At 47.4% G+C, this 57671-nt stretch carries 57 protein-coding genes, 1 pseudogene and 3 riboswitches (2 of these 61 cut by a window edge); of the genes and pseudogenes, 4 read left to right on the forward strand and 54 right to left on the reverse strand.

All coding sequences use genetic code 11. From position 1 onward, the window contains the following. Both BHE18_RS17025 and BHE18_RS17030 read right to left on the reverse strand, forming a co-directional pair. A protein-coding gene (locus tag BHE18_RS17025) for a TrkH family potassium uptake protein (protein WP_071619718.1) crosses the window boundary here: on the reverse strand, positions 1–1244 show its 5' portion. 79 nt of this gene lie to the left of the window's left edge; 1244 of the gene's 1323 nt are visible here — the first part of the coding sequence; it begins with the start codon at positions 1242–1244; its stop codon lies off the left edge, out of view. Positions 1245–1247: 3 nt separating this feature from the next. After that, positions 1248–1904, reverse strand: a complete 657-nt coding sequence (locus BHE18_RS17030; RefSeq protein ID WP_071619719.1) for a potassium channel family protein — start codon at positions 1902–1904, stop codon at positions 1248–1250. A 582-nt stretch (positions 1905–2486) separates the two neighbouring features. After that, positions 2487–2687: riboswitch (cyclic di-AMP (ydaO/yuaA leader) on the reverse strand. Positions 2688–2863: 176 nt separating this feature from the next. Between BHE18_RS17030 and BHE18_RS17035 the strand changes: the two genes are divergently transcribed. Next, positions 2864–3712 carry a DUF1206 domain-containing protein gene (locus tag BHE18_RS17035; RefSeq protein ID WP_071619720.1) on the forward strand — a complete coding sequence of 283 codons (849 nt, stop codon included), beginning with the start codon at positions 2864–2866 and terminating at the stop codon, positions 3710–3712. A gap of 139 nt (positions 3713–3851) precedes the next feature. Next, positions 3852–4436: a TVP38/TMEM64 family protein gene (locus BHE18_RS17040; RefSeq protein WP_171910736.1), complete on the forward strand. Its 585-nt coding sequence runs from the start codon at positions 3852–3854 to the stop codon at positions 4434–4436. A 285-nt stretch (positions 4437–4721) separates the two neighbouring features. Here the strand turns inward: BHE18_RS17040 and BHE18_RS17045 are convergent, their stop codons facing one another. The 3 genes from BHE18_RS17045 to BHE18_RS17055 all read right to left on the reverse strand — a co-directional run bounded on the left by BHE18_RS17045 (position 4722) and on the right by BHE18_RS17055 (position 7862). Further along, positions 4722–5756, reverse strand: coding sequence for an ABC transporter permease (locus BHE18_RS17045; RefSeq protein ID WP_235860361.1), 1035 nt, complete (start codon positions 5754–5756; stop codon positions 4722–4724). After that, the gene (locus BHE18_RS17050; protein WP_071619721.1) at positions 5753–6625 is read right to left on the reverse strand and encodes an ABC transporter permease subunit; all 873 of its coding nucleotides are present in this window, start codon (positions 6623–6625) and stop codon (positions 5753–5755) included. Before BHE18_RS17050 ends, BHE18_RS17045 begins: the two co-directional genes overlap by 4 nt. Positions 6626–6737: 112 nt before the next feature. Continuing rightward, a complete protein-coding gene (locus BHE18_RS17055; protein WP_071619722.1) occupies positions 6738–7862 on the reverse strand; it encodes an MBL fold metallo-hydrolase in 1125 nt (374 codons plus the stop codon). Positions 7863–8132: 270 nt separating this feature from the next. Here BHE18_RS17055 and BHE18_RS17060 point away from each other — a divergent pair, with 270 nt between their 5' ends. Then, the gene (locus BHE18_RS17060; protein WP_071619723.1) at positions 8133–9359 is read left to right on the forward strand and encodes a dicarboxylate/amino acid:cation symporter; all 1227 of its coding nucleotides are present in this window, start codon (positions 8133–8135) and stop codon (positions 9357–9359) included. A gap of 44 nt (positions 9360–9403) precedes the next feature. Here BHE18_RS17060 and BHE18_RS17065 read toward each other — a convergent pair whose 3' ends face one another. From BHE18_RS17065 to BHE18_RS17205, 30 genes are all read right to left on the reverse strand, one after another. After that, positions 9404–10600 carry a PDZ domain-containing protein gene (locus BHE18_RS17065; RefSeq protein WP_071619724.1) on the reverse strand — a complete coding sequence of 399 codons (1197 nt, stop codon included), beginning with the start codon at positions 10598–10600 and terminating at the stop codon, positions 9404–9406. A 349-nt stretch (positions 10601–10949) separates the two neighbouring features. Further along, positions 10950–11978, reverse strand: a complete 1029-nt coding sequence (locus BHE18_RS17070) for an alpha/beta fold hydrolase (protein ID WP_071619725.1) — start codon at positions 11976–11978, stop codon at positions 10950–10952. A gap of 5 nt (positions 11979–11983) precedes the next feature. Further along, entirely contained in the window at positions 11984–12205 is a 222-nt protein-coding gene (locus tag BHE18_RS17075; RefSeq protein ID WP_071619726.1) for a hypothetical protein, read from the reverse strand. A 14-nt stretch (positions 12206–12219) separates the two neighbouring features. Then, positions 12220–12981 carry an SDR family oxidoreductase gene (locus tag BHE18_RS17080; protein ID WP_071619727.1) on the reverse strand — a complete coding sequence of 254 codons (762 nt, stop codon included), beginning with the start codon at positions 12979–12981 and terminating at the stop codon, positions 12220–12222. Between the two features lie 604 nt (positions 12982–13585). Next, positions 13586–15052 carry a S41 family peptidase gene (locus BHE18_RS17085; protein ID WP_440480399.1) on the reverse strand — a complete coding sequence of 489 codons (1467 nt, stop codon included), beginning with the start codon at positions 15050–15052 and terminating at the stop codon, positions 13586–13588. A gap of 250 nt (positions 15053–15302) precedes the next feature. Beyond that, on the reverse strand, positions 15303–16385 hold the full coding sequence (metX, locus tag BHE18_RS17090) for a homoserine O-acetyltransferase MetX (protein WP_071619729.1): 1083 nt from the start codon (positions 16383–16385) through the stop codon (positions 15303–15305). 73 nt (positions 16386–16458) lie between these two features. After that, on the reverse strand, positions 16459–17754 hold the full coding sequence (locus BHE18_RS17095) for an O-acetylhomoserine aminocarboxypropyltransferase/cysteine synthase family protein (protein ID WP_071619730.1): 1296 nt from the start codon (positions 17752–17754) through the stop codon (positions 16459–16461). A gap of 205 nt (positions 17755–17959) precedes the next feature. Beyond that, positions 17960–18082: riboswitch (SAM riboswitch) on the reverse strand. Positions 18083–18433: 351 nt separating this feature from the next. After that, on the reverse strand, positions 18434–19570 hold the full coding sequence (locus BHE18_RS17100) for a trans-sulfuration enzyme family protein (protein WP_071619731.1): 1137 nt from the start codon (positions 19568–19570) through the stop codon (positions 18434–18436). A 162-nt stretch (positions 19571–19732) separates the two neighbouring features. Continuing rightward, on the reverse strand, positions 19733–20113 hold the full coding sequence (locus tag BHE18_RS17105; RefSeq protein ID WP_071619732.1) for a DUF302 domain-containing protein: 381 nt from the start codon (positions 20111–20113) through the stop codon (positions 19733–19735). 123 nt (positions 20114–20236) lie between these two features. After that, entirely contained in the window at positions 20237–20818 is a 582-nt protein-coding gene (locus BHE18_RS17110) for a TlpA disulfide reductase family protein (RefSeq protein WP_071619733.1), read from the reverse strand. Continuing rightward, on the reverse strand, positions 20811–21425 hold the full coding sequence (locus BHE18_RS17115; RefSeq protein ID WP_071619734.1) for a hypothetical protein: 615 nt from the start codon (positions 21423–21425) through the stop codon (positions 20811–20813). Before BHE18_RS17115 ends, BHE18_RS17110 begins: the two co-directional genes overlap by 8 nt. Next, entirely contained in the window at positions 21406–22494 is a 1089-nt protein-coding gene (locus BHE18_RS17120) for a HAMP domain-containing sensor histidine kinase (RefSeq protein ID WP_071619735.1), read from the reverse strand. The genes BHE18_RS17115 and BHE18_RS17120 overlap by 20 nt, the downstream gene beginning before the upstream one ends. Then, a complete protein-coding gene (locus BHE18_RS17125) occupies positions 22487–23173 on the reverse strand; it encodes a response regulator transcription factor (protein ID WP_071619736.1) in 687 nt (228 codons plus the stop codon). Before BHE18_RS17125 ends, BHE18_RS17120 begins: the two co-directional genes overlap by 8 nt. A 12-nt stretch (positions 23174–23185) precedes the next feature. Continuing rightward, a complete protein-coding gene (locus BHE18_RS17130) occupies positions 23186–23899 on the reverse strand; it encodes a cytochrome c biogenesis CcdA family protein (protein WP_071619737.1) in 714 nt (237 codons plus the stop codon). Positions 23900–24235: 336 nt separating this feature from the next. Continuing rightward, positions 24236–24811, reverse strand: a complete 576-nt coding sequence (locus tag BHE18_RS17135) for a class I SAM-dependent methyltransferase (RefSeq protein ID WP_071619738.1) — start codon at positions 24809–24811, stop codon at positions 24236–24238. A 337-nt stretch (positions 24812–25148) separates the two neighbouring features. Continuing rightward, the gene (locus BHE18_RS22990) at positions 25149–25421 is read right to left on the reverse strand and encodes a hypothetical protein (protein ID WP_141771916.1); all 273 of its coding nucleotides are present in this window, start codon (positions 25419–25421) and stop codon (positions 25149–25151) included. 132 nt (positions 25422–25553) lie between these two features. Next, positions 25554–25641, reverse strand: a riboswitch (cyclic di-GMP riboswitch). A gap of 260 nt (positions 25642–25901) precedes the next feature. After that, positions 25902–27242: a murein hydrolase activator EnvC family protein gene (locus tag BHE18_RS17140; RefSeq protein ID WP_071619739.1), complete on the reverse strand. Its 1341-nt coding sequence runs from the start codon at positions 27240–27242 to the stop codon at positions 25902–25904. Positions 27243–27278: 36 nt separating this feature from the next. After that, positions 27279–28163: a permease-like cell division protein FtsX gene (ftsX, locus tag BHE18_RS17145; RefSeq protein WP_071619740.1), complete on the reverse strand. Its 885-nt coding sequence runs from the start codon at positions 28161–28163 to the stop codon at positions 27279–27281. Continuing rightward, positions 28153–28839: a cell division ATP-binding protein FtsE gene (gene ftsE / locus BHE18_RS17150; protein ID WP_071619741.1), complete on the reverse strand. Its 687-nt coding sequence runs from the start codon at positions 28837–28839 to the stop codon at positions 28153–28155. The genes ftsX and ftsE overlap by 11 nt, the downstream gene beginning before the upstream one ends. A gap of 479 nt (positions 28840–29318) precedes the next feature. Continuing rightward, a complete protein-coding gene (gene cccB / locus BHE18_RS17155; protein ID WP_071619742.1) occupies positions 29319–29636 on the reverse strand; it encodes a cytochrome c551 in 318 nt (105 codons plus the stop codon). Between the two features lie 80 nt (positions 29637–29716). After that, complete coding sequence (locus tag BHE18_RS17160) at positions 29717–30589, reverse strand: YitT family protein (protein ID WP_071619743.1); 873 nt, start codon at positions 30587–30589, stop codon at positions 29717–29719. Between the two features lie 529 nt (positions 30590–31118). After that, positions 31119–32220, reverse strand: a protein-coding gene (gene prfB / locus BHE18_RS17165; RefSeq protein WP_141771917.1) for a peptide chain release factor 2 whose coding sequence is annotated in 2 segments (ribosomal slippage) — positions 31119–32147 and positions 32149–32220 — 1101 coding nt in all. Because the reading frame shifts where the segments join, the coding sequence is not laid out codon by codon here. Positions 32221–32788: 568 nt separating this feature from the next. Continuing rightward, a complete protein-coding gene (gene secA / locus BHE18_RS17170) occupies positions 32789–35299 on the reverse strand; it encodes a preprotein translocase subunit SecA (protein ID WP_071619745.1) in 2511 nt (836 codons plus the stop codon). 148 nt (positions 35300–35447) lie between these two features. Beyond that, positions 35448–35669, reverse strand: coding sequence for a hypothetical protein (locus BHE18_RS23660; RefSeq protein ID WP_071619945.1), 222 nt, complete (start codon positions 35667–35669; stop codon positions 35448–35450). Between the two features lie 121 nt (positions 35670–35790). Next, positions 35791–36900, reverse strand: coding sequence for a YecA family protein (locus BHE18_RS17180; protein ID WP_071619746.1), 1110 nt, complete (start codon positions 36898–36900; stop codon positions 35791–35793). Positions 36901–37390: 490 nt separating this feature from the next. Then, entirely contained in the window at positions 37391–37759 is a 369-nt protein-coding gene (locus tag BHE18_RS17185; protein ID WP_071619747.1) for a hypothetical protein, read from the reverse strand. Between the two features lie 120 nt (positions 37760–37879). Beyond that, the gene (locus BHE18_RS17190) at positions 37880–38725 is read right to left on the reverse strand and encodes a DUF1028 domain-containing protein (RefSeq protein ID WP_071619748.1); all 846 of its coding nucleotides are present in this window, start codon (positions 38723–38725) and stop codon (positions 37880–37882) included. Between the two features lie 29 nt (positions 38726–38754). Further along, on the reverse strand, positions 38755–39885 hold the full coding sequence (locus BHE18_RS17195) for an aminopeptidase (RefSeq protein WP_071619749.1): 1131 nt from the start codon (positions 39883–39885) through the stop codon (positions 38755–38757). A 119-nt stretch (positions 39886–40004) separates the two neighbouring features. Then, entirely contained in the window at positions 40005–40583 is a 579-nt protein-coding gene (gene hpf, locus BHE18_RS17200; protein WP_071619750.1) for a ribosome hibernation-promoting factor, HPF/YfiA family, read from the reverse strand. 484 nt (positions 40584–41067) lie between these two features. Further along, on the reverse strand, positions 41068–41796 hold the full coding sequence (locus BHE18_RS17205; RefSeq protein ID WP_083573853.1) for a transposase: 729 nt from the start codon (positions 41794–41796) through the stop codon (positions 41068–41070). Between the two features lie 134 nt (positions 41797–41930). On the opposite strand from BHE18_RS17205, the gene BHE18_RS17210 reads away from it, so the two are divergent. After that, positions 41931–42200, forward strand: coding sequence for a DUF3949 domain-containing protein (locus tag BHE18_RS17210; protein ID WP_071619751.1), 270 nt, complete (start codon positions 41931–41933; stop codon positions 42198–42200). A gap of 50 nt (positions 42201–42250) precedes the next feature. Here BHE18_RS17210 and BHE18_RS17215 read toward each other — a convergent pair whose 3' ends face one another. The 19 genes and pseudogenes from BHE18_RS17215 to BHE18_RS17310 all read right to left on the reverse strand — a co-directional run. After that, on the reverse strand, positions 42251–42646 hold the full coding sequence (locus BHE18_RS17215) for a hypothetical protein (RefSeq protein WP_083573854.1): 396 nt from the start codon (positions 42644–42646) through the stop codon (positions 42251–42253). A gap of 10 nt (positions 42647–42656) precedes the next feature. After that, positions 42657–43004 carry a hypothetical protein gene (locus BHE18_RS17220; RefSeq protein ID WP_071619752.1) on the reverse strand — a complete coding sequence of 116 codons (348 nt, stop codon included), beginning with the start codon at positions 43002–43004 and terminating at the stop codon, positions 42657–42659. After that, positions 43004–43408 carry a flagellar export chaperone FliS gene (gene fliS, locus BHE18_RS17225; RefSeq protein ID WP_071619753.1) on the reverse strand — a complete coding sequence of 135 codons (405 nt, stop codon included), beginning with the start codon at positions 43406–43408 and terminating at the stop codon, positions 43004–43006. Before fliS ends, BHE18_RS17220 begins: the two co-directional genes overlap by 1 nt. A gap of 33 nt (positions 43409–43441) precedes the next feature. Continuing rightward, positions 43442–44965: a flagellar hook-associated protein 2 gene (locus BHE18_RS17230; protein ID WP_440480400.1), complete on the reverse strand. Its 1524-nt coding sequence runs from the start codon at positions 44963–44965 to the stop codon at positions 43442–43444. Between the two features lie 24 nt (positions 44966–44989). Further along, the gene (flaG, locus tag BHE18_RS17235; RefSeq protein WP_071619755.1) at positions 44990–45346 is read right to left on the reverse strand and encodes a flagellar protein FlaG; all 357 of its coding nucleotides are present in this window, start codon (positions 45344–45346) and stop codon (positions 44990–44992) included. Between the two features lie 507 nt (positions 45347–45853). Continuing rightward, positions 45854–45970, reverse strand: a pseudogene (locus BHE18_RS17240) (flagellin); the annotation flags it as partial. Between the two features lie 339 nt (positions 45971–46309). Next, positions 46310–47098, reverse strand: a complete 789-nt coding sequence (locus BHE18_RS17245; protein WP_083573855.1) for a flagellin N-terminal helical domain-containing protein — start codon at positions 47096–47098, stop codon at positions 46310–46312. A gap of 154 nt (positions 47099–47252) precedes the next feature. Then, positions 47253–47474 carry a carbon storage regulator CsrA gene (gene csrA / locus BHE18_RS17250; RefSeq protein ID WP_071619756.1) on the reverse strand — a complete coding sequence of 74 codons (222 nt, stop codon included), beginning with the start codon at positions 47472–47474 and terminating at the stop codon, positions 47253–47255. A gap of 4 nt (positions 47475–47478) precedes the next feature. After that, complete coding sequence (gene fliW, locus BHE18_RS17255; RefSeq protein WP_071619757.1) at positions 47479–47925, reverse strand: flagellar assembly protein FliW; 447 nt, start codon at positions 47923–47925, stop codon at positions 47479–47481. Between the two features lie 17 nt (positions 47926–47942). Next, positions 47943–48533 (reverse strand): DUF6470 family protein, encoded by a 591-nt coding sequence (locus BHE18_RS17260; RefSeq protein WP_071619758.1) that lies wholly within the window; start codon positions 48531–48533, stop codon positions 47943–47945. A gap of 75 nt (positions 48534–48608) precedes the next feature. Then, positions 48609–49514: a flagellar hook-associated protein FlgL gene (gene flgL / locus BHE18_RS17265; RefSeq protein ID WP_071619759.1), complete on the reverse strand. Its 906-nt coding sequence runs from the start codon at positions 49512–49514 to the stop codon at positions 48609–48611. 15 nt (positions 49515–49529) lie between these two features. After that, the gene (flgK, locus tag BHE18_RS17270) at positions 49530–51086 is read right to left on the reverse strand and encodes a flagellar hook-associated protein FlgK (protein ID WP_071619760.1); all 1557 of its coding nucleotides are present in this window, start codon (positions 51084–51086) and stop codon (positions 49530–49532) included. Between the two features lie 23 nt (positions 51087–51109). Beyond that, positions 51110–51604, reverse strand: coding sequence for a flagellar protein FlgN (locus tag BHE18_RS17275; protein ID WP_071619761.1), 495 nt, complete (start codon positions 51602–51604; stop codon positions 51110–51112). Between the two features lie 12 nt (positions 51605–51616). After that, complete coding sequence (gene flgM / locus BHE18_RS17280; protein ID WP_071619762.1) at positions 51617–51880, reverse strand: flagellar biosynthesis anti-sigma factor FlgM; 264 nt, start codon at positions 51878–51880, stop codon at positions 51617–51619. Between the two features lie 114 nt (positions 51881–51994). Further along, positions 51995–52402 carry a TIGR03826 family flagellar region protein gene (locus BHE18_RS17285; protein WP_071619763.1) on the reverse strand — a complete coding sequence of 136 codons (408 nt, stop codon included), beginning with the start codon at positions 52400–52402 and terminating at the stop codon, positions 51995–51997. A 57-nt stretch (positions 52403–52459) separates the two neighbouring features. Next, positions 52460–53161, reverse strand: coding sequence for a ComF family protein (locus BHE18_RS17290; protein WP_071619764.1), 702 nt, complete (start codon positions 53159–53161; stop codon positions 52460–52462). Next, a complete protein-coding gene (locus BHE18_RS17295) occupies positions 53154–54638 on the reverse strand; it encodes a DEAD/DEAH box helicase (protein WP_071619765.1) in 1485 nt (494 codons plus the stop codon). Before BHE18_RS17295 ends, BHE18_RS17290 begins: the two co-directional genes overlap by 8 nt. Positions 54639–55716: 1078 nt before the next feature. Next, the gene (locus tag BHE18_RS17305) at positions 55717–56568 is read right to left on the reverse strand and encodes a DegV family protein (RefSeq protein WP_071619766.1); all 852 of its coding nucleotides are present in this window, start codon (positions 56566–56568) and stop codon (positions 55717–55719) included. Positions 56569–56810: 242 nt separating this feature from the next. After that, positions 56811–57671, reverse strand: partial view of a DMT family transporter gene (locus BHE18_RS17310; RefSeq protein ID WP_071619767.1) — the 3' portion only. It continues 42 nt past the right edge of the window; the window shows 861 of its 903 coding nt (coding positions 43–903); its start codon lies beyond the right edge, outside the window; the stop codon is at positions 56811–56813.

Below are 57671 nucleotides of genomic sequence, written 5' to 3' on the forward strand. Positions count from 1 at the left end.
GGACCGAGTTTTCCGATGAACATGACGATGATGATGACGCTCTTCCCGATATCGGTCAGTGATCCTGTGATTCCCATCGACAGACCGACGGTACCGAAAGCAGAGACGATTTCAAAGAGGATCTCCAGGAACCCGGCACTTTTTTCACTCATGTTCATAATGAACAGCGCGGTGAAAACGAGGAATACACTCATTATCGATACGGCCAGAGCTTTGAAGATATGGAACTCACTGATCGTGCGGCGGAACAGGCGGATTTCACGTTTTTCTTTCAAAAACGCAAAGACACTGAGTGAAATGACGACGAAGGTTGTAAGCTTGATGCCCCCTCCTGTGGACGCGCTGCCCGCTCCTATGAACATAAGGAGGACCGTCAGGAGAATCGAATCCCGCTCCATGACTCCATAGTCAAGCGTATTGAATCCGGCGGTCCGCGGTGTCACGGCTGAAAAATAAGCCGCCTGCAATTTATCGAACAGAGACAGATCAGCGAGCGTGTGGGGATTGTTGTACTCAAGGATGAACAGGATGATCATCGCTGCCGTATTGATGATCAGTGTTCCCCACAGCATGATTTTTGTATGAAGGGACAACTTTTTCAGCGTCCTCTTTTTGTAAAGATCGACCAGAACCGTAAACCCTATCCCGCCGATGATGAATAACAGCGAAATCACAAGATTCACAACCGGGTTCCCTGCGTAACCCATCAGACTGTCCTCCCAGATGGAGAATCCTGCGTTGTTGAAGGCAGAGATGCTATGGAACAAACTGACGTACAAGCCCCTGCCCCATCCATACTCCGGCACCCATTGAGTAGCCAGCAGGACGACGGCGGCCGCCTCCACCGTAAAAGAAAAGTAAAATAAATATTTTACGAGTTTTATGACGCCGCCGACCGAAGTCTGATTCAACGCCTGCTGAATCAGCAGCCTCTCCTTGAACCCGATTTTCTTGCCGATCATCATAAAGATCAGGACGGCAAAGGACATGATCCCGAGACCGCCTATCTGGATCAGGCACATGATGATCACTTCACCGAACGTGGTGAACACAGTGCCCGTATCAACCACGATCAGCCCGGTGACGGTCATTGCTGAAACCGAGGTGAACAACGCGTCTAGCATCGAAATGCCCTCTTCCGTCGCAAACGGCAGCTTCAACAGGAACATCCCGAGGATACTGAAAAAAATGAACGTTATCACCAGCAGCTGCGGCGGGGTCCAGGGAGCGATTTTTCCCTTCATCTTTTATACACCTTCTTTTTCAAAGCGATTGATATCGCGGTTATGGCCGATCACGATCAGGAGGTCCTCCTTTTGGATGACTTCATCCGCAGACGGCGAGACGATGACCTCGTCACCGCGGTGTATGGCGATGATATTGCAGCCGTACTTCGCGCGTACATCCAGCTCGATCAGATTCTTCCCTGCGACCTTCCTGGTTGCAAGCACCTCCACGATACTATGTTCTTTCGATACTTCGATATAATCGATGATCTTTTCAGACGTGATGTGATGGGCGATCCTTCTCGCCATATCGCGTTCGGGATGAATGACCTTATCTGCGCCGATCCGGTCGAGAACCTTCTGATGGTAGGCATTCGATGCCTTGACCCACACTTCTTTGACGCCAATTTCCTTCAGCTGCAGCGTCGTCAGGATACTCGCCTCGATATTCTCGCCGAAGGAAACGATGACATGGTCAAAATTCCGCAGTCCGAGCGACTTCAGCACCGATTCATCCATCGCATTCGCCTGCACTGCATGAGTCGCGATGTCCTGGAACTTCTGGACGACTTCGTGATGGATATCGATCGCCAGCACCTCCACATTGAGCGATGCCAGCTCCTGGACAAGATTTCCCCCGAACCGGCCCAAGCCGATGACTGCAAATTGTTTCTTCATGTTGAACACCCTCCAAAACCTTTTTATTAGCTTAACCAATTGATATTATTCAACTCCGCTGCCGTGGAATGTCTGGCACAAGCAGGAGATGAGACTTGCCGTATTATCCTTCATTTTCGTAACGACTAACTGTTTATTTGCTGAGTCAAGCTGTTGATTGTAGTGCAGGACGCAGACTCCTATACGAAAAGCGGAAGGGCTTTGATCAGAGGCGTGTGGCATAAGACGAATCGTCCACGAAGGCGTTCTTTGCCTTCTTGGACGGTTTGGCTTATGACATGTGCCTCTAAGCCCTGCAGCTAGACAGATTGAAATGCGGAAGTGGGCGTTTTGCTCCCTTTGAAAAATGTTCTTCTGCTTTAGAGGCGTTTTTTGCCTCAAAAGCAGAAGGTTAATTTTCAAACGGGAGCAGACCACTGGAGCTGGACAGGGCCACCAAATCAATAGGAGGCTCACGGGTCACCCGCGGAAAGCGAAGTTCTGCACGGAAATCAACAGCGGTGTATAAAGTTCATACAAAAAAACAGCACAAAAAGACCACAAGGAATACACCCTGTGGTCATCATTTTTTGATCACAAGTATCATCCTCTCCCATTACGCTTACGAGGTTAGCTGACGGATTCGGGCGATGGAAGTAGCCCTACCTTATCCGCACACAAGGGTCCACCCTTAAGCTTAGGCGCCCAGGCCTATGCCTTTTAGATCAAGAACCTTGCAGCGATGAGGATTCACCCCGGTGACTCGGGTCCCCCGCTTCATATTGAATTAAGCGATAAAGAATATTTGTTTGATGATAGATATCATACTCCCCGCACCGTGAGTTGTAAATATGTTTTTTGTAAAAATTTCTGCCTTTCAATTGGAATATTTTTTATACGCCGTGAGGTTTCCAATCCCTTTTTACGGGGAAAAACCTACATAAGTAATACTAGATAAGTACCAGAAGGGAAGTAGGAAAATGGCTGATCTTTCAACGACCATTTCTAAAGATACAAGGAAAAGCAATCAGGGATCATCTGACATCAAACCATGGATCCGGGGATTCGCAAGAGTTGGATTTATCTCAAGGGGGAGCGTTTATCTCTTGATCGGTGCGCTCGCACTGATGGCAGCGTTCGGTGCAGGAGGAAGCATGTCCGATACCAGCGGGGCGTTCAGTGCGGTTGCACAGGCTCCGTTCGGTGAGGTCCTCCTGTGGATCGTCGGATTCGGGATCATCGGCATCGTCATATGGAGCTTCATCGAAGCAGTCAAAGACCCCGGACATTCTGACAGCTTGATGAAATCTGCATTCAGAAGGCTCACTCATGTCATCAGCGGAATCATCTACGGCGCACTTTCATACAATGCATTCATGATCGCCATGCATGCCAAGAGCGGGTCGGGTTCCGAACAATCCACCTCGGCGAAGCTCTTATCACAGCCGTTTGGTCAGTGGATCATCGGCATCGTCGGTGCCATCATCATCGGATTCGCCCTTCATGAAATGTACATTGCCGTAACTGGAAAATTCACAAAGGATTTCAAGCGTCATGAAATGTCCGAGAAGGAATGGGAAGCAGGCAGGAAAGCCGGAAGAATGGGGATATTTTCGCGCGGCTTCGTCTTCTTATTTGTCGGTTATTTCTTCACCCAGACGGCCATCACCGCAGACCCCGACAAAACGAAAGGACTCGACGGCGCCCTATTGGAGATCGCCCAACAGCCTTACGGTCAGTGGATCCTGGCCATTGTGGCGGCCGGATTGTTCCTTTACGGGGTATATCAGATTTTGAAGGGGAAGAACACGCATTTGAGTATGTATTGATAAGATTGATTTTTTTCGCAGAACAGAGCCTGGGGCATCCGGGCTCTGTTTCTTTTTGGTCAAAATCATGTACAATGTGAAAGGGTGAAAGTAACTAACACTTACCGGATTAAAAGACCATGATGAAGGACTGAGGCATTTGGACTGGCTGGCATTGACGATAAACGAAATCATTGAGGATCATCTCAGCGGCAGTGCTGTCCTGATCGCTTTTTTCAGCGTAGGGGTGAACATCGTGATCAGTGTCGCAGGCTTCCTTCCAAGTTTTTTCATTACGGCATTAAATATTTCATATTTCGGCCTTGAAACAGGGATTTTCCTCTCCATCATCGGTGAATCACTTGGTGCCGTCGTGAGTTTTGTGCTTTATAGGAAAGGGATATCCCTAGCAAAACCCGATAAAGTATTGGAAAACCGCTATTTTTTAAAATTAAAGCAGGCAGAAGGAAAGGAATGGATTTTCCTCCTCTTTGTCTTTCGGATCTTCCCATTTGTCCCTTCAGGGGTGGTGACGGTCGCCGCTGCATTCAGCAGTATCTCGGCTGGCGCCTTCACCGTGGTGAGCACCGCAGGAAAAATACCGGCACTCCTGCTTGAAGCGCTGATCGTTGTAAATGTGATCGAATCTTCAAGGGGAACGTGGATCATGCTGAGTGCGGCAGCATTGCTGGGGCTCGGTTATGCAGCTGTCCGGTATTGGCGGTTGAGGGGAAGACAGGGGTAATCGGCCGGCCCGCCTGGGGTTTGGCCGATTTTTTTTGCTTTGGAGTGTACCTGGTACAGGGCGGCTGTTTTGTACCAGGTACACGGGGGCTTGATTGTACCTGGTACAAAGGAGTGGAATTGTACCAGGTACAAAATGGAACTGATGTACCAGGTACATCCCGGACCCGATGTACCTGGTACACGAAGGGGACCGGTCCTGTGCCTGGTACAAAACGGGTGATTTGTGCCAGGCACCCAATCATTGAATGGTGCCCGGCAAGCGAACGAAACACATACCCTCTTTTCACCCTCCCATCGTTTCCCCCTCGGATCGCACTCTCTCAAAATCAGCCGTTTTCAACTCGTTCTTTTTCTCCACACCCTCCCCATTGTATTTCTCCCTGAACTTTTTATAAAAATAGGAGTGGCCCGATGTTGCGCGCACGTATCCCTCAATCATCAGGGCGACGGCGAACATGGCGCTCGCAAAGAAGAGGATCGGGGTGAGCGGTACCCACGGCGCCCCCTGCAGGTAGCGGAACGAGTCACCGATCAGCCCGGACCATTCATTGGTGCTGGACTGTGGTGGATCCGGGACGAAGGAATAATCGACGTCCGTTCCCCCGACAAATAGTTTCAGGAGCCCTAGGTGTATGAAAATGACCAGCGTCTGCATGATCTGCTGACCGAAAAGGACGACCAGCTTGTCTTTCAATGACGGGAGGATATGTCTGAAGATGATCCTGAATTTACTTGCCCCCAGCACTTTTGCGCTGAGGATGAATTCTTCCTTGTATACCATCGATACTTCATTTCCGAGCATTGACGAAAGGATCGGTACAATGAGAAGAGTCAGGATCAGGATTTCAATGATGAACCGTTCCGTCATCGTGGTGGTGAACCCATTGAACGGCTCCCATAAAACCGGGTGCAGCAGAAAATAAGCGATGATGGACAACGGGATATAGTGAAACGAATCGATCGTTCCGTTGATCGATTTTTTGAACCTTTGCAGGTAGGTGCCGAGCACAAGCGCAATCGGCAGGGAAACGGCGACTCTCAGGAAGGCGATGATGAAGGAAAGGATCAGCGTGTATTTCGCGCCGATGAGAATCTTCCCTAACATATCCAGGCCAAGCGGATCGGTGCCGAACGGATAATTCCATTTTGGCGAGATCGGCGCCGACTCCACCGGGAATCCATTTTCAGAAATAAAATAAAGCCGCCTTACCTCATCATCCCAGAGGATGGTATAGAGAAAGCTCGCCAGGATCAACAGAAACAGATACAAAAAGCCGCTGAGGAACATCGGATTCTTCCATACACTTCGTTTCATCATAATTCCTCCCCCCTGTTTGCCTTACGGGACAGCACGAACTCCCCGATGTTGTAAAAAAGGAAAAGAGGGATGAAAATGCTGAATAAAGCGAGTGTGAATAGTGTCGGCTGCAGCGTCGACATAAGGAAACGGGTGATGCCCGGTATATTGAACAGCAGCTCGACGACGAATAAGTTCGACAGCATGAACCAGACCGTTTTCTTTGACTGAAAGAAGACGGAGATGACGGCATTCCTAAGGATATGTACAATCAAGATAAAAAATTTCCCCAACCCGATTGATTTGGCAAGCTGCACGTAATCCTTCTTCTCTTCCTTCTCGAACGTCATGATCGTCAAACGGTACAGCTGGATGGACGGCAGGATGGTAAGCACCAGGATCGGGAGCAGATATATCTTCTCCTCATAAGTGGCAGCAATCCCTGCGACGACCTGTCCGGATTGTTTATAGTAAGCAAGAATGGCAAGCTGCAGAAGAAGGATGATGAGAAGATCGGGCAGTGACTCCAGAAGATAGAAACCGAATTTGATGGACTGCCTGATTTTTTCCGAGAACATCATGGTGAGGATCGTGAGGATGACGGCCAAGAGCATGGCCAGAAAGAAGGACGAAAACAAGACGGTCAGTGAATACTGGATCGGCTCCCACAGAAACGGGAACAAATCGCGCTCTTTCTGCCCGCCGATCACTTTATACGTAAGCTCGGATGGGTGGATGATTGCAGACAGAATCTCTTGGATTGTCGTCCAGTAGGCATTCCAGTGCACCTCTTTAGCTGCAAGTCCGGAAATGAGCACCGGCAGGCCGCCCATCAAGATGATACCGGCTGCAGATAAAATAAAATTTTTAATGATATGTAGCAGTTTCATTGCAAGCCTCCCTATTAACTCTATCATTAGTAAAATTATACCAAAAGATAGAGTGGTTGGAAGGGAAAATAAAGAGGGCAGGCGCCTGATGAGGCTGCCTGCCCTCTTTAGTTTACACTGAACAGTTGTTGGGACCTGTCTCCATACTCTGCTTTTCATCAGGATCGGGGTGGGATATCCCCATATTCGTCTTCCGGATTTCTTCATGGCTGTTCGGCTGCTCTGGAAGATTATCCGTGACCATGTGCCGGAATTTCCCTGCATCATCCACGTTCAGTTTCTTGTTTTTTTCATAGAGAGAGTTCAATTTATCCGACACACTCCCGTCCTCATTCAGCTCGCTCATTTGACCGAAGTGGGACGGAAGCACTGTAAGGTCGCCCGCCAGATTCTTATAGCGGTCATAAAGGGTTTCCCTCAGGTCTTCCACCCAGTCTTCCGCCTTTCCGGCAAGGTCCGGGCGGCCGATCGACTCGACGAACAGGATATCGCCGGTGAGCAGGAATTCATCGTTCACGATGAGGCTCGTACTGCCGATTGTGTGGCCGGGTGAATAGAATGGCTTGACCGGCACGGCTCCGACTTTGATTTCGCTGCCGTCCTTCAGCGGAGTATACTCGAATTCCACACCTTCATCATCATTTTCGGGAAAGTAGTAATCTGCACCGCACTGACCGGCGACTTCACGCCCTCCCGAGATGTGGTCGGCATGCAGATGCGTATCGATGACTGCTTTGATTTTCAGACCCTGTTCCTCAACGAAGTCTGTGTAAAAATGAGTCATACGGTTGGGATCGACGATGGCCGCTTCCCCGTCGGATTCGATGATATAAGATAAGCAGCCCTTCCCGAGACGGACAAATTGATAGAGCGCCCCGCCTTCCCCGGGAAGCTTGCTGATCTTGACCGGTTCGAGATGCCCGCTCCAGCCGTTCATCCCATCGACCACATGGGTGATTTCAGAGACGCCTGCTTCTTTCAGGACCTCCACTCCATCCTGCGATGAAATCCCCTTCCCACAAACGACATAAATCGGTCCTTCATCCGGAAGTTTCTCCTTCGCTTTTCCGGGTTCCTGCTTGATCTCCTTCAAAGGGATATTTATGGTGGTGACAGACTTCCCTTCAATCTTCCAGCTTTCATAATCGTCTTCCCCGCGGACGTCCAGGATAAAGACTTCTTCATTTTTCATGATTTTTTTGACCAGATCTTTTACTTCAAGTGGTTGAAGTGACATGGTTTAAATCTCCTCCCAATGTTATGTTCATATATCCCTTATACCCTGTTCCGTATTTACAAAACGTAAGATTGGAATGGAGAACCGATTTATTCTTTTGACAGACAAGAAAGTGTGTTGTATCGTAATTTAATCCCGACTATTACAATGTGTTTTTGTTTTAATATAGAATTGTTGCGGCCGGTTTTTTTTATGGAATGTGCGGAATGCTCTAAATAGAAGATTCCAATGGAATCCAATGGGGAAACTATTAATTAAAGGAGGAATTTTATGAAAGCGATATGGAAGGGATACCTCGAAACGTCCCTTATTCTAAAAATCACCGTGGCTCTCGTGCTCGGTGTGACCGCCGGGCTCATTTTCGGCAAAGATGCGTCCGTCCTCACACCGCTTGGCGACGTCCTGCTCAAGCTCCTTAAGTTCGTCATCCTGCCGCTGATCCTGTTTACGCTGATTGTCGGTGTCAACCAGACAAACGTAAGCAGTCTCGGCCGCATGGGTGGAAAAATGTTCTTATACTATGTTCTTACTTCTGCTCTGGCCATCATCGTGGGCATTGCCGTCGCCAGCCTGTTCAACCCGGGGACCGGAATGACGCTCGACACGGACGAATCGTTCGAAGTACCTGAAAATCCGGGAATCGTGAGTGTATTATTGAATATCATCCCGGAAAACATCGTGACTGCATTTTCGGAGTTTAACCTTCTCGGGATCATCTTCACCGCCCTCACCTTTGGGATTGCGATCTCGTGGCTGCGATCGAGTGAACAGTTTCATGAAATGGGTGAACATGTGTACAAGCTGGCGCAAGGATTGAATGAAGCGGTGCTTGTGATCATGAAAGCCGTTCTGCAATACGTGCCTATCGGGATTTTTGCCATCATGGCAAACACGGTCGGAAATCAGGGATTGGATACACTCGTATCGCTGGGCAATATGGTGCTCGTCCTTTACGCGGCGATTGCCGTACAAATCGGGCTCTATATCCTGTTCATGATCTTCTTCAAGATCAGTCCGGGGAGATTTTTCAAACAGGCACGCACGCCTATGATCACGGCATTTGTCACGCAAAGCAGCTCAGGGACGCTTCCGCTGACGCTGGATGCTGCGAAAAATCTTGGATTGTCAAAAAGCCTGTACGGCTTCAGCCTTCCGCTCGGGGCGACGATCAATATGGACGGGGCAGCGATACGCATAGCGGTCTCAGCCGTTTTCGCGGCGAATGTGATCGGTGAACCGCTGACGCTGACCGAGATGCTTGTCGTCGTGCTGATCGGGACACTCGCATCAATCGGGACTGCCGGTGTTCCTGGTGCCGGGATCGTCATGATCGCCACCGTCTTTGCACAGCTCGGTCTGCCGATGGAAACCGTGGCACTGTTGACGGCCATCGACGCACTTGTCGGCATGGGGGCAACGGCCCTGAATGTGACCGGGGACCTTGTCGGGACCGCGATCATTGATAAAACGGAGAAGGATGAAGCCCGGTCCGTTTAAGAGTATGTAAAAAAGCTTGCAGAAATTGATTCTGCAAGCTTTTTTCATGAGACCTGATGGCGTTCCCAGCCTGAATCCTGATCGGCGAACAGGATTCCGAGTTCGTGGTGATCCCCTTCGTACAGTGCACCCTGTTCAAACCGGTTTTCCCCGTTAGTGCCGAGGACCTCGAGTTTGCAGTAGGCACCGTTTTTCTGAAGGGCTTCATAGAATCCCCTTTCAGTATTCACGTCTGTTCCGTTCACTTTTAAAATGATTTCCCCGATACTGAGTGACAGTTTTTCGGCCGGTGTCCCTGGAAGGATTCCCAGGATCATGACGCCTTTCGACTGTCTTTTGTAATAATAAAGCTTGGAATCTTCCGCCGATCGGTGGCGATATATGAGCCAGGCGCGGCCCAGGATCGCAATCACTCCTGCAGCGACTGAAAACATCGGTGCCCAGAAGCCCGTGACGGCAAGTGTCAGGATGAAGGCTCCGAGCCAGAATATATGAGAGCCCATTTGCTTGATGGCGACTTCAGGCAGCGTGCTTTTCACAAGCTGCTGAAAACCGAGCAGGAACGGGACGCAAAGCAGCGAATAACTCTCTGTATCGAGTGTGAACACCGGCCACCAGTCGAATGGCAGTGTCAGATTGCCTGTCGGGAGCAGCACGAACATCGGCACCAGCCAAAGCTTTTTGCTTTTGTGGACCCCGACTTTCAATCCCCTCTCACTTTTGATCAGGCGCGGGGAAGTATGTTTCCATCCGTTCAGTTTGATGAGGATCCCTTCAATGAGGGTGAGAACCCCCGCAAGGACCATGACCGAACTGAGCAGCCCGAGATTCAAATCTTCCAAATACGTATGTACATAAGGTATTTCCAAGTCAAAATAATGAACCGTCACGAGAAGGAAATAAGAAAATCCGGTGGTGATCGCTGCAGACACAAGATGAAAATTCCTTGTGAGTGCAAAGAACACACTCAAAGCACCGATGAGCGTCAGGGCAAACACCGGAATGACCAGTCCCGCCCCTATGGTGACCAATGAAAATAGCAGCCCGACCGCGATGCCATATGATAAAAGGACGCGCAGATCATGATATCCATCCAGGAGACGCGTGTTAAAATCCTTTCGTTCCCTTTTCACACGAAAATAACCTGTCATAATTGCGAGCAGCACCGATAGAAATAATACCGGGTGCAGAATGAATTTCCCCAAAGCCTTTAAGACGTCCAGTAACCAAACCTCGACCAATGAAACGTCACCCCCTCTTTTAAACTGTTATCTATTATTTTATCAAAATCCCCCTCTAAAACCTATTGCAATTTTTTTCTGATTCTATTACATTCGGAAATCCAAGCGGGGAATTTCCCGGATATATACAGACTTCCGGGTATTTCGACAGCATATCCGATATTTTCCCGGGAAATGATGTCGGAATATCATCCCTATGTAAAAAATCAGCCGGAAAGAGGTATCTCCCCCGGCTTATCCTTTACTGGATATACTGTATCCAAAATTGCTTAAACACGACAAACGCAAACCCCAAATAACCGAATGGGAAATCGTCCTCAATTTCTTCGTAATACATGGCTTCCCTCCTTTACGCGCGTTCCCCAAGCCATTCTTTCAAAGGTTGGGAAACGCTGTTTTTTATCAAGCTTGCATGCCCGCCTTCCACCAGTTCCAGATGCTTGTCACGGCTGGAAACCAGATCCATCAGCGGGGAAGAAATACCTGCAGGGACCATCTGATCGTACCGGGATGAAATCATATACACATTCGAAGTGATATTCTTCAGATCGACCGTTTTCCCGCCGAGACCGAAGCCGCCGGTCAAAAGGGAATTCCGTTTCACAAAAAATTCGATCATATCCAGGGCAAAAGATCCTGTCATCGGGATATGGTCGTTGGTCCACTGGTTGAAACGATACCAATAGTAGGCATGCCCCGGATCATAGGATTTCGCCAACAGGGAGAGATAGGGTGAAAAATAGACCGGGGAAGTCAAGAGGCGCATACCCGCTTTCATCACGTAAGCCGGTATCGTCCCGCTGTGTGCAATCAGCGGTCCAAAATCCAGCTCCCCGCTTTTCAGCGCTTCGATCCATTCGCTGAATTCAGGCACCGATTGAAAATCGACCGGCGTGACGAAAAGGAGCAGGTTTTTTACGATGTCCGGCCGCAGTGAGGCATAGATGGCTGCAAGCGTGCCCCCGAGACAGAAACCGGCCAGAGAAAACATGGCTTGTCCGCTGTGCAGCAGCATCTGTTTTATTGCCGAATCAATGTACTGAAACAAGTATTCTTCGAGTCCGATGGAACGGTCCTCTTGCGACGGCTTCCCGAATTCAAAAAGATACACCTCATATCCTTCTTCTAAAAATCGTCCGATCATACTGTATTCCTTCGTCAAATCGAGGATGCTCGGCTTGTTGATCGGTGAGTACAAAAGGAACAACGGGATTTTACCGTTGGGGGCTTCCTGCTGATAGTGCCAGAGTGTGCAGGTGCCCTTTTTCCAAATTGCCTTGCGAGGGAAGTTCGGTTTCCATTCCTCATCCATTGTGATGGTATTGAAAAATCCTTTCCACCGCTCTATTTCTTTTAGTAAGTCAAGATTATCTTCCATTCGCTTCACCCCCCTTGGCTGACATGTCCGATCAGCGTTCTTTGATTAAGAAATTCAACAAACAGCAGCACTAAAGTCAGGATTTGAAGAATACTCATGATCATTTCCGTAACCTTTTTGTATGCTTCAATGACTTCCCTCTGGTTGATTTCGGCTTTGATTGCCTGATTGATCTCAAACTCGGTACGCGTTCCTGCACGCTTTAATTCTCTATACCATTCATCCATTCTTCATTCTCCTTTTATGCCAGGGCGGATATTCCGCCGTCCACGATTAAAATATGGCCATTCACATACTGAGAGGCGGCTGATGAAAGAAAGACAGCTATCCCGCGCAGATCTTCCCCTTCACCGAATCGTTTCGCAGGAATATGCTGCATAATCGCATTCCCCTGCTGTTCAAAAAGCTGTTTGGTGATTTTAGTAGGGAAGAAGCCCGGCGCAATCGCATTTACCTGGATATTATGAGAGGCAAGTTTGACGGCAAGATCTTTAGTCAGCGTGATGACCGCACCTTTACTCGCATTGTAAGGAACGGTGTCCATCAGCCTTGGATCCGTTCCCCCGAAACCTGAGACCGATGCGATGTTGATGATCTTTCCCGACTTCTGCTTCACCATCACCTTCGCCGCTTCCTGCGAGAACAGGAACGTCCCCTTCACATTCACTTCCATGACCTTGTCCCATTTATCAGCAGGCACATCCAAAAACGGACCTGCCCACGAAGTCCCGCTGTTATTGATCAAAATATCAATCCTGCCAAACTCTTTCATTGTTTCTTCTATTATATGGGCGACATCTTCTTTTTTCGTGATGTCACAGGAGAAGGCAAGAGACCTCACACCCAGGGCCGTCAGGGAATCCCGCACTTCTTCGCAGGCTGCCAGATTCCTAGAGCACACTACAACGTGCGCACCCGCTTCACCCAGGCCAAGCGCCATCTCTTTCCCGAGGCCCCTTCCGCCTCCCGTCACAATCGCCACTTTTCCTTTTATATCAAACATATATTTCCTCCTTTCTATTAAAATGGTTTCACTCTATATAATAGATTTTGGTTGAGAATTAGTGCATGGATTCAGGGGGGGATTGATAGAATTGATTGATTTGCCTGTTGGTTGGGACGGGTTGGGGTGGTGGGAATTGGGTTGGGGGGCCTGGCTCGATTATGGGTGTTTGAGCCAGGATTGGATTGGGGGTTTTGAGCCTGGCTCGATTCGGCTGGTTTGAGCCTGGCTCAGATTCGGCGTTTTGAGCCTGGCTCGATTCGGCTGGTTTGAGCCTGGCTCAGATTCGGCGTTTTGAGCCTGGCTCGGGGTATGGCGGCCGGTGCCTGGCTCAAAACGGCTTGATTGTTCCTGGCACAAAAAGGGGTATTTGTGCCAGGAACAGCAGATGGCCATCAGTTTCCCGGTTGTGTACCTGGTACATGATCCGGTTTTTGTACCTGGTACATTCGGCTGTATGTGTACCTGGTACATGATCCGGTTTTTGTACCTGGTACACGACGCAATCATTGTACCTGGTACAACCAAATCCCCCTGTACCTGGTACACGCAAAATGCACAAAAAATGACCGCCTCCCCAAAGGAAGGCGATCATTCCAATTTACTATTCCGACCCTCTCGCAGCCTGGGCCTTTGCGATGCGGTTTACGTATTCGATTGCGGCTTGGAGCTGGAGGTCGTTCTTTTCGTTTTGGATCTGCTGGTAGATTTCAGCCTGCAGAAGTTCGGCTGTTTTGCTGTCGATGATTCCGTTAGCTTTGAGGCCCTGCTGGATTTGGAATTCCCTGACGGCCTGTTCTGTTTTTTTGCTGTAGTAGCCGTCGGAGCGGTCAAGCATGAATCCAAGCCCTTTTAGCATTTCCTGTGCGTTTTTCACTTGCTCGCTGTTCATCTCAGGCTTCAGCGGTTTTTCGATTTGAAGCGGGTGGGCGTAATAGTATGCAGGCTGCTTGACTGCGACGTCAGGCCTGATCCCTTTTTTGTGGATCCAGTTTCCGTTCGGTGTGAGCCATTTGTACATCGTCAGCTTGATGTTGCTGCCGTCTCCCATTGGAACGGCCTGCTGGACGGTTCCTTTTCCGAAGCTCTTTGTCCCGATCAGCGGGTAGCCTTCTGTTTCCTTCAAAGCGCCTGCAAGGATTTCGGATGCCGATGCGCTTCCTTCATCGATGAGGACGACGACCGGATAGGCTTTCTTTTCTTTTTTATCGGAGAAGGACTTCATGACTTCGCCGTTTCGTTCCTGTATTTGGATATAAGGCTTCTTCCCTGTCACGAACTCCTGGAGGATCTGTTCAACGCTGGATAACAATCCGCCCGGGTTGCCGCGAACGTCGATGACGAGTCCCTTCACCTTATCCTTTTCGAGTTCTGCCAGCTGTTTCTTGAAGTCTGCAGCCGTGTTTTCAGAGAAAGTGGTGATCTGGATATAGCCTGTTTTGGTTCCGTTTACTTTTTTCACATCCGAGTGGACGGTTTCAACCGGGATCTCGTCGCGTTTGACGGAGACTTCGATCGGTTCGGAGACGCCTTCCCTCAGCAATTCCAGCTTCACTTCGGTTCCTTTTTTCCCTCTTATCTTAAGGGTCGCCTCATAAAGATCGAGGCCGTCGATGCTGCTGCCGTCGATTTTGACGATACGGTCATTCGGCTTCAGCCCTGCTTCTTCTGCAGGTGAATTTTTAAAAGGGGCAACGATGACCAGCTTCCCGTCCATCATCGTGACCTCCGCCCCGATCCCTTCGAAGGAAGAGTCGAGGGCATCGTTGAACTGCGAAGCCGTCTCGGCGTTCATGTAGACCGAGTAAGGATCATTCAAGGTTTTCAGCATCCCTTGGATGGCCCCTTCCACGAGTTCCCCTTTATTGACGTCCTGAAAAAATTTCTCACTGATGAGGTCATAGGCCACTTCCACTTTGTGAAGTTTGTCAGCGACATCCCCGCTACCGTTGTACTCTGTGAGCTCGTCCCCTGAATTGCCGAAATCAAACAGGGTGAATCCGCCGTACATTCCGCCTGCCCCGATCAGCATGCTGATCAAGATTGTGATGATAAGCTTTCTGCCTTTCAACTCCATATTTCCCCCTCCAACTTGGTGTCATGGCTGATACGAAAAGCGCCGGCATGCGCGAGGGATGGTTTGTCCTTTTATCAGCCGCGGGCTGACTGCCTGTCCGGGGCAAACACATCCTGAGAACCTTAATCGAGCCGGACACTCACCATTTTTTTATTAAAAAAGACACCGCACAAAAACGCGCGATTCCGCGGTGCGATGTCTTTGCTATTAAACTATATGCCGGAGGGGGACGGGTTATGATTCGTCAGCCGTTCACAACCCTTTTTGTTTGAACATTTTTCAAATGGGAGGAAATCATACTGCCCCATTTCTCGAATTCGACCAGGAACCCGTCGTGGCCGAAAGCTGTGGAAACGAAATAATGCCTCCCTGAACGCACACGGTTCGTAAAGCGTTCCATGTCTTCAGGGGAGTAGATGAGGTCTCCCTCATAGCTGATGGTGATCAGCTCGGTCGGGTAGTGTTCCGCGATATCGTCGAGCGTGCAGCCGCGGCCCCTGCTCAAGTCATGAGAGTTCATGGCTTTCAGGAGGGTGAGGTAGCTGTTCGGATCGAAACGCCCGGCAAGCTTCCTGCCCTGGTAATTCAAATAGCTTTCCACTTGAAAACCGGACTGCGCTTCTTCACGTTTGAAACGGTCGTCGAACAAAAGCGGTGTCCTGTATGTGACCATGCCGGCCATCCTCGCAATCTCCAAACCTTTTATATGAGCGCCTTCTGGATAATCACCGTTTTGAAAATCGGGATCCGATTCGATTGCCTGGATGCCGATATGATTGAAGGCTAGGCCGTAGTCGCTGAGAGTCGGTGTGACGGCAAGGGCGAACACTTTATCGACAAAGGACGGGTACATCATCCCCCATTCGAGCGCCTGCATCCCGCCGAGTGAACCGCCGATGACGGCGTAAGCGTGCGGGATGTTCAGTTCCTTCAGCGCAAGGTATTGGGCTTTGACCATATCCCTGACGGTGACAGCTGGAAACTCCCTTCCATACCGCGTGCCTGTCGAAGGGTCGATCGATGCAGGACCGGTGCTGCCGTCGTTCCCGCCAAGTACATTGAAGGAAAGGATCGTATATTCATCCGTATCCAGATATGAACCCGGGCCGATGAGTCCGTCCCACCAGCCCTTGCTGCCAGGCGTCCCTTTTACGAGATGATTCCCTGTGAGGGCATGGCAGATGAGGATGACCGGGCCGTTTGCTGATCCTGTTTTTTCATAGGCAAGCTCGACCCCCTTCAGGGTCTCCCCGCTTTCAAGCGTCAGGGTTGGGATCGTAATGGAGTTGACTTCGTATCGGGCCGCTCGGGTGTGGGGATTCTCCATTCCGCCGCCTCCTTTTTTCAGTAATGGAGGGAGACGGCTTTTCGGGCCGGATCTCCCTTTTTTAAAAAATTGATTATACCGGTGAAGCTGCAAGCGCCGCTTCAATCGCGTGATCCAGGTCCTCGATCAGGTCTTTGGCTGATTCCAGGCCGACTGATAATCTCACCAATTCTTCGGTAACGCCGGTTGAGCGCAGTTCCTGTTCGTTCAGCTGCTGGTGGGTCGTCGATGCCGGATGGATGATGAGTGATTTCGCATCGCCGACGTTCGCCACATGGGACCAGAGCGTGATGTTGTCGACCACTTTGCGGCCAGAGTCCCTGCCGCCTTTGATGCCGAAGACGACAATCGAACCGGCGCCTTTTTTCAAGTATTTCTGTGCCAGTGAGTGGGACGGGTGCTGGGCAAGGCCCGGATACGAAACCCAAGCCACTCCGCTGTGCTGATCAAGATGCTCGGCGATTTTCAGTGCGTTCTCCGTGTGTCTTTCGATTCGAAGATGCAGTGTTTCAAGTCCCTGCAGCAGCAGGAAAGCGTTCTGAGGGCTCAGGCATGCCCCGAAGTCACGCAGCAGCTGCACCCTGAGTTTGGTGATGAAGGCTGCTTCGCCGACATCGATGCCAAAGCGGATTCCGTTATAGCTCTGGTCTTCTTCCACGAAGCCCGGGAATTTCTTGTTGTTCCAGTCGAACTTGCCTCCGTCGACAACGAGTCCTCCGATCGCCGTACCGTGGCCGCCGATCCATTTTGTGGCTGAATGGATGACGATGTCAGCGCCCCATTCAATCGGCTTCGTAAGATACGGTGTAGCGAAGGTGTTGTCGATGATGAGCGGGATTTCAATGTCATGCGCTACTTTCGCGACCGCTTCAATATCCAGTACGTGAAGGCTTGGATTTCCGATCGTTTCGGCAAAAACGGCCTTCGTCTTCGGCGTGATCGCATTGCGGAAGTTTTCCGGATCGGACGGATCGACGAAGTGCACCTTGATGCCGTACTTCGGAAGCGTCGTGGAGAAAAGGTTGTATGTTCCCCCGTAGAGATTTGTCGCGGCGACGATTTCATCTCCTGCCCCAGCAATATTCAGGATGGACAGCGATATTGCGGCCATTCCGGACGAAACGCCGAGGGCCCCGATTCCCCCTTCCAGGAGGGCGATCCGTTTTTCAAGGACGTCCACCGTCGGATTCATGATACGGGAGTAGATGTTCCCTTCTTCCTCCAGCCCGAATAATTTTGCAGCATGCTCGCTGTTGTCGAAAACGTAGGATGTTGTCTGGTAGATAGGGACGGCGCGTGAACCTGTCGCCGGGTCCGGCGCCTGGCCTCCGTGCAGTAATACCGTTTCAATATCGAATGATTTTGTCATAGTGAATTCCTCCCTGGGTCTGTTTTTTGGATTCCATTGGCTAACTTGGTTTCTAGGGTATTGGTTGCGATGGACGCTGCCGGTTTCGTTTCAGCCGGTAATTGCAACTGGTTTAACCGGGCCGGCCAACCTTCTAGGAGTTTTAAAGAAGAGGAAAATGAAAAACCCCCTTCCTAAGAAGAGGGTCTAATTTAATAGGGTCCTCCTCTTATCTTTCAGACTTTCGTCTGCAGGAATTAGCACCTTTTCATGCAGCTGCGAGTGTTTCGCAGGCATGAAGGTTGCCGGGCTTCATCGGGCCTAGTCCCTCCGCCTCTCTGGATAAGAGCGATTTAGTTGTTTTTTAAGTAGTGCGTTGAGATGAATTATAAAGGCTGATTGTTTCATCGTCAAGGGCATTTTCTGATTTTTTTTATTATTTTGGTTTTTGATTAATTTTTGTTTTTCAGATTGGGCTTTTTATACCGCAGTTGATTTCCGTGCAAGACTTCGCTTTCCGCGGGTGACCCGTGAGCCTCCTCGGCTTCGCCTCCGGGGTCTCACATTGGTCACTTCTCCCGCAGGAGTCTTCGTCTTGCACTCCAATCAACTGCTGGAACCGTTAGGGAATAGTGTCCAGCTTAAAAAAATCAAAAAAATTCACTTGATATCTAACTACCCTTAAAAATCATCAATTAAATTACCCAACAGATTTTTCGATTGCTTCGTTGAACTGGGCCACGATGTCTTCGGCGTCTTCGATTCCTAAGGAGATGCGGACGACGTGGGTGTTGATGCCGAGTTTTTGCTGGGCTTCTTTGGGCAGGGCACGGTGGGAGGTGCCGAGCGGGTAGGAGACGGTCGTTTCCACTCCTGCAAGTGTCGGTACGATCTTGATCCAGCCGAGCGATTTAAAAAATGTGCTGATGTCGCAAGACGCATCGAGTTCGATGGTGACGATGGCACCGTGTCCTTTTTCGGACAGATTGTCCGGATAATAAACGTGCTTGATATGCCGGTTCGATCTTAAGTTGTCTGCCAGGATGCCGGAGTTACGGGCCTGTGCTTCCATCCTGAGGCCGAGTGTCTTTGCTCCCCTTGCTGTAAGCCATGCCTCGAACGGGCTTAAGTTGGAGCCCATGTTGACGACTTTTTCCCGTGCTTTTTTTACCAGGTCTTCATTTCCGGTCACCACGCCTGCCGTGATATCGCTGTGCCCTCCGATGTATTTGGTCGCACTGTGGGCCACGAGATCTACGCCTTCGAGATATGGCTGGCGAAGGTACGGTGTGGCGAAGGTGTTGTCGATGATCGTCTTGAGATTATGTTTTTCAGCAAGTTCGACGAGCTGCGGGATATCCTCCACCCTCATGAACGGGTTGGTGACCGTTTCACTGTAGAGCAATTTTGTTTGCGGCGTGATGGCCTGTTCAATTTCCTCGCGGCTCGAGAAATCGACGAATGTCGTTTCGATTCCGAAGCCTTTCAGCTCTTCCTTCAGCATATGGAAGGTGCCTCCGTACAGGTCTTCCGCTGCGATGATATGGTCGCCTGTCTGAACCACCGCAAGTACGGCAGCAAGGATTGCTGACAAACCGGATGACGTCGCGACACCGGCCGGAGCACCCTCGAGGGCTGCGACCATCCCGCCGAGCTCGTCCGTATTCGGATTTCCCGTCCGTGTATATAGATAAGGGGATTTCCCTTTATAAAATCCTTCAAGTTCCTCAAGCGATTTGAATGAAAATGCCGAGGTCTGGTAGATCGGTGTGGTCTTGCTGCGGATTTCTTCGGTGCCTTTCAGCTGGCTATGTACGACTTTCGTTGTGAATTTCATATATGTCATCCTTCCTCTTTGCGGTTGGTATTTTAAAGAGTGTACCATATTCAGAAGATTCGGAGGAAGAGAAATGTTCCGGAGGGCGTATTATTTTAATGGGAAATTAGAAGTTAACAAATAAAAAACACCTGCCGCCGATGCAGCAGATGCCCCTCATTCTTATACTTTTTCGATACAAGCGATCAATCGTTCTTCAATATCCAGCGCGATATTTTTCAGTTCATCATTATCGACAAGCTCAATAAGCTTGCTCGGCTTCGCCATTCCGACTTTCGTTGTGCCGTTTTCGGTATAGATGCTGATTTTACATGGCAGGAAGTAGCTCACGAGCATGCTCTGTTCCAGGACTTTCTTCGCTTCCTTCGGATTGCATACTTCAAGGATGACAACTTCCTCGTTAAAATCAAGGCCTTTTTCCTCTAGCTTGCCGGCAAGATCCAGGTTCCAAAGGACTCCGAAGCTCTCTTCTTTCAGTGTACTTTCCACTTTTTCCGCCGCTTCCTTCACAGTCATCGAAACTTCTTTTGTGTAGTGAAACATTCAAGATTCCTCCTTCAATTTCTATCCAGCTATAGTTTCTGCAAGATGATTGATTGCATACTTGTTACATACCTCGAGGCGTATATCATTAAACGTAGCGAAGGACAGGCCTTTTTTTACGCGTCAGTCCATCCCCGATACCATCTCACCCATCATATCTTCATTCATCGGTCCGACGATTTTGTGCTGGATCAGCCCTTTGGTGTCGACCATATAGGTGGTCGGGATGGTGAAGGCCCGGTATTCTTCGCCGATCGCCCCGTCAACGTCAAGGGGGATCGGGAAGGTGAGTTCATAGCCGTCCGCGAATTCCTGGACTTTGTCCTTGCCGTCATCCATGCTGGTGAGGTTCACGGCGAGGATCTCGACGTTTTCCTTTTCAGCATTTTTTTCGTAGTACTTCTGCATATGCGGCATTTCTGCCTTACACGGCGGACACCATGTCGCCCAGAAGTTCAGTATCACTTTTTTGCCCTTGTAATCGGAAAGCTTCACTGTCTCCCCCGCCAGCGTCGTAAGCTCAAAGTCGGGGGCCCGGTCGCCTTTTGCGAGTCCCTGCTCAGCATTGGACAGGTCCATCGACTCCTTGGCTAGCTGGGCCGCTTCTTCTTTCTCTTTCTTCTCCTGCTGATCCTGGAACAGGTTTACCAGGAAGATCCCGACCAGGAGTGCCACGATGGCCAAAGCAAAGTTACGTTTATTCACTGGATTTTCCTCCTTGTTTTATAAGTAGCAAAAGCAGAACGGCGGAAACCGTTATGTAGGTCAATAGGGATGTACCGATTTCAAAGCCGCCGGATGCGTTCAATAACAGCTGGATCAGGGTGAAAATGGTCAGGATCTGAATCGACCAGATCCGCTTATCCTCCCCGCTGATTTTTTTCAGTAAAAAGAAAAACAGAATGGGGTTAACCGCCAGCTGAAGTCCGCCTGTCATGTACGAGCCGTTGAGGAAGTCGATGACTCCTTCATAGACAAGCACCGTCAATATCCAGGCAGCAGACGCATGATAAGGATTTTCCTTTTTAACAAATGTATAAACTAAAACAACGGCGATGCCCAGCCAGTATCCCGTGGTGCCTCCATGAAAATAAAGGATCGTGAGCGGGTGCTCCATCACCGTTTGGAAGTCTGCGATGATGATGCTCAGCTTCCAGGTCAGGATGAAATAAAAGACGGCGTTCGAATACCAGTCCCCTGCTTTTCTGTTCCAGAAAAAGAGGAACAGGAAGGTCAGAAGGAACGAGGCTGTGACTGCTGCCCATGAACCCGGGAACGTGAATGCGCCGATGTTATACCATTGTTGGTTCATGATGATTCTCCTCTAAATCATAGGGTTGGACAGGGAGGCGCACTTCGAATTCGTGGCGGGCCCCGTCACTTTGAAGGCTGAGGGATCCGCCGTGCGATTCCACAATCTCCTTCGATATCGCCAGGCCAAGTCCCGCTCCACCGGTCATGGTCGATCGGGATGGATCTACCCGGTAGAACCGTTCAAAGATGAGATCTTTCTCTTCTGCGGGAATCTCTTTTCCATGATGAGAAAATTGTACGATATAATCATGACCTTGCACAAATCCTTTTACAGACAGTTTCTTTCCGACGTCATAGTCCGCAATATTCTGAAGGAGATTGTTGAATACCTGCTGAAGTCCGTCGCAGTCCCCGTGGAGGGAGCAAGGAACGAGATCCGTCTCCACTTTGATCCCTTTTTGCATGAATTTCAATTGAAAGGCCGTGAGCCTTCTTTCTAACAGTTCATGAATGTGAAGCACTCCCTGATTGTGATCCGTATCGGCCGTCCATTGATTGATATGTACAAGCTGCTCTAAGAGCCGCTCGATGCGCCCTGATTCTTCCTGCAGGGAGCGGTAAATCTCCCTGTCCCCTTCTATAATTCCTTTTTCCAGCCCTTCGAGGTAGCCGGTAAGGTTGGTGAGCGGCGTCCTAAGCTCATGTGACAGGTCGCGGAGCAGGCGGTTTTGCCTCGTTTTCACACGCGCCGTCGTCTCCGAAAGCTCATTGAACGCTTCACTCAGCTCCTTCACTTCATAGATGAGAGGCTTCTTCAACCGTTCCGGCAGCCCTCCCGCTTTCAAGACTTGAGTGGCTTCCGTCAGCTTCTTTAATGGGGTGGTGAGCCATTTTATGAAAAAGAAATGAAATCCCCCGGCCAGGATGAACGCGAGCAGACTCACTTTGAACAGGTAATCATTCAGCAGACTTTCAAGATTTGAGCCTGTGATCTGCTGCTGATTCACGAGATTGCAGGCATAATTTTTTACGGTGAATCCGGCAATCAGGATGACGGCCCCGATGATGATTGTGTTCAGAAACGTGAGCTGGGTCAGGAGACTGCCCGGTTTTCTGCGGTTATCCATTGAATTTATACCCCATTCCCCTTACCGTTTCGATAAAATTCATGCTCGTGCACGCCTGGAGTTTTTGCCGGAGGTGCCGGATGTGAACATCGATCGTCCGTTCCGAAACCACTTTTTCGTGGAGTTCATACAGGGTGTCCAGGATTTGCTGACGCGAGATGATCTGTCCCGGATGCTTCATGAGAAGGTGCAGGATCCGGAATTCGAAAGCAGTGAGTTCGATAGGATTCCCCTTATATGACACTTCACCTTTTTTCGCTTTGAGGATAAGACCGTTCCGGCTCAGCTTTTGACAGCGATCGGATGTCCTGCGGAGGACCGTCTCCACCCGGGTCACGAGCTCGCTCGGACTGAAGGGCTTTGTGACGTAGTCATCCGCCCCTTTTTTCAGCCCCGCTATCCGGTCGGCTTCACTCGTTTTCGCCGTCACCATGATGATGCCGATATCGCTTTTTTCTTCCTCGCGGATCCAGGCACACAGCTCTTCGCCCTGGATTTTCGGAAGCATCAAGTCGAGGATCGCAAAGCAGGGATCGCATTCCTTAAACAGACGCTTCCCCTCTTCCCCATCTTCTGCCTCGAACACTTCATAGCCTTCTTTTTCCAGAAAAATCCTGATCAGTTTCCGGATCTTTGCATCATCCTCCACGACAAGGATGCTCTTATTCTGAACGTTCACGACAATATCCTCCTATGTTGAAAACAGACTGAACACGGACAGATAAGCAGAGATCTGCTGCATCTTTCCGCTGAAAACGAGCAGCCCCATCGCAACCATCAGGGCCCCGTTGAACTTCGCAAGCTTCGGCAGGATCCTGTTCACTTTTTTCATCACCGAGAATGTCTTCGTTATCATCAGTGAAATAATCAGGAACGGAAGTGCAAGCCCGAGTGAATACACGATGAGGAGCAGGATTCCCTGCGTCAGGGTCGAGCTGGCCCCGGCAAGCAGCAGGATTGACGATAACGTGATCCCGACGCACGGGGACCATCCGCTCGCAAACGCCATCCCAATCATAACGGAACCGAAGGCAGTCCCTTTTTTCTTCACCTCAAACTGCTTCCCGCCCTTCATCAGGAAGGAAAACGAAATCCAGCCCATCATCTGCAGGCCGAATACGATAATGAGGATCCCGGCGATCTGTTCTATGTACAATCTGTACTCAGAAAATAACCCTCCGAGCAGGCTTGCGGATGCCCCCATCAGAATGAAGATAAGGGAAAAACCGGCGATGAAACCGAAAGACCGGATGAACACCACTTTCCTCTCCACCTGAATCCGCCCTCCCTCCGCCTGGCCGCCGGTCAAATGACTCACATAAGCCGGCAGGAGCGGAAACACACAGGGCGAGAAAAACGACAGCGCCCCAGCCGCAAGCGCAAACCAAATTGATACTTCTACCATACATTGTTCACTCCTTTTATACCAATAGTATGGCGGGGGAATGTTAAGGGTTTGTTAAGGGGTTGGGGGTTTTTGGGGTTGTTAAGATTGGGAGTTTTGGATTGTAGTGGTTTGGCATGGTTGCGTGTACTGGTGCGGGGGTGCCTGGCTCAGATACGGTGTTTTGAGCCAGGCTCAATTACGGGGGATTGAGTCTGGCTCGGATTTTTGTACCTGGTACATTTAGGGGCGGGTGTACCAGGTACAATTCCAGTGGTTTGTACCTGGTACACATTTTGCCGTTGGTGCCAGGCACAGATCGGCTTATTTGTGCCTGGCACAACCCAAACACAACCCTTACCCCTTGCGCACCACAATATAATAAACGGCAGGGTCCAAATGCCCGACTTCTGTCTCAAATCCGGCTGTCTCCAGCTGCTGTGCCAGTTCTTCAGACGGGATCCTCTCTTCAAGAGGCGGACCCATTTCCGATTCGACCGCTTCCCAGTCCAGGATGAGCCAGAGGCCGTCGTCTTTCAGCATGTCGCTCAGGTCTTGAAATACTTTGGTGAGACCCGGCACCTCATGTAAAACAAAGGCAGATACGATTTTATCCAGGGTGTTCTTGTTGAATCTTAAGTATTCGAGCGAAGATTTTTTATATTCGATGTTCGAGACGCCAGCTTCCCCTGCTCGGTGCTGGAGATATTCGAGCATTTCCTGCTGCAGGTCGACGGCATGTACCTTGGTATCAACTTCCTTCGCGATCGGCAGTGTCAAATATCCGTTGCCGCACCCAAGGTCTGCGACGAGGTCATCTTTTTTTAAATGAAGAAGTTGAAGTACTTTTTCCACTGGCACCATTTCCTGCCGCTTTGGGTCAAGCAGTTTTGAAGCTTTGTGATGTTGAAACAAATGTCCGCGTCCTTCCATGATTGGTCCCTCCCATTTTTTGAGATAAGTTTCATAGACAGCTTATTCTCTCTATTGTTTTCGTTTTTTCATATAAATAGACTTCCTTCAAAGGAAAAAACATCATACGATACCCCTTTGTGTATTCAAGTATGATATTTATCTTTCAGGCAATCAAGTAATTTCTCTCGGGAATCGAAAAGCGGAGGCGGCTCGCCCAGGAGCGACAAGCATAAGATGAACGTACCGGAAAGGCGCCTTTTGCCTTTTTGGTACGTTTAGCTTATGAACTCGAGCTTCTAGCCGCCGGAGCTGGACAATAAAAAAACCGGGTGTCAATGTGGACATCCGGAGTTTATCATATAATGGCTCTATCTTTTGAATTTGAGGCATCTGAAACTTTCAGTGCTTCCAGGATCATCATTAAATAAAAGCCTGTGTTGCCGCCGCGGCGGTCGATCACCTTGATGTCGTCCACGACCCTCTTCACCTCTTCATAGCCCAGCTTGCTTAATACCATGTCGCTGATTTCTTCTGCTGTATAGGAGCTGAACTTCTTCAAAGTGGAACGGTTTCTCCTGCAAAAGCTGCGCAATTGTCTTTTTATGTCGGAATTATTTCCTTGTTCCATCTTCACTTCTCCTTTCCAAACCTGAACTTCCATAGGCTTCAGAGACAGTAGGTTTATTAAAATAAAAATTGCCCGCCAAAAAGAATGGCGGGCAATAAATGATGAAACATCGTCATTTATCTTCCAATCCTTTTCGGCAGCCCGGCGGTCATAGTTTCGGAAAACGTTAGATCCGTGGCTTTGCGTCCTAATCTTTCGAATTAGTTTGCCATTATCGCAGGTTGATATGTAGTGCAAATGATGTGTGTTCGTTTTTCACAATAATACTATAGTACCAATATTCACCATACTTTTAAAGAGTTTTTATGTGAAAATTTGCTTTTTTCGACATATATTTCATTATACATGATTACGTATGGTTTGTAAGGTGAGGGAAGTATTCTTTTATGAATATTCATGAAGGATTCATCTACTAATAATTTCCGTCCAAAAAAATCCTGCCATAAACATATGGCAGGATTCTGTAAAACTATCATTCTATTAGAGGTTGATGTATTTACGAGGATTTACAGAGTTAGATTTCGACCCATTCCAAGAACCTTCATGAAGTTCGAAGTGGAGATGCTGACCGAATGAGTACCCTGTGTCACCCATGTAGCCGATTTGCTGACCTTTATCTATAGGCTGTCCTGAGCTTACCAAAGCAGAAGACATGTGGGCATAAACAGTAGTAAAGGTTTTTCCGTTGATAGAGTGTGTGATGTATACGACATTCCCGTAACTTGAGCTATAATGGCTCTTGATGACATATCCATCAGCTGCTGCAACGATTGGAACACTTCCACGAGCTGCAATGTCGGTTCCATAATGGAAACGCGACTCACCGTTTAGGTTATCCCACCCGTACTCAGTCGTGATGGCACCTGATGCAGGTCTTGTCCATGCGCCTGAACTTACAGGGACGCTGGCTGAAGCCGACGCTGAAGCGGAAGAACCGCCGCTGCTGCTGGAAGTTGTTGCTTTTTGAGCTGCTGCTTTTTTGGCCGCTGCTTCGGCCTGTCTTTTCTTCTCAATTTCACGCTGGCGGGCAAGTTCAGCCAAACGGGCCTGCTCTGCCTGGATTTCTCCGCCGATTTGCTGTTCCATTTTAGCCAATTCGCTTGATTCTTTTTCAAGATTCACTTTTTCTTTTTCAAGTGATGCCTGCTGCTTTTCAAGCTGCTTGAAGAGTTCAGCTTTTTGGGCTTTTTCGCTGTTCAAGTCTTGCTTCAATGTTTCAAGTCCTGCTTTATCATCTTCTAATTCAGCTAATTTCGTTTCTACTTCTTTTTGCTTCTTCTCCAGTTCTTCCTGGTCTCTCTTTTGCTCGTCCATGATCTTTTTATCTGCGCTTACAATCGTATTTACTGCTGAGACCCGATTAATGAAGTCGCCAAAGCTTTCCGCACCAAGCAGGACGTCAAGATAGTTTGCTGAGCCGCCTTTTTCCTGAATCGCACGTGCACGTTCTTTTAAAAGTTCGTTACGCTCTTTGATTTTAGTTTCGAGCTCTTTGATTTCTTTTTTCAACTGATCAATTTCTGCATTTGTTTCATCGATCTCTTTCGCTTTTTCAGCGATTTTATTTTCTGTATCTCTTATTTTTGCATCGAACTCTGCGATTTTCGCTTTGATATCCTGCTGCTTGTCGATGTTTTCGTTGATTTCTGATTTCTTCTTATTGATTTCACTGTTGATTTTATCCTTTTGAGAAGAAACCTCACCTTGTTTCTTCTTCAGATCCTCTACGGATGTAGCGTTGGCCGTTGTCCCCATTGCCGGGAAACTGCCGATTGTTAATGCTGCTGCAATTGCTATTGATACAAAATGCTTCTTGTTCAAGCGGCTCGCTCCTTTCAGCGTCTATCACCTGTTAATTTATACTTTTAAGAATTTACGTACAGACATGAAGCTTCCCCACGCGCCGATCAGGCATCCCATCAAGAGGATCAATCCGTTTACCTGGTAGATGAACGGGGTAAAGTCCAGTATCTGTATAAAGTTATTTTGAAGTTTTGGCTTAATGAACTCATAAGCGTAGTAATAACCAGTTGTAACAAGAGCAATCGGGATAATGGAACCTAAAACACCAAGCCATAATCCTTCAAGGACAAACGGCCAGCGGACGAACCAGTTGGTTGCACCCACGAGTTTCATTATTTCGATTTCTCTTCTTCTAGCGACAATCGTTATTTTAATCGTATTGGAAATGAGGAACATCGCCGTGAACAACAGACCGATGATCAGCACCAATCCGACGTTTCTGCTCATTTCAAGGATATTGAATAACTTTTCGATCTTCGCTTCCCCGTATAGTGCTTCGTTGACATTATCATACTTGCCTATTTCAGCGGCAATCCTGCCTGTATCACGGGGATCTTTCGCTTTTACGATGAACACATCATAAAGCGGGTTATCTTGCTCGAATAATCTGAAATCGTCACCGAGATCTTTTACCAGATTCTGAAGTTCTTCCTCTTTGGAGGAATACTCGACGGATTCGACTTCACTTATTTTATCAATCTTCTCTTCTATGACTTTAACTTCTTCTTTCTTCGTTCCGATTTCGAGAAGTACGCGAATTTCGACATCTTTCTCTATATCGGTCGCCACCTTGTTCATGTTTAGCATCAAGACGATAAAAACACCAACAAGTAATAATGTGACGGTTACTGCACTGACGGATGCGAAGGTCATCCAGCCGTTTCGGCCGATGCTCTTAAAACTTTCCCTGAAGTGACGGGCAAACGTTCTAGCCTTCATAACCGTAATCACCTCGCTGTTCATCACGGACAATCCGGCCATTCTCGATGGCGATTACCCGATGCTTGATTGTATTTACGATTTCCCGGTTATGTGTTGCCATGATCACGGTAGTACCGCGGTTTGCGATTTCCTCAAGGATATTCATGATGTCCCAAGAGGTTTCAGGATCGAGATTCCCTGTAGGCTCGTCCGCAATCACCAGCTTCGGTGTATTGACGATCGACCTCGCAATCGAGACCCTCTGCTGCTCTCCGCCTGAAAGCTCATTCGGAAGCATCCTTGCTTTATGTTTAAGGCCTACCAGCTCGAGTACATCCATAACACGCTTTTTGATCTGTTTTGGCTGCTCTTCGATTACCTCAAGTGCAAACGCAACATTTTCATAGATGGTCAATGTAGGAAGCAGTTTAAAATCCTGAAAGACCACCCCTATATTCCGTCGAAGTTGAGGCACCTTGCTGTTCCTTATTTTTGCCAGGTTTATTCCATTTACGATAATATCACCTTTTGAAGGTTTCACTTCACGGTACATCATCTTTATGAACGTTGTCTTTCCTGCGCCACTTGGACCCACGACATAAACAAACTCGCCTTGCTTTATGTGGACGTTAAACCCATTCGCAGCCATAACGCCGTTGTTATACTGCTTATAGACGTCTTTCATTTCTATCATTATAAAATCACCTAATTTGTAGTATGTAGTTCCCCTCTTGGCTGTGTAGTATCTATGTGTGTGATATAAAATTCTATCGTCTCTACCAAATTAGACATAAAATGGTGAAATTGCTCGAATTTCGCTCACGAAAATATTATAACATCACTTCTTACGATGTTAAGGAAAAATATTATTACAGTTTCATTTCAAAACTGTACTTTTTGTGAAATATTTACCTTTTTTATTGCCGATTATACCTAAAATTCGATATTCATATAGTATTTTTTAACTAGTAACAGGTACTAACAACAAGTAAAAAAGATAGATGGGGATTGCTTCCAAACTCATTAATAGAGGGAGTCAGTAAGGAAATCAAGAGGAAAAGGATAATATCAAACTTTGTCACATAGTTTTAAAAAAGGAAATGCACATAGTTGTGAATAAGTGCTTTAACCAAAAAAAGAAGAACCCCATATAGGATTCCCCCTCTTCAATGCTTATTTTTTATTCGCCAGCCATTCAGCTACTGCATCCGCCTCTTCACCTTCTACAAGACCTGCAGGCATCTGACCTTTACCGTTTTTAATGATTTCAAGAATTTGATCTTTATCCAATCGGGAACCAACGTCTTTAAGAGCCGGCCCCATGCCGCCTTCCAGGTTACCACCGTGGCAGCTGGTACATTTGTTATTCACGATTTTTTCAGCATCAACATCGCCGGAGCTCGTTTCCTTGCTGTCGCCGCCATCATTGCCGCCGCAAGCTGCAAGCACCAATGAAGTCCCTAAAAGAATGCCTAATAGCTTTTTCTTCATGTTTTCTCCTCCTGGGAAAAAATTTAAGAGTAAGAATCGACCGTGGTGAATTCTCTCTCCTATAGATAATTATACCAAGCTTAAACCCGTTTGAAACCTTCGCCCAACACCTCAGAAGCGTCCATTGTGACCACAAACGCAGAGGCATCAATGCTTTTCACCAGTTGTTTCAGTTTTGTGAATTCTGTCTGATCGATCACGACCATCAGGATCGGACGTTCATCATCCGTGTATCCGCCGTATGCTGATAGTTTTGTCACACCGCGGTCAATTTTATTCAAAATCCCCTCACGAATTTCTTCCTGGCGGTTCGTGATGATGAGCGCCATCTTGGAGCGGCTTACCCCGACCTGTACAAGATCGATCGTTTTACTCGTCACATAAAGACCGATCAGCGCGTACAGCCCTCTTTCAATATCAAAGACAATCGCCGCTGACAGCACGATCATCCCGTCGATCATCGCCACACACGTGCCGAGCGAAAGACCCGTGAATTTATTTACGATCTGGGCGGCAAGGTCGGTCCCACCAGTCGAAGCTTTACCGCGGAACACGATTCCAAGTCCCAGTCCGACTCCGATTCCGCCGAACAGCGCCCCAAGGAGCGGATCCTCAGTCCATGGCTGCCAGTCTTCAGTGAGGTACACCACAAACGGGAGAAAAATGGTCCCGATTGCCGTTTTCACACCAAATTGAAGACCGAGAAAGATGAGCCCCGCTATGAAAAGAGGAATATTGAATGCCCACTGCACGAATGCCGGCTTCCAATCAAACAGCCCCTTTAATATAGTAGAAATACCGCTGACTCCCCCCGATGCCACCTCATTCGGAAGCAGGAACACATTAAACGCAATGGCCACAATCGCTGACCCTGCAACAACAAACAAATACTCCAAAAACTTCTCTTTCCGCGGATTAAATGACTGCCCTCGACGTTTTTGCTTCAAACCCATTCCGTACGACTCCTTCTGTATATGTATTGATAGTATGAGTACAAGCAGGTTAAATCATCCCTTATTCATGGGAGCCGGCCGTTTGCTGGCATCTCGCATTGAGGGTTGAACCGGCATTTGACTCATACTTTTTTTAAATCGTAGATTTGTTTTTTGTGTTAGTGAAGTGCTTATCCGGGCTCCTTGTAAGAGCTCGCGTCATACGCTCTGTCACAACCTTTGAGAGTATAGCATGGGTATTGAAGGGTGTAAATGACATTGGGGTGACGTGGTAAAGCATTAGTGGGATGGAGTGGGTGTTTGGTTGATAGTGGCTTGGCGGGGGCGCTTTGGCGGGGTAATCTTGACTGGTGCCTGGCTCAAAAGGGGGGATTTGAGCCTGGCTCAGATTGGGTGGATTGAGCCAGGCACAATGCAGGGGTTTTGTGCCTGGCTCAATGTATATGATTTGTTCCAGGCACAGCCGCTTACCAAAATCTAAACAAAAAAGCTGAACCTCCCTGACAGGGTGGTTCAGCTTTTAACACCATTACTGAATTTTCGAGCGCAGATAAGCATTGATGAATGGGTCAAGATCCCCGTCCATCACGCCTTGTACGTTTCCGGATTCCGTGTTGGTTCTGTGGTCCTTGACCATGGAATATGGATGGAACACATAAGAACGGATCTGGCTTCCCCACCCGATTTCTTTTTGCTCTCCGCGGATTTCAGCCATTTCCTGCTCCTGCTCTTCGATTCGCTTCTGGTAAAGTTTCGCTTTCAGCATTTTCATCGCTGCATCACGGTTTTTTATCTGTGAACGTTCAGACTGGCATGTCACGACGACATTGGTCGGCAAGTGGGTGATACGGACAGCCGAGTCGGTCGTATTGATATGCTGACCGCCGGCACCGCTCGCACGGTACGTGTCGATTTTAAGATCTTCTGTGCGGATATCAATTTCGATTTCTTCATTGAACTCCGGCATCACTTCGCATGAAACGAATGAAGTGTGACGGCGTCCGGAAGAATCGAATGGAGAAATACGAACCAGACGGTGTACACCTTTTTCCGCTTTCAGGTAGCCGTAAGCGTTGTGACCTTTGATGGCAAGCGTCACACTTTTGATTCCCGCTTCGTCCCCTGGAAGATAATCGAGTGTTTCCACCTTGAATCCTCTCTTCTCAGCCCAGCGCGTGTACATACGCAGCAGCATGGAACCCCAATCCTGTGACTCGGTTCCGCCAGCACCCGGGTGAAGTTCAAGGATGGCGTTGTTTTTGTCGTATTCTTCACTTAGAAGAAGCTGAAGTTCATAGTCGTTCAGGCGCTTCATCAGGTCGCCGAGTTCTTCTTCAAGGTCCTGCTGAAGGTCTTCGTCCGGCTCTTCTTTTACAAGCTCAAGCGTCAGCTCAAGGTTTTCCTGCGTTTCGAGCATTGCTTTGTAATCATTCACCAGGGCTTTAAGTCCGTTTCCTTCATTAATAAGTCCCTGCGCTTTTTGCTGGTCATCCCAGAAATCGGGTTCTACCATGATTTCATCAAGTTCCTGGATGCGTGCCTCTTTGTTTTCTAAGTCAAAGAGACCCCCTGAAGTCCGCTAATGTCTTAGCTGTTTTTTCTAACTCTGATCTGATTTCTGCTAGTTCCATGATTGGTCACCTCTGTGGTTATTTTGTTGTTTATTTTATCTTTCTGTATTAAATGCCGCTGGTGATTTCCGTGCAAGACTTCGCTTTCCGCGGGCGAGCGGGGAGCCTCCTCGGAGCTGCGCTCCTGCGGGCAAGAAAAGCGGAAGGGCTTTGCTCAGAGGCGTGTGGCATAAGGCGAATCGGCCACGAAGGCGTTCTTTGCCTTCTTGGACGAGTTGACTTATGACATGTGCCTCTAAGCCCTGGAGCTAGACAAGTCTCCCCAGCTTCGCTTTTCCCGCAGGAGTTTTCGTCTTGCACTCCAATCACCAGCTGGATTGTACTAAATACACAAATCACACAGTTTTTGTTGTTTATAGAAAATACCAGGTACACGTTTTTGAACTTCGAGCCAGGATCAACGTCATTCTAAACGCTGTGCCTGGCACAAAACGGGCTATTTGTTCCTGGCACAATTCAGTCGATCTGTGCCTGGCACCGAAACCCAGCAAAAACGGGCCCCCGCATTAAAACGGAAAAGTACCTGGCACTCCTATGTAAGTACCAGGTATCCTCTCCAATCTTGCAATTATCCCATTCTGCCGTGGCAGTGTTTGAATTTTTTGCCGCTGCCGCATGGGCATGGTTCGTTGCGGCCGACTTCTTCTTCTTTGCGGACAGGTTTCTTCTTGGCTTTGCCGCCTTCTTCTTTCGGGTTGACGGCTTGGCCTTTGGCTACTTCCTGACGCTGAAGGTTGTTTCTGATTTCGGCTTTCATGACGAATTTGGCTGCATCTTCTTCGATGGCCAATACCATGCTTTCAAACATGGCGAACCCTTCATGCTGGTATTCGCGAAGCGGATCGGTTTGACCGTAGGCCCGCAGGTGGATACCCTGACGGAGCTGATCCATCGCGTCGATGTGATCGATCCATTTCGTATCGACCGCGCGGAGAAGGATGACTTTTTCAAATTCGCGCATTTGTTCTGCGCCCATCTCTTCTTCTTTTTCATTATAGCGGACTTTCACGTCTTCCCAGATGATATCCATGATTTCGTCGGCTTCTTTTCCGCGGAGGTCGTCAACCGTGACGTCCCCTTCAGGAAGAAGATTCGCATTGACGTAATCAACGATACCCTGCAGGTTCCAGCTGTCGATTTCTTCGTTTGCCGTGTGGGCAGCAACCTGGCGCTCGATGACGGACTTGATCATCCCTTCAACGATTTCGCGTAGGTTCTCTGATTCAATGACATCATAACGCTGCTTATAGATGATTTCGCGCTGCTGGCGAAGGACATCATCGTATTGAAGAAGCTGCTTACGTGCATCGAAGTTGTTACCTTCCACTCGCTTCTGGGCGGATTCAACAGCACGGCTGACCATTTTACTCTGGATCGGCTGGGAATCATCCATGCCCAGGCGGGTCATCATTGTCTTCATATTGTCGGATCCGAATCGGCGCATCAATTCATCTTCCATTGAAAGGTAGAATTGAGTGACACCAGGGTCCCCTTGACGCCCGGAACGTCCGCGGAGCTGGTTATCGATACGGCGTGATTCGTGACGTTCTGTACCGATGACGGCAAGACCGCCAAGATCGATCACGCCTTCTCCAAGCTTGATATCCGTACCACGGCCGGCCATGTTCGTTGCGATTGTAACGGCTCCTCTTTGGCCTGCCTCTAAAATGATTTCGGCTTCACGGCCGTGGTTTTTCGCATTCAATACGTTATGGCGTACGCCTTTTTTTGTTAAAAGTTTGGAGATCAACTCTGATGTTTCGACGGCCACTGTACCGACGAGAACAGGCTGTCCCTTTTCATAACGTTCCTTGATGTCCTCTACAACCGCCATGAATTTACCTTCCATGGAAGCGTAAATCAGATCGGCACGGTCATCACGGACGATCGGTTTGTTCGTAGGAATTACGATGACGTTCATGTTGTAGATGTTGCGGAATTCCTCTTCTTCCGTCTTCGCTGTACCAGTCATACCGGAAAGCTTCTCGTACATACGGAAGTAGTTCTGGAACGTGATCGTCGCCATCGTCATGCTTTCGTTCTGAATTTCGAGCCCTTCTTTCGCCTCGATGGACTGGTGAAGACCATCACTGTAACGGCGTCCTTTCATCAGACGTCCTGTGAAGGAATCGACGATGACGATTTCGCCTTCCTGTACCACATAATCAACGTCGCGGTGCATGCTGACGTGTGCCTTCAGCGCCTGGTTGATGTGGTGGTTAAGGGTGACGTGTGAAATATCAAAAAGGTTATCGATGTGGAAGGCTTTCTCCACTTTTGTAATACCATCTTCAGTCAGTTGAACACCTTTTGTTTTCTCATCATAGGTGAAGTCTTCGTCTTTTTTCAGCGTGCGGACAACCGCATTTGCCTGGATATAAAGCTGAGGCGTGCGCTGTGCGTTACCGGAAATGATCAGCGGTGTACGCGCTTCGTCGATCAGGATCGAGTCGACCTCATCGATTACGGCGAAGTGCAGCGGGCGCTGAACCATTTGATCTTTATAAAGGACCATGTTGTCACGAAGATAATCAAAACCGAACTCGTTGTTCGTTCCGTACGTGATGTCCGCTTTGTACGCTTCACGCTTCTCTTCTTTTGACATGGAGTTGAGGTTCAGACCGACAGTCAGACCAAGGAAATTGTAAAGCTGCCCCATTTCCTCAGCGTCACGGCTGGCAAGGTATTCGTTGACCGTTACGACGTGAACGCCTTTTCCAGTGATCGCGTTCAGGTAAACCGGCATAGTTGCCGTAAGGGTTTTACCTTCACCGGTTTTCATCTCGGAAATGTTACCGCCGTGGAGGGATGCCCCACCCATCAGCTGGACGCGGTATGGATAAAGACCGAGGACACGGCGTGCCGCTTCGCGTACGACCGCGAATGCTTCGACAAGCATATCGTCAAGATCCTCACCTTTTTGATAACGCTCCTTAAAGCGTTCCGTTCTCTCACGGATCCCATCATCCGAGAGGCGCTCCATTTCCGGAGCCAGTTCTTCTATTTGATCGGCTATCTTCTCAAGCCTTTTGATCTCTCTTTTATTCGCATCAAACACTTTGTTTAAAATCCCAAGCATGTATAACGCTCCTTTATCCTGTATAAGTAGAGCCCAATTACACTCATCACTATAGCGAAAGTAAATGAGAATTCCATGAGAAATGATAAATTTCCCAGTCTTAAAACATCTCTACTACACATTCGCTAAAAGCACTGTAAATCCTGCTTCAAAAACAATTCATTCCTGTTAATTCTACCATTAACGTTACCCTGTTACAACTTAAGGGGGATGGAGGCATTTTAGTTTGGGCTTTTAATACCGCTTTTGATTTCCGTGCTAGACTTCGCTTTCCGCGGGTAGCCCGTGAGCCTCCTCGTCGCATTCGCTCCTGCGGGGTCTCACATAAGCTACTCTTCCCGCAGGAGTCTTCGTCTAGCACTCCAATCAACCGCTGGTAGTAATTAAAACTAATTTGTATCAAACCACAAAACCCGAACCAACATGAATTTTGAGATTCAAATTAGTTCGGGTTTTAATTAGTTAAATTCACTTTTGCTGCAGTTATAGATTTATTTTTTTAACAGTTCATAAACTGTATCCTGGTAGCTTTCCCAGATCTGTTTGCTTCGTCTGGAGATGCTGTTGGCGGATACGTCGAAGTATTCGGCGAGTTCCTTTTGAACGTGGCGGATACTGATTTCGTCGATGTTCTTGGCCATGTCGACGAGGGCACCTGAATAGATTTTCGGGTTGCGGATCGTCGGGCGTTCTGTGTAGAAGTATTTTTCCAGTACGGAAACGAGCAAGTCGCTTTCCGCTTTGTCTTCCCCTTTTTCAGTAAGGAAGGTTTTCAGGGCAGTGATTGCTTCGTTATATTCAGGCATTTTCCAGATTTCCACGCCTTCAATAGGAGCTTCCTGCTCAGCCGGTGTTTCGATTTCAGTTCCTTCCGAATCCACAGCAGCCTTCTTGCCGGATTTTTTCTTTTCCGCACTGTATAAAACAAATCCTACGTCGGCAAGCATCATGTATTGATCTGCCAGGTAATCCTGCAGATTCTTAAATTCACCTTGTTCAAAACGGATTTTCACCAATTCCATCGCGGCATTTTCAATTGATGGATAGATAAAGTACTGGGCAAATGGGAGATGCTTGTCTCCGTTCGGCAGCAGCAGCGCCAGGAAGAAACTGCTTTCTTCCAAATTGCCGAACCTCTCTTTTACTACTAGTTTTTCACCGGTGATCACTTCTTCAACATGAAGTGTGCTGTCATCCACTTTTTCAACCGTACCAGCCGTCACTCTCAGGTTTCTCCAGGATTCCAGGACGGCAGCCGTCTGAGGGCGGGTCACCGTACCAACCGACTTATCGATGAAGCGGTCGATCAGACGAACGCCTTTCTCATCTTTTTGTGTGGAACCGTACCAGCTCACGAACGCCATTTCATAAATATCCGGATCGGCCTTCATCAGGTCCATTTTCTTCAGATATTCATGATACGCTTCCTCCATCTTGGGATCCTGCGCAGTTGCAATGAAATCATAGAGCTGTGCCTGCAGCACGTCAAGCTCCTGGTTTATCATTGCATCTATATTCACGCCATTTTCTTTTTCACAGCATTTCTTATATTTCTTACCGCTCCCGCAAGGACACGGTTCATTTCTTCCGACTGTACTCATGCTTGTTCTTACCTCCGAATTGTTGAGTCCCGTTCACAAATGTTCATTATATAACACTTTTGGGTTTGGTTAAACTATTTTGGAGGATGTAAAAACAACCAGTGGGTGTGTTGCCTCCCTCTGCTTGATAAAAAACATTGATTGCCGCTTTTGATTTCCGTGCAGGACTTCGCTTTCCGCGGGCGGGCGGTAAGCCTCCTCGTCGCTGCACTCCTGCGGGCAGAAAAGCGGAGTCGGCTTGCTCAGAGGCGACAAGCTTAAGGCGAGCAAGTCAGAAAGGCGCTCTTTGCCTTTATGGCTTGGTTGACTTATGACCTCGAGCCTCTAGCCGACGGAGCTGGACAAGTCTCACATTAGTCACTTTTCCCGCAGGAGTCTTTGTCCTGCACTACAATCAACCGCTTGCCAGAGGATGATATCTACATTCATACCCTAAACAAAAAAGCTGTTTTCAAGCTACATCCTTGAAAACAGCCCTTTAATAATAATCCTATTGATTCTTGCTTTTCATCAGCTCGTCGATATACTGTTTTATTTCTCCGATTTTCTGATCGGTGACCTGGGTGATTTCATTTGACTTCTGGTTCAATTCGCCCTGGTAGTCCTCATTCAATTTACTAGTGAGGTATTGATTCGTTTCATCTTTAAGTCTCTGGATTTCACTTTGTGTAAGTCCCTCTACATCGTTTTTTATTTTTCCATCTCTTTCAGAAAAATAAGCAGCTACCTTGGACTCATAGTCTTTTTTTAATACCTCTGCCGCATCATTCACATGATACACAAGTGCCCCTGCTGCTCCTCCAATCACAAAAGTAAGGATGACGGTAATGACAACAACTTTAGAAAATAGATTTTTCATGTGAACACCTTCCTTATTTAATTTTATCTCTTAAGTTAATAGTATTAATAAATGCTGTGTTTCATACTAAAAATAAAAAAGCTATTCTTCAGGTTAACCAATAACCTGAAGAATAACTTTTTATCTAACATATCTACCCTGTTTCTTCATATAATCCAATACATCCAGATCAATATAATTCTCTTCCTGCTCCCGCATTTCAAAGTTCTCGGTGTGCAGGTAGTCCTTCAACGCCTGGTGCAGCGACTTGCTCCCATCAGCATATCCATGGCGTTTCAGTTCTTTTTCAAGGTCGTCCCGAACTTCGCCTTCCAGGAGGACCACTCTCCCGGGATCTGATTCTTTGAAATAGAGTTGATGCATCAGATAGATTCTCTTCAACTCTTTGATAGGTGACGCATGGTCATCTACCCGCAGATCGACGTAACGGTCATTGAATCCTCCGTAGCCGCCTTTTTCTTTTACTACTAAAAGCGCAGCAGACTGCATACCTCGGGAGTCCCCGCCTGCATCCTGGCCGGCATCAAGAGCGTGAAGCAGCCTTTCTGCCAGGCTGCCTGCCGTGGATTCAAAGGTTTCCGCCATCGCTTTGACAGTATTTTCATCTACTAAAATATTCCCCTGGGCTGCAAAATGCTTTCCAGTGACTCCGCCTGCCCAGTCATAACAGCCTTCACCCGTAAATGTAGCCGCATGTCCCCATGCATCGATCAGTCCGACCTGTCTGAGGTGGCGCTCAGGATCATCTTTCGTGATGATGTCCAGTGCTTCTTCTGCCGTCTTCCCTTCTTCCATCAGCTGCAGGGCCTGCGGACCGTACGTCGTGTTGGCATAGGACTGGGTCGCCACCGCCCCCACGCCTGCTTTGGCAAACGGGACGACCGAACCGACACCAAGGAACTTTGATTGCACGGCAATTCCCCATTCTTTCTCTTCAGGATCATATCCGACGATAGAATATGTCATGTTGACGTCCTCCTTTTATTCTGACTCTCCTAAACTCCCACGGTTGCTCCGGCAGCAAGGGCATCCGGATTCAACCCTTTCAGTTCATCTAAAATAAAAAGTCCATCCTTCCGAATCAGCACATCATCAAAGTAAATTTCGCCTCCGCCATATTCGGGACGCTGGATGCAGACCATGTCCCAGTGAACGCTTGAGCGGTTCCCATTGTCCGCTCCTTCGTAAGCCTGTCCCGGGGTGAAGTGGAAGCTCCCTCCGATTTTTTCATCAAACAGGATATCCAGCATCGGTTCCTTGATTTTCGGGTTCACACCGATTGCGAACTCACCGATAAAGCGCGCGCCTTCATCGGTATCCAGGATCTCATTGAGCTCCTTTGTCTTATCCGCTTTCGCCTTGACTATCTTTCCGTTTTCAAATGTCAGCGAGATATTGTCAAAAGAAAAACCTCGGTACAGAGTAGGCGTATTATAGGTGATCGTCCCATTCACACTGTCCTTGACCGGTGCCGTATAAACTTCCCCATCCGGGATGTTCCTTTCCCCGAAGCACATGACCGATGGGATATCTTTTATGGAAAAAGTCAGGTCCGTCCCTTCTCCGGTGATCCTCACTTTATCCGTACGGTCCATCAGATCCTTGAGCGGCTTCTGGGCCTCTTCCATCTGCTTGTAGTCGACGGTGCATACTTCAAGGAGATAGTCGAAGAACGTGTCAAAGCTCATCTTGGCTTTCTGGGCGAGGGCCGGATTCGGATAGTTTAATAGAACCCATTTCTTCTTTTCCACCAGGTAATCATTTGATTCTTTTACGAGAGGCATGAGGAGCTGCCACTGTTCGCCCGGGACCTCACTCATCTCCGCGTCGTTCGGGTCACTTGAAATGTTGATGAACGCATCGATATCCTGGTACCGATCCATATTCCATTTATTCATGAGGACCATCTGCTCCTCTTTCGCATTCGTTGCGATGAGGCGCAGCAATTCCTGATCCCCGAATTCAAAGTACGGGATGACGCCCATTTCATAGGCTTTACGAAGCAGTTCCTTCACGAGCGGCTTCGTATTATATTCGCCTGTGATCAGGAGCTTTTCTCCTTCTTTCATTTTCAATGAATGTGTCAGCAGGACTTCTGCCAACTTCGCTAGTCGTGGATCTCTCACTCTGGTTCCCCCTCAATTTTGTCTACTACTATCATTCGACAAAAATTGGAAAAACCCTCTTCAATACCTGTTGAAAAATCCTGCAGCCAGATATGACTGCAGGATCTTTGATTGTATGATCAGTTTGTCTCGATCAATCCATATTTACCATCGCGACGCTTGTACACAATGTTTGTAGCGTTTGTTTCGGCATCTGTGAAGACGAAGAAACTGTGTCCCAAGAGGTCCATCTGAAGGATGGCTTCTTCACTGTCCATCGGCTTCAGGTTGAACTGCTTCGTACGCACTACTTCTGAATCATTCTCGTCCTCTACTTCAATCGCAGCAGCTCCGTTTGGAGATACGTGATTAAGGTCTTCCTGGGCTGCGAAGAACTCCTTCGGGCTGCCCTTTTCACGCATTTTGCGGTTCACTCTTGTTTTATGCTTGCGGATTTGCCGTTCCAATTTATCTAATATCAGATCAATGGCCGCATACATGTCCGTGTGGCGTTCCTCCGCGCGAAGGACCAGGTGCGGCATTGGAATAGTCACTTCAACTTTAGTATTTTTATCAGGGTACACTTTCAGATTAACATGTACATTTGCATCAGGAGTTTCATTAAAGTAACGATCTAACTTTCCAATCTTCTTCTCCACGTGTTCGCGAATCGCTGGAGTTACCTCAATGTTCTCGCCTCGAATGTTGTAATTCAACATGTAAACTCCTCCTTTTAAAAATAAAGCTATGTTGTATATATTCTTCATTCCCCCGAATATCCCTGCTTAAACTTTCAAAATTTTTTGTCATTTCGGAAAGAATTTTGTCACAGGATTTTGAAATATGTCGAAAGTGTTGGGACACAAGGGATTGAAGAATGGGCAGAGTGAAAGGGTGTGGAGCTGATTAGTGGCCATTCACTCTTTCTTCTATTATTATCTCACTTAATTTTGGTGGTTAACAGGATATTTTTGAAGGATTGGTGGAGGTTTTGGGGCAGGTTTGTGACTTAAAGGTGGATTGTTTGTTTATTCAGTTGGTGATTTCTTCTTATGATTCAACTGCTGAAAAATGTTGAAAAATCAACAGGTGAATATTCATTTGATTATCAGTTGGTGAACATCATTAAATATAATTCACCTGCTGATTAATAAAGAAAGTTCAGCAGGTGAAGCTAATAATAAGAATCCAATTTTCTTATTGTCAGTTATTAAATTGATAAAGTTTGGTTTCGGTATAAAACTTATAATTCTCTTTGGAATTATTCATATAAGAAAGAATCCTATCTTGGTTAACATGGATATTACGAGAATTGGTAATAAAGGATCGGTAACTGGACCACTGATAACTGCCAGGGTCAGTGACTATGCCCGCTTTTATAGGGTTCAGGTGAATATAACAGCTGGTATCTACTAATTGTTTGTTATTTTTGATTATTACCGAGCGATATGGCCCCTCGAACAGATGCCCATTAAAACCATTTTTCTTATTAAAATATCGGGCGTAACGGTAGTGTGTCTGGTGAATGATTTTGCCTGGAGGGTCGTCAATGGTCTGGAGCAGGAGATGGACATGATTTGTCATGAGGCAATATGAATGAAGAATAAAGGGGTATTTGTGTTTGGCATCCTCTAAGTATTTCAAATACATCAATCGATCGTCTTTGTTCCGAAAAATCGTATACTGCCGATTCCCCCTGGCAGTAATATGGTAAGTGCACCCTGGAGACCACTCTCTTCTATGGTACATGACAACACCCTTTCTTAATTGGTAATGGATAGTATTCGACAAAATAATGGGAATTCCTGCCTTTACTTTGGATTCAGCTGGGGAATTAACGGGAAAATTCAGCAGGTGAAAATGATACAGTCCCTCACCAGGTGAAATCCCTTCTAAAATCAGCAGGTGAAAAAGAAAGAAATTACCACTCACCAGCTGAATCCTATTCTTTATTCAGCAGGTGAACATAAATACTCATTCTCCATCATTCTCCATCATTCTCCCAACATGAAACTTTATCCATTCACAAAACGTATATAAGAAATAACTTAAAGGAGGCAATCTCGATGCTGCTTGAAGTGTTCCTGATCATAATTGGAGTATATATTCTAATTTCACTTCTCATCCTTCCGTTTCAATACCGCTTTCTGATTACGTTAAAAAGAGAAGAAGAAAAACATAGAAAGAAAGGCCGTACACAAGGGGAGATGTACGATTCAATGAACGCCGGAGATTTGGCGCTTCACAGCAACATGCAGGGAAATCCACTGTTCTTTCTCGCTAATATTCTTGCTTCTATCATCTATCGGGTTAAGCATCGCAAGAAATCTCTCTAAATCGTAAATACACGTAAAGAAACAGCCCCGGATTAATCCGGGGCTGGTAATTAGTTATTCAATAACGGCTTCAAGACTCGATCGATTTCCAGCTTCCACGCAGAAAATGCAGGCGAAAGTTTGCCCTTCACGATTTCTTCTTTTATATTGCTCTCTCCCAAGTGACCGTCCAGTTTCATTGTCTGATCGATGACTAGCTTGAACTCATTCAGCACACGAACAACTTCAGGGCTTTTCTTAAATAACGCTTTAATAAGCTCATTACTCTCAGATACTTGACCAAATGACTCGAATACATCAGCCAGGACGCGGTCACCTTCTGTTTTTTCAATGTCTTTAAAACTATCCGTTACATACGCCAAAGCTTCCTCAATTGTCTCAAGCATACCAACATAGCGCTGCAATAACTCAAACTGTTTCTCATCCAGTATTACCGTGCTGGTCAAAGAGAATCACCTATTTCTTTTTATCGTAGAACATTCCGTCATGCTGCAGGGATTGGTAAGGATTGGTATATCTTTGGGCAGAAGATTTTTTCTTGGTTAAACCATTCATGTCCCGCTTGATTTCAGTACGCAGGAAAATTAACTTGCGGTCGATTTCCTGATTCCATTCCATCATTTCCTTGCCGAGCAGCTGCTCATTTTCTGAAAATGGCGGCTTTATGCTGCTGAGCAGGGTTTGTCTTTCTTCAAGCAGTTTTTCTATTTTCCCGATTACAGATTCACGATTACCGTCTGACAGGCCTTCAACGGCTTCTTTCAGCTGCTTGGTAATCGAATGACAGAGCAAAACAGAACTCATTATGCCAGTCCGCCTTGGCCAGCATGCTGTTTCTGCCGGTTAAGCTGGATGACCTGCTTCCATGTGTCGCGGAATTCAGTGATCAACCCTTCAACCTCTTCTAAGATAGCACTATCATTTTTAACATTCGCTTCGGTTAACCGGCGATTGATATAGTCGTAAAGCGACATAAGATTTTGGGATATTTCAAGATCCGTATTGAGCGTGACCATCAGTTCGCTGACGATGGCCTGTGCTTTTTGGATGTTGGTGTTCTTCAATTCAATGTTTTTATCTTCAATGGCTTTCTTTGCTATATGAATGAACTTCAGGCTTCCGTTATAAAGCATAAGTGTAAGCTCACCCGGTGACGCCGTAGTGACCGAGTTATTCTGATAGGCTGCATACGGGTTGTTAATGGCCATAATGACACTCCTTTTTTGCTGCTGTTAAAATTATTACATGCCTCCGCCGAATTGCTGCATGAGGTACATGGACTGCTGATTCGCCCGCTGGATTGCTTTCTCCATAGCGGTGAATTGACGCCAGTAACGGTCCTCCACTTGGATCATCCGATCTTCAAAACGGTCGATCTGGTTGTCCGTATTGTTTAATAGACGCCCCAAAGCGAAGGTATTATTCGTACTGGAAGCTTTACCTGCCTTTTTCTCTACACTGTCGATCGTATCTTTCAATGTATCCCGCAAGCGGCGTGCGATCCCCTGCTCTCCGGAAGTGGCACCGTCTTTCGCAAAAATTTCATAGATGGCATTGGGATCTTTTGAAATGGCCTCCCTCAGCTTGGCTTCATCGATGATCAGTTTTCCACGTTCCAAATAGTTGCTGGAAGTCTTGATACCGATCTGAGACAGCTGGTCGGTCCCTGACGTCCCGCCGGAAACAGGTGTGTAAAGATCCATCCGCATTTTGTTCATTGCAGAAGAAAGAACCGAATCGTTACGGAGAGTTCCGCTCCGTGCCTTTTCTTCCCACATCTCGATCTCTTTTTCTTCCATCGCTTCCTTTTGTTCAGCGGTCAGAGGCTTGAAATCACGGTAATTCTTTTCGTTGAGTTCGCCGTTCACTTTTTCAATCAGTTTGTTGTATTCGTCTACGAATTTGACGATTTTTTCTAGGATTTTGTCGGTGTCTGGTTGTGAACTGAATGATACATTCGTGTTTGACGCGTTTTTCAAAGTCAATTCAAAACCATTTATGTTGAATGTATTGGACGCACGTTCCGTTTTCATCCCGTTATAAGTAAAAACAGCATTCTCGCCGGCTGAACCCCTGCCTGCAGTTACCGCCGCGTCATTGTCTGCATCCAGCTTCAGATGAGTACTAAACAACGAGCCCTGCAATTCAATCTCGGCTCCGGCCCCGTTGCTTCCGGTATTCTTACTCATCACTGACATTTGTTTAGTCTGTGAGTCATAGAACATCGTGACACCGGTTTGATTATTGATTTTTGACATAAGACTGTCCAGGCTCTCTTCTGCAGGATCGAACTTGATCTCAGTAAAATCAGCTGCCATCGTACCGTCTTTCTGGATGGCTTTGACTCTGATCGTTTGTTCACCAGTCAAACCGAAGGATTCACTCAATTTCTTCTTAGGGTCAAAAGCCCCTCCATCCGATTGAGTGATAGCAGCTGAACTGTACATCGTGGCTGCGGTAGCCAATGATTCCACTTTGATTGTTCCGGAAAAATCGCCGGTAGCATTTATATTCTTAACAGAAACTTCATTTGGATTTGATAGAGTGACTGTCTTCTGCGTGTATGTACCCTGCTTCATGACGCCGTCAAAAATAAGATTACTAAAATCAAACATCATCTTGTTCATATCCCGGTAATCATCCCGCTGCCATTCAAGATACTGCTTCTTTTGCTGCAGTTTATCAAGAGGGATACGTTCTGCCTTCATTAAATCCTTTATCATCTGATCGGTGTCCATACCGCTCGCAAGCCCGCCGATTCTCATATCTGCCATCAGGAATCACCTTCCTTATATCTTTTTATCAACGATCAATCCTACAAATTCAGTCATCGCCGCATACATATCCAGCATTTTCTTTGCCGGGATCTCCCTGACGATTTCCTTTGTCCGTTCATCAACAATGGTTACATAGTATTCTTTCAATTTATCATGAAATTCAAATTTAAGATGAGTGTTCGAAGCATGCAAAAACTCATTCATCCCCTGAACGACATCTTCCACTTTTTCTCGCGTGACAGGCTGGTTGTTGGTTTCTTCTTGGTGTCGTTCCTGTCCTTGTATGTATGTCACTACTTCGTTTTGGTTGTTTTCTGGTTTGGAAAATGATTGTGTGGGTTGGATGGTGCCTGTCACTTTTTCAATCATTGGTTGATCCTCCTTGGGGTGTATATGGGTTATATCGGAAGAGTCGGGGGAAAGTTTAGAGTTAATTAACATTACATATGCAAGCAAAAAAGAACCCCGAACGTTAAAGTCTAGGGTTCTTTCAAATAACTTAAAATTAACGAAGAAGTTGTAAAACTCCTTGTGGTTGTTGGTTCGCTTGCTTTGCGACTATGTCTTTCGATCATAGAATAGACTATATCTTCACCCTTGTATGCAAGGGGCTGGGCACTTCGAACGATTTCCATCATCCTACGAATCTCATTGTCATAGCGATTGCCTTAGACAGTGCATTCTAGTCGTTGAACCTTCTCCAGAGTTTCCTCACAGGAGCTTGGCTGCTGATTATCCATTGTCTCATCTTCATCATTTTCAAACCATTACGCTTACCGTTTCCAGTTACGCTGTGGTTGATGAAGCTTTAGGAAGTTCCAGCAATTCACCCAGTCATACTCCAGTTCGTTGCCAAACTGGACGCCCTCCAATCAATCATCTCAAAAGTTGTAAAACTCCTTGAGGCATTTGATTGGATTGAGCCAACATTGCTTGCGCTGCTTGAGAAAGAATAGAATTCTTTGTTTGGTTCATCATTTCTTTCGCCATCGTGCGAACATTTACTTTCATAAATGACCAGACTATATCTTCACCCTCTGAATTCAGTAGGGGTTGGGCACTTCGGATTCACAATGCTGATGACCATTGTTTCACCTACGGATTTCATCACCATAGCTTTCGCCTTAGATGGTCTATCCTAGTCGTTGAACCTTCTCCACTCTTTCAAGACAGGAGCTTGGCTGCTGATTGCCCAATCTTTTCTTTTATCAAACCATCACGCTTGTCGTTTCCAACTACGTTGTGGCAAGAAAAGCTCTAAGGGGTTTCCAGCAATTCACCCAATTATGATCTCTGACCGTTACCAGTCAGGACGACTGTGCTTGTTGCTGTTTAGGCAGCTAAAGCATAATCTACGTCACGCACACGTGATTCTGCGGCAGTTAAATTCTCTGAAGAAGTACCTAGGTTGTTTATAGTATGTTCTAGACGATTTTGATAAGACCCTAGTTTTGAACGTTCAGCAGAAACTGTTTCTATAGCATCATTAATATCTGTTATAGCTGTATCAGCTGCGGTCTGAGTAGAAATATCAATACCTGCCGTTACAGTGGCTTCAGTTACAACCGGATTGGCTGGATCTGAAACATCTACACTTCTTGCAGTTCCGGTTGCTGCTACACCAAGAGTAAAAGCATCCATTGCATCAATTGTTAAGTTTAAGTTTTGGCCTTCGTTTGCGCCAATATGGAATGTACCATCAAACTGTCCACCTAACAAGTTTTGTGTATTAAACTCAGTATTATTGGAAATACGTGTAACTTCTTCAGCTAATTGATCTACTTCCTTTTGTAACTCGGCGCGATCTGTGTCTGTATTTGTATCGTTGGCAGATTGTACCGCTAGCTCACGCATACGTTGAAGAATTGAGTGAGTTTCGTTTAAAGCACCTTCGGCAGTTGCAATCAATGAAATACCATCTTGAGCATTCTTTGAAGCCATATCCAAACCACGAATCTGTCCACGCATTTTTTCAGAAATTGCTAAACCTGCAGCATCATCGCCAGCACGGTTAATACGAAGACCTGAAGACAACTTCTCCATTGATTTTGATTGTGCACCATTTGCAGTAGATAACTGACGATAAGTATTCAAAGCCGCAATATTATGATTAATTCTCATTACAAAATTTCCTCCTTGAAAATAAGTCCACATCCTTGTGAACTGTTTAGTATTTGGTTTACAAAGAACAGAAAGGTCGGCCGCCCTTTTCTTCCTTGCTTACATGGTTATTATCGGTCGAATTTACCAGGGTTTAATAGATTTCTAGAAAAAATTATTGTTTTTTCGGCAAAATGTTGAAGAGGTTGTCGATTCCTTTGGAGGCTTCGGCGTTTTCTTCCTGGATGGTCAGGTAGATTTCTTTTCGGTGGATTTCGACGTTCTTAGGTGCGTTGATGCCGAGCTTTACTTGATCTCCTTTTATCGATACCACGCTGATTTCGATATCTTCCCCGATTTGGATGGCTTCGCCTGTTTTTCTTGTCAGTACCAGCATCGTCTCACTCCTTACCGGCTTGCTCTGGCTGAGCAAAGATTGGATGTTTCGTTTGATAGCTTGTATCATTCAGGATCACTTGTTTGGCTTTGTTGTTTGCCAGGTTGATGATGATGGGTGCTTGAAGGTTGGCGGTTGATTCATTCAGGGTTTCCCTCATTGTCAAGATGGTTAGTACTTTGACATCTTTTTCAGAGGTAAAGCCTAATAATTCTACCGTTCCCTGATCAAGTTCAAAATCATATTCTTTTGTAAATAGAAATGGATCTGTCATCACGAATCCGAGCTGAGAAGTGGTAACGGATTGTAGGATGTGAAACAACTCATTGTCCTGAAGAGGAAGAATCACGAATTTCTTTTCTTCATTGAATCCCGGAATCCCCTGTTCAAAATTCAACACACTGTCTTCTTTGATTTCAATTTCACCATGATATTTTGTATTTATGATCATGTTCTCATTCCTTCGCCTTAAATTTCCTGTTCGTAATTAATCCCAACATGCTTTAAGTTCACAAAATCAATCTGCAAATCGGCATATCTCTGGAGACTTATATCTACCTGCGCTTTTGATACATTCACGTTCGGCTTCACGACCTGTGTATTGTTAATCACTTTCTGAGATTCAAAATGGACCTTCACCTCACCAGGATCGTATTGAATCTTCACACTTCCCGCCGAAGGGATCCAGCCGATATTAAAATCATACATCGGATCTTCACTGTTTCGTTTTGCCTGCTCAGCAATCGCGTTTCCGCCGTTTTCAATCATCATAAGCTCGTCGCCGTCCTGCGCCATACGGGCGAGTCCTGCTAACCAGTCTTCATACCCCTGCCTTGAGAAATCCTCTATCCTGCGGCGCACTGATTTTAAATCCATGTCGGCCCGTGCTTCTGTCTGGTCGATTGTCAGCTTTGACGGCCGACGCTCGATTTCCATCTTGGCTTTCGGCTGCTGGATGTCGAGGGCAGGCGGCGGTGTTTCAATTTCAACCCTGCCCGGTGTTGTTTTTATACCGATGGAGGCAGGTGTGGAGTGTAGCCGTATCTGTGGAAAGTTCATCGTATCTCTCCTCTATTCAAAAGGGGACCACCCCCTTAGGTGACGAAACACCTTAAAGGGTTGGTCCCCTAGCATTTATCTTAAAAAGTCCATTAGTGAAGGCTGGATGATTCTTGCTCCGACCCCCAGTGCAGCACGATGGACGCTTTCCTGGGTTTTCAAATCGGTGATGACCCGTTCGATGTCTGCGTCTTCGTTGTCAGATAGAATTCTATTTGCCACGACTTCCTGCTGCCCAAGGCGGTCGTCGATCATTTCGAGGCGGTTGTAGCGGGCTCCGAGTTCGGAACGTTCTGCGGACAAGGTTTCCATGACATCGTCCAAGTTCCCAAGCTCTACATCAAGAGCGCCCGTATCCCCTGTTTCCAATGCTTTTTGAATATTGTGCACCGTATCAAACAGTTTCTGGCTGAAGACATGGGCCGGGTTTACGTTTGCTTTTAAGGAAACGCCCTGTGAAACTTCTACATTGTAGTTGCCAATAACTGCTTCTTTAAGATTATCCGCAACCTGAGGTCCACTGCCGTCTGCAGGATTTCCATCTTTAATGGGTGAGTTTCCAACATCTGTTCCGTGGAAAATATATCTCCCGGCAACCTTCGTTTCAGCCACTCCCACCAGATCCGCTTTAATCTGTTCGATTTCTATGGCAACAGCTTTCTTGTCCTCTTCACTCAACGTCCCATTTAACCCTTGCAGCGTCAGCTCCCGCACACGCTGCAGACCCTGATTAGCCTGATCGATCCCGGATTCAGAGTTATCCATCCACAAATAAAGTTCTGAGAGGTTCCGCTTATACTGCTCGATCCCCGTCAGGTTCGAACGGTAAAACATCCCCTTCATCGCGACAACGGGATCGTCTGAGGGCTTGGTGATTTTTTTACCGGTGGCGAGCTGATCCTGGAGCTGTCCCATGCGGGCGTAGGATGAGCTCAGGTTTCTCATTGAATTACTGGTTAACATGCTTTGCGTTACGCGCATTTAAATTTCACCTTCCTATCTTCCTACGGTTCCCATGCCGTTGATGATTTTATCGAGCATTTCGTCCTGCAGTGTGATCATTCTCGCAGAGGCGTTGTAGGCGTGCTGGAATTTGATCATATCGGTCATTTCTTCGTCAAGCGAAACGCCGCTTACGGACATCCGGCGTTCTTCCACCGCACCACGCAGTACTCCGGAGTTCTGCGTCAAACGGACTGTTTCCTGTGATTCGACTGCCATCGAACCGATGACCGATTCGAAGTGAGCCCTGAAGGTTGCCGGCTTTTCACCGTATGGAAGCTCGGTCGTTGTTATGATATCGGCTAGTGCACTCACATTGGCTGCGTCACCAAGTGTGGGATTTCCTGCACTTGCCGTTGCGATCATGTCCAGGTTTTCCAGTTCCTCGGCAATTTGCATCCGCTGTGCAAATCCTGCCTTATCTACGTCCTCCAAATCAGCTGAAGCATCCTTCGCATCCTGGAAGAACTTCGGTGTTTCGACACTTGGATCTTCCAATTGGGCAGGAGACACCCCTTTTTGGTGCTGCTCGTTGAAAGCCTTCGCGAATTCATACGCCATGCTGTCGAGTTCGTTGAGCATGGTGATGTAGGAGCCTTGTGCTTTACCGTTTTTGTCGGTGTATCCATATGTATCGATAAGTGCCCTTAACTTTCCTTCTCCCTGGGATAAGAAGTCATTCACGTCCAGCTTCTGATTTCCGATCGTAACGGAATCGACCGTTTCCTGCGGACCTTCTGCAGAGAGCTTCAGCTCGTTCGCCCCGCTTTTCCCGACGAGGGTCACGGCAAAGTTCCCGTCGTTTCCGACCAGGTTCACTGTCACCTGACCTTCCGCGATCGGGGAGGCCGCACCGCCGCTTGACTGATAGCTTGTTTGGATGGTGACATGCTGTGACAGCTCGTCCAGGAGACGATCACGTTCATCATAGAGATCATTCGGTAAATAGCCATGAGGCTCGACATCGGCGATCTGCTTGTTTATTTTATCAATTTGGCTTGTAAGTGAATTGATCTGCTTTTCGGTGACGGACAGTTCATTTTTCAAATCACCGCGCACACCTGTAAGGGATGTGGATAAGTAATTGAACGTATTGGCGACTGCGATACCTCTTTCACGGACAACCGAACGGGCACCTGAATTTGTCGGATTGACGGCAAGATCCTGGAGTGACTGCCAGAACATGTCCATCGTTTTGGACAAGCCGGACTCTGACGGCTCGTTCATGACTTCCTCCATTTTCTTCATCGCTTCCATTTTCGACTCCCAATACCCAAGCTTGTTATTTTCACCGCGGTATTGAACGTCGAGGAACGAATCGCGCACACGCTGAATAGACCCTGCTTCGACGCCTGTCCCCAATTGACCAGGGATGTCAGGACGGTTCATGGATGGAGCCGGGTATGGCGTCGTCTGTTCGAAGTTCACGCGCTGGCGGCTGTAGCCGGGCGTGTTCGCATTGGAAATGTTATGGCCTGTCGTATAAAGGGCGCCTTGCTGTGTGTACATGCCGCGTTTTGCGGTTTCAAGGCCGTGGAAAGTAGATCGCATGGTGGTGCCTCCGTTTCAAAGTATTAAGCCTGTGAATCAAAGAGTGATCGCTGCCGCGGTGATTTTTTCTCTCCGTTTGGCCGTGCGTAAGTTGTCTGCTGATCCTGCGGCTGCATGATTGATAGATTCATGTTCACAAATTGCAGAGATTGATAGACAAGTTTCTGATTCAGTTCATTCCGTTCTCTAAGCTGGGAGATCAACTCTGTCATTTCACGCTGCCAATCAAGGAGTACGGCCCGGTCTTCAGGCTCACTGTACTCGATGCATTGAGAAAGGGTCGGCGGCGCTTCTGTGAGCAGACCGAGTGAAGTCAGATATCCTTCGGATTGCCGCTGCCGCTCGTTCTCGACCGTATTGATGGCAGCGATATGCTTCTGCTCATCTTTTAAGAGGTCGTCCAGCCCTTTCATATCACCACTCTTAATCGCATCAGTTTTCCTGACAGAGAGATCAAGCAGACTTTTGTTCAGCTTATACAGTTTTTCAAGTGTCGCGACTAATGTGGATGCTGACATGTCCGCTCTCTCCTAGCTTTGGTAAAAATTTTTGAGCCCTTTGGCAATGGCTTTCGGATCGATTGTGTAATTCCCGCTCTGTACCTGATCCTTCAGTGCCTCTACCTTTTCCTGACGTTCCTTGCCAAGCTTCGAAACCTCCTGCATCTCTTTCGCTGCAGACGAAATTTCGATCTTGTCGGAAGGTGCCTTGCCTGCTTTCTCCGCTGCATTCAGCTTATTCATATTTCGCTGATACGGATTGATATTCTGGTTCCCAATATTATTTATTTTCATATTGTTTCCCTCGCTTTCCTCACGTTCAGAGTGTCTCTATATAAGTATATCGGTTATCTCTCCGATTTGTTTAGGATTCCCGACTGGTGAGTTCTTCCTATTTTTCTTTCTGGTTCACTTGTCACGGCTTGTATAATACGTACCCTGCTCCTTCATCTTTTCTTTCCATTCATTATTCGCTTCATACTGCTGTAAGTCCTTTTTCAAAGAATCTGCGCAACCCTGACACAGCTTGCCGCTCGTAATGATTTTTCCGCACTTATCACATGGATAACCCAGGTTAGGGAACAACTTCGTCTGAATCCGTCCCTTCTTCACCCATTTGTATAGAATTTCCTCATCAACTCCAGTTTGGTTGATGACTGTCGCCATTGTCGCCGCCCGGTTCTCTCTTTTCTTTAAAAATTGGTATACCTTCTCATACATCTTCTCTTCTTGTTTATAACAGTTCTCGCATACGTCGCGGAATTTATTTTTCATAAAAAGCGCATTGCAGCGCGGGCAATTCGTGATTTCTGACATACTGGTTTCCTCCCGGTCTTCTTCTTATTTCTTATATCGGAAGGAAAATGAAATCTGTTAGCCCCTTGCTAGAGTCAGGGATGTGACTGTTTCGGCCCCGGCTTCTTTGAGCAGTTTGGCTGCTTGTCTGAGTGTGGTGCCGGTTGTGTAAATATCGTCGAAGAGGAGGATGGATTGGCCGGTGAGGTTGGCTGACGTTAGTGAGAATATTTGTTTTTGCTGCAACCTGTCTCTGCGGGATTTTTTGGATTGTTTTTCAGAATGGGATCTCGAGAGCAGCTCGGAAGGAGTAACTTGTGCTTCTTCTAAAAGCGCGGCCGATTGGTTGAAGCCTCGTTCGTAGTGCCGTTCTTCACTGAGCGGGATGGGAATGATGTGGTCGTATTGGAGCGGCTTGAGGTGATTGGCAAGTTGAGGTCCGAATGCTTTTGCCAGTCTGTAATCGCCTCTGTATTTATAACGTGCTAAATAGTCCTTGAGGAAGTCATTATATTCAAAGAATGATGTGTTTTGCTGGAGGATGCCTTGCCAGTCGGGATCTTCCTCCCAACGGAAGCAGTCCCGGCACACTTCACCTTTTTTCAACTCTTCCGGAAGCTGCTCAAGCGACCGCGAACAGTGAGAACATCTTTGTCCCTCTATCCGCTGCAATCCCTTTTGACATTCAGCACAAAGAAATTGAGGCTCGCTGTAAAATAAACCTCTCCACGTAACGGGTTCTTTGACGGGGATCTCGCAATATAAACAGAAATTATCCATCGATCAATCCCCTCTTCCCTGCTTCCTTGTTCATATTGTATATGTGGAAGATGGCATTGATCATTTCTTTTGTCCTGCCGTAATGAAAATAGACAATATCCCCTGTTGGGTGAGCGGCACTTCTCCCCGCCCTGCCAGCAATTTGAACGAGAGCACTTTCGGTAAAAATGGATTCTTCAGCTCCCAACACGGCGACACCGATATTTGGAATGGTAACACCTCTTTCCAGAATGGTGGTGGTGAGTAGGATCGGGGTTTCCCCGCTTCTCACCTTTTGGACCTTTTCTTTGCGGTGGGGGTCTTCTGCATGAACGGATTCTATGGCGGGATTCATCTTTTGAAAAAGAGGGAGTGCCTTTTCCACTATTTTTACTGACGGGAAAAAGATGAGTGCCTGTTTGTTTTGCTGTAGTTTTTGAAGGGTCCATTTTTTCAGTTTAGAAGGTATTTTATTTTTATCAAATGCCTTCTTCCAATTGCCGCACCAGGCAAGCCTTGGCATAGGGATGGGATGGCGGTGGTAACGGGCCGGAATGCGGATATGATTTTGTTTTTTCGATGCGCACCCCTTTTGAGTTTGTGAGTCTGGCGTCGCAGTTAAATAAACGATGGCCGACTCTGGTTTACGCGCTTTTTCAACGGCATATTGCAACGACGTGTCGTAGCTGTAGGGAAAAGCATCCACTTCGTCTATGACGATGAAGTCAAAAGCTTTTTCGTATCGGAACAGCTGATGGGTCGTTGACAGGACGAGCTGCCCGTATTCGTGGCGGTCCTCAGAGCCTCCGTACAGGGATGGGATGGATGTTTGCGGGAACACTTTTTGGAGGCGGGGCGAAAGTTCGAGAATGACATCGGTCCTGGGGGCGGTGATGCAGACCCTCTTGTTTTGGTTAAGTGCCTCTTGAATACCTTGAAAGAGGACCTCTGTTTTTCCTGCTCCGCAGACTGCCCAGACTAGTAGATTATCCTTTGTTTTGACAGTGTCTACTACTCTATTTGATGCTTCCTGCTGGGCTTGGGAGAGGGTGCCGGTCCAATCGAAGCTCGGTGGATTGGCGGCTGGTGGCGCCGGTCCGGTCCAGGTGATGAGCGGGGTGCACTCCGATACCCTTCCCATCATGATGCAGTTTCTGCAGTAGGTGCATGGTTCTTTGCAGCGGTAGCATTCGAAGCTGGCGAATAGGTGCTTTTTCGTGTTGCCGCATCGATGGCAGTGATTGTTTTCCACTCCTTTTCCATAGATAATGTATCCGTTAAGGTGATGTTGGTGCAGTAGTTCTATTAGGAATGGGAGTTCGTCCGGGAGGAGGGAGCGGCCGGAGAGGTAGTGTTGGAGTTCAGTAGAATAGTTGAATGCTGGGTTAGGTTGGGTTGGGGTCGGGATTTGTATGTTGGATATTTTTTGGAGAGGTTTTGATTGGGTGGGGAGTAGTTGTTCGGGGGTTAGGTGCGTGGATTCTTGTATGAATCTCATTTGGGTTCCTCCTTTGGTTAACTGGTTTCAGTTGTGGTGCCTGGCTCAAATCAGTGGTTTTGAGCCAGGCTCATTTTAACTATTTTGAGCCTGGCTCGATTCATTGAAATTGAGCCAGGCTCAGCGATTATAATAAAGATCAAGTTCCCTTATCAGGGCATCTCCCAATCTTTAATACGCAATTTGGATTCAACATAAAATTGAATTTTTTGTTGAGGGTTATCACCGAGAGATTCGTACATTTTCTCTTTATCCGTGACTTTATCGTCTTTCATTGTAATAAAGCTCTTGTAACTGCTCCATTGATAATCCTGGGGCAATTTTGAACACTTTGCTTTAACCGGGTTAAGATGAACATAGCTGCTTGTGTCCATCAGATGCTTCCAGTTCTTTATGAGCTTGGAAAAATAGCGATCTTGAAAAACATGTCCTGTGTAATTGTACTTAAAGTTGAAATAGCGGGCATACAGTGAGTGAATGTAATGGATGATTTCTGCTGGAGAGTGATTGACTGTTTAAATAACGAGGTGGATATGGTTTGGCATGAGGCAGTATGAGTGTAGAATAAAAGGGGTTCTTTTCTTAGCTATTAGAAGCAGTGATAAGTATTTGTGGTAATCCTTCGCGTCTCTGAACAAGTTTCCTTTCCTATTCCCTCGTGCAGTGATGTGGTAGGTTGCACCGGGATACCAGATTCTAAGTTTCCTTGCCATGTCATCATCCTTTCTACTTTTTGTACTTTTCTTGTATTCGACATAAATAGTGTTTTTCCTGCTTTTCATTCACTTTTTTTAGTATTGTCGTGGAAGGGAGCAAAGGGAGAGCGGTATGTTTGGTGCATTTGTTGTGGTGCCTGGCTCAAATTGTTGTTTTTGAGCCAGGCTCGATTCTACCGGTTTGAGCCTGGCTCAGAGTGTCACCTTTGAGCCTGGCTCAATTCACCCAGTTTGAACCTGGCTCAGCCCCCTAACTTTGAGCCTGGCTCAATCCTCGCATTCTGAGCCAGGCACCACCACTCTAACAAGTCATCCCCAACAAAAAAGCCAGGCACCGCAACCAGCACCCGACCCCAAACAATCTATTCCGCCAACCTCTTAGCCCAGCCCATCCCCATCGAGCCTTCACCCAGATGGGTACCGATCACCGGACCAAAATAACTCACATTAAACTCCACATTGGGATACTTCTCAGCTAACTCCTTCATCCACTCAATCGCTTCTTCTTCACGATTCGCATGGATGATCGAGGCCTGATAAGATCCTCCGTCCTTCACCGCATCCTCCAGCAATCCTTCCACCCGTTTCAACGCTTTCTTACGGGTACGGATTTTCTCGAAAGGAACAATTACTTTGTCTACAAAATGCAGCAATGGTTTTACCTGAAGTAAGCTTCCGATGATTGCCTGTGCCTGTGACAAACGGCCTCCGCGCTGCAGATGAGCCAGGTCATCGACCATGAAGTATGCCTGGACCGTCTCCTTCATTTCATCCAACAACCGAACGATCTCTTCTGCGCCCTTGCCTTCACGCGCAAGCTTGGCACCTTCGAGAGCATAAAATCCCTGGACCATGCAGCTGATTTCTGAATCATAAGGAAAGACCGTAATCCCATCTACCATTCCGGCAGCCTGCACCGCTCCCTGATAGGTTCCGCTGATGCCGCTGGACAGATGTACGGAAATGACCGCATCGTAGTCACGGGACAGTTTTTCAAACAACTCGACGAATTCGCCGACAGGCGGCTGGGAGGTGGTCGGGAGCTTGTCCTGGTATGTGACTTCTTCGTAGAATTCACCGGCCGTGATGTCGATTTCCTCGCGGTATGTTTCGCCGCCGAGGATGACGCTCAACGGGATCATGTGTATGTTTAGTGACTCGCGCAATTCTTTCGGGATGTAGGCTGTACTATCCGTTACAATTGCCGTTTTCATAGTTTTTACCCCTCTTATTCTTTAGTCTTTTATGTCGATCGGCAGCATGCCCAGAGGAGCCCCTGCCGACAGCTCGTCTACTCTAACCTATGTATCTTACCCATTTTATATGAAAGTTGTTTCGATTGCACCTCTTTCCCCGAAAAAACAACCTCCCTGAAAATAAAACAAACGTTTGTTTAAGTCCCGCAGCCCCCATCAATACTGAGGTTTCAGACTTTAATCAAACGTTTGTTTAAATCTCACCGCGTCCCCACTGTAAGCGAAGAAAGCGTCTTTTTGGACTTCCTTGATGATAAAAATACCCCTGCAAAAATGATTAACAGACCGAGGATCAGGTTATTCGTAACCGGTTCTCCCAGAAGCAAAAACCCCCAGATCATCGCCGTTCCCGGGATCAGATATGTAACCGTCGAGGCAAACTCCGGACTTCCGTTGGTCATGATATAAAAATACAATAATGTTGCAATTCCTGAACCGAAGCAGCCAAGACCGACGATACCGAGTAATGCTTCCCCGGTTAACAGGCCGCCGACATCTATCGGCTGGGTCACCAGCATTCCAATGAAGCCAATCGCGGCCCCGATCAGCAGCTGAAAAGTCGAGATGGTCACGACACCCGTTCCTGCCAGGTATTTTTTTGTGAAATGAGAAGAAAACGCGTAGCTCACGGTTGCAAGGATCATCGTCCCCACTCCGACGAAATCAGAACTGAAGATCCCGCTCACTTCAAAGTTCATCAATACCAGTATGCCGAAGAAGCCGACGAGGATGCCGATCCATTGAAAGCTTGTCAGCACCGCTGAAAACAGCAGGAATCCGAGGAGCCCGGTCCAGATCGGGGTCGTTGCGTTCAGAATCGATGCGGTATTGCTGTTGATCTGCGTTTCGCTCAGAGCGATCAGTGTCCACGGCAGGGCCGCATTCCCGATACCGACCACGATCAGTTTCCATATCGGAAGCGGCTTCTTCTCCTTTTTTCGTCTTTGAACGAAAAAGACCGGAAGAAGGACAAGCGCCCCAGCGATGCAGCGGAGGAAGACCGTCCCCCAGACGCCGGCAGGTTCGATCAGCCATTTTATGAAAACGAAGGACATGCCCCA

Origin of the sequence: Rossellomorea aquimaris (assembly GCF_001877785.1) — a bacterium.
In the GTDB taxonomy this organism is placed as follows: domain Bacteria; phylum Bacillota; class Bacilli; order Bacillales; family Bacillaceae_B; genus Rossellomorea; species Rossellomorea aquimaris_A.

What these genes read in the sequence shown, in the direction of transcription:
- BHE18_RS17075 (WP_071619726.1), bottom strand. Translation starts at nt 12,205, where the DNA reads ATGGATGAATGGTATAGAGAATTAAAGCGTGCAGGAACGCGTACCGAG.
- BHE18_RS17100 (WP_071619731.1), bottom strand. Translation starts at nt 19,570, where the DNA reads ATGAAATTCACAACGAAAGTCGTACATAGCCAGCTGAAAGGCACCGAA.
- BHE18_RS17070 (WP_071619725.1), bottom strand. Translation starts at nt 11,978, where the DNA reads ATGGAAGATAATCTTGACTTACTAAAAGAAATAGAGCGGTGGAAAGGA.
- flaG (WP_071619755.1), bottom strand. Translation starts at nt 45,346, where the DNA reads ATGATTGAAAAAGTGACAGGCACCATCCAACCCACACAATCATTTTCC.
- ftsX (WP_071619740.1), bottom strand. Translation starts at nt 28,163, where the DNA reads ATGAAGGCTAGAACGTTTGCCCGTCACTTCAGGGAAAGTTTTAAGAGC.
- cccB (WP_071619742.1), bottom strand. Translation starts at nt 29,636, where the DNA reads ATGAAGAAAAAGCTATTAGGCATTCTTTTAGGGACTTCATTGGTGCTT.
- ftsE (WP_071619741.1), bottom strand. Translation starts at nt 28,839, where the DNA reads ATGATAGAAATGAAAGACGTCTATAAGCAGTATAACAACGGCGTTATG.
- BHE18_RS17095 (WP_071619730.1), bottom strand. Translation starts at nt 17,754, where the DNA reads ATGACAAAATCATTCGATATTGAAACGGTATTACTGCACGGAGGCCAG.
- BHE18_RS17035 (WP_071619720.1), top strand. Translation starts at nt 2,864, where the DNA reads ATGGCTGATCTTTCAACGACCATTTCTAAAGATACAAGGAAAAGCAAT.
- hpf (WP_071619750.1), bottom strand. Translation starts at nt 40,583, where the DNA reads ATGTTGAATTACAACATTCGAGGCGAGAACATTGAGGTAACTCCAGCG.
- BHE18_RS17030 (WP_071619719.1), bottom strand. Translation starts at nt 1,904, where the DNA reads ATGAAGAAACAATTTGCAGTCATCGGCTTGGGCCGGTTCGGGGGAAAT.
- BHE18_RS17105 (WP_071619732.1), bottom strand. Translation starts at nt 20,113, where the DNA reads ATGTTTCACTACACAAAAGAAGTTTCGATGACTGTGAAGGAAGCGGCG.
- secA (WP_071619745.1), bottom strand. Translation starts at nt 35,299, where the DNA reads ATGCTTGGGATTTTAAACAAAGTGTTTGATGCGAATAAAAGAGAGATC.
- BHE18_RS17135 (WP_071619738.1), bottom strand. Translation starts at nt 24,811, where the DNA reads ATGGAAGGACGCGGACATTTGTTTCAACATCACAAAGCTTCAAAACTG.
- BHE18_RS17230 (WP_440480400.1), bottom strand. Translation starts at nt 44,965, where the DNA reads ATGAGAATCGGCGGGCTTGCGAGCGGTATGGACACCGATCAGATGATA.
- flgM (WP_071619762.1), bottom strand. Translation starts at nt 51,880, where the DNA reads ATGAAAATAAATAATATTGGGAACCAGAATATCAATCCGTATCAGCGA.
- csrA (WP_071619756.1), bottom strand. Translation starts at nt 47,474, where the DNA reads ATGCTGGTACTGACAAGAAAAACAGGCGAAGCCATCCAAATCGGGGAA.
- BHE18_RS17185 (WP_071619747.1), bottom strand. Translation starts at nt 37,759, where the DNA reads ATGAAAAATCTATTTTCTAAAGTTGTTGTCATTACCGTCATCCTTACT.
- BHE18_RS17180 (WP_071619746.1), bottom strand. Translation starts at nt 36,900, where the DNA reads ATGAGTACAGTCGGAAGAAATGAACCGTGTCCTTGCGGGAGCGGTAAG.
- BHE18_RS17220 (WP_071619752.1), bottom strand. Translation starts at nt 43,004, where the DNA reads ATGAGTTCTGTTTTGCTCTGTCATTCGATTACCAAGCAGCTGAAAGAA.
- BHE18_RS22990 (WP_141771916.1), bottom strand. Translation starts at nt 25,421, where the DNA reads ATGGAACAAGGAAATAATTCCGACATAAAAAGACAATTGCGCAGCTTT.
- BHE18_RS17045 (WP_235860361.1), bottom strand. Translation starts at nt 5,756, where the DNA reads ATGATGAAACGAAGTGTATGGAAGAATCCGATGTTCCTCAGCGGCTTT.
- BHE18_RS17160 (WP_071619743.1), bottom strand. Translation starts at nt 30,589, where the DNA reads ATGGGTTTGAAGCAAAAACGTCGAGGGCAGTCATTTAATCCGCGGAAA.
- metX (WP_071619729.1), bottom strand. Translation starts at nt 16,385, where the DNA reads ATGGAGAATCCCCACACCCGAGCGGCCCGATACGAAGTCAACTCCATT.
- BHE18_RS17060 (WP_071619723.1), top strand. Translation starts at nt 8,133, where the DNA reads ATGAAAGCGATATGGAAGGGATACCTCGAAACGTCCCTTATTCTAAAA.
- BHE18_RS17290 (WP_071619764.1), bottom strand. Translation starts at nt 53,161, where the DNA reads ATGGATAATTTCTGTTTATATTGCGAGATCCCCGTCAAAGAACCCGTT.
- BHE18_RS17055 (WP_071619722.1), bottom strand. Translation starts at nt 7,862, where the DNA reads ATGTCACTTCAACCACTTGAAGTAAAAGATCTGGTCAAAAAAATCATG.
- BHE18_RS17050 (WP_071619721.1), bottom strand. Translation starts at nt 6,625, where the DNA reads ATGAAACTGCTACATATCATTAAAAATTTTATTTTATCTGCAGCCGGT.
- BHE18_RS17275 (WP_071619761.1), bottom strand. Translation starts at nt 51,604, where the DNA reads ATGTCAGCATCCACATTAGTCGCGACACTTGAAAAACTGTATAAGCTG.
- BHE18_RS17245 (WP_083573855.1), bottom strand. Translation starts at nt 47,098, where the DNA reads ATGAGAATTAATCATAATATTGCGGCTTTGAATACTTATCGTCAGTTA.
- BHE18_RS17130 (WP_071619737.1), bottom strand. Translation starts at nt 23,899, where the DNA reads ATGGTAGAAGTATCAATTTGGTTTGCGCTTGCGGCTGGGGCGCTGTCG.
- BHE18_RS17260 (WP_071619758.1), bottom strand. Translation starts at nt 48,533, where the DNA reads ATGAACTTTCCACAGATACGGCTACACTCCACACCTGCCTCCATCGGT.
- BHE18_RS17285 (WP_071619763.1), bottom strand. Translation starts at nt 52,402, where the DNA reads ATGTCAGAAATCACGAATTGCCCGCGCTGCAATGCGCTTTTTATGAAA.
- fliS (WP_071619753.1), bottom strand. Translation starts at nt 43,408, where the DNA reads ATGGCCATTAACAACCCGTATGCAGCCTATCAGAATAACTCGGTCACT.
- flgK (WP_071619760.1), bottom strand. Translation starts at nt 51,086, where the DNA reads ATGCGATCTACTTTCCACGGCCTTGAAACCGCAAAACGCGGCATGTAC.
- BHE18_RS17080 (WP_071619727.1), bottom strand. Translation starts at nt 12,981, where the DNA reads ATGTTTGATATAAAAGGAAAAGTGGCGATTGTGACGGGAGGCGGAAGG.
- BHE18_RS17210 (WP_071619751.1), top strand. Translation starts at nt 41,931, where the DNA reads ATGCTGCTTGAAGTGTTCCTGATCATAATTGGAGTATATATTCTAATT.
- flgL (WP_071619759.1), bottom strand. Translation starts at nt 49,514, where the DNA reads ATGCGCGTAACGCAAAGCATGTTAACCAGTAATTCAATGAGAAACCTG.
- BHE18_RS17305 (WP_071619766.1), bottom strand. Translation starts at nt 56,568, where the DNA reads ATGAAAACGGCAATTGTAACGGATAGTACAGCCTACATCCCGAAAGAA.
- BHE18_RS17120 (WP_071619735.1), bottom strand. Translation starts at nt 22,494, where the DNA reads ATGGATAACCGCAGAAAACCGGGCAGTCTCCTGACCCAGCTCACGTTT.
- BHE18_RS17190 (WP_071619748.1), bottom strand. Translation starts at nt 38,725, where the DNA reads ATGACATATTCTATCGTCGGATATGATCCTGAAGAGAAAGAATGGGGA.
- BHE18_RS17295 (WP_071619765.1), bottom strand. Translation starts at nt 54,638, where the DNA reads ATGAGATTCATACAAGAATCCACGCACCTAACCCCCGAACAACTACTC.
- BHE18_RS17115 (WP_071619734.1), bottom strand. Translation starts at nt 21,425, where the DNA reads ATGAACCAACAATGGTATAACATCGGCGCATTCACGTTCCCGGGTTCA.
- fliW (WP_071619757.1), bottom strand. Translation starts at nt 47,925, where the DNA reads ATGATCATAAATACAAAATATCATGGTGAAATTGAAATCAAAGAAGAC.